The organism is Streptomyces sp. NPDC037054, from assembly GCF_055606745.1.
The window spans coordinates 1-55271 of record NZ_JBVJSJ010000009.1 but is presented as its reverse complement, the minus strand read 5'-3'; the positions used below and the strand labels follow the sequence as shown (position 1 = coordinate 55271).

The 55271-nt window shown below is 74.1% G+C and carries 52 protein-coding genes and 1 pseudogene (1 of these 53 running past the window's edge); 23 read left to right on the top strand and 30 right to left on the bottom strand.

Features of this window, described 5'->3' with window-relative positions:
• The 4 genes from ACZ7D7_RS22010 to ACZ7D7_RS21995 form a co-directional block, all read left to right on the top strand.
• Positions 1-1021, top strand: partial view of a glycoside hydrolase family 172 protein gene (locus tag ACZ7D7_RS22010; protein ID WP_470826312.1) — the 3' portion only. 71 nt of this gene lie to the left of the window's left edge; the window shows 1021 of its 1092 coding nt (coding positions 72-1092); the start codon falls outside the window, past its left edge; the stop codon is at positions 1019-1021.
• Between the two features lie 175 nt (positions 1022-1196).
• Positions 1197-2576, top strand: a complete 1380-nt coding sequence (locus ACZ7D7_RS22005; RefSeq protein ID WP_470826311.1) for an ABC transporter substrate-binding protein — start codon at positions 1197-1199, stop codon at positions 2574-2576.
• A gap of 74 nt (positions 2577-2650) precedes the next feature.
• The gene (locus ACZ7D7_RS22000; protein WP_470826309.1) at positions 2651-3535 is read left to right on the top strand and encodes a carbohydrate ABC transporter permease; all 885 of its coding nucleotides are present in this window, start codon (positions 2651-2653) and stop codon (positions 3533-3535) included.
• Positions 3525-4385, top strand: coding sequence for a carbohydrate ABC transporter permease (locus ACZ7D7_RS21995; protein ID WP_470826308.1), 861 nt, complete (start codon positions 3525-3527; stop codon positions 4383-4385). The genes ACZ7D7_RS22000 and ACZ7D7_RS21995 overlap by 11 nt, the downstream gene beginning before the upstream one ends.
• Positions 4386-4479: 94 nt before the next feature.
• Here the strand turns inward: ACZ7D7_RS21995 and ACZ7D7_RS21990 are convergent, their stop codons facing one another.
• The 3 genes and pseudogenes from ACZ7D7_RS21990 to ACZ7D7_RS21980 all read right to left on the bottom strand — a co-directional run bounded on the left by ACZ7D7_RS21990 (position 4480) and on the right by ACZ7D7_RS21980 (position 7823).
• Positions 4480-5487, bottom strand: a complete 1008-nt coding sequence (locus ACZ7D7_RS21990) for a LacI family DNA-binding transcriptional regulator (RefSeq protein ID WP_470826306.1) — start codon at positions 5485-5487, stop codon at positions 4480-4482.
• A gap of 103 nt (positions 5488-5590) precedes the next feature.
• Positions 5591-7274: pseudogene (locus ACZ7D7_RS21985) on the bottom strand (hypothetical protein).
• A gap of 96 nt (positions 7275-7370) precedes the next feature.
• Positions 7371-7823 (bottom strand): flavodoxin family protein, encoded by a 453-nt coding sequence (locus tag ACZ7D7_RS21980; protein WP_470826305.1) that lies wholly within the window; start codon positions 7821-7823, stop codon positions 7371-7373.
• Between the two features lie 193 nt (positions 7824-8016).
• On the opposite strand from ACZ7D7_RS21980, the gene ACZ7D7_RS21975 reads away from it, so the two are divergent.
• From ACZ7D7_RS21975 to ACZ7D7_RS21965, 3 genes are read left to right on the top strand one after another with little or no spacing between them, the layout of a single operon-like run.
• The gene (locus tag ACZ7D7_RS21975) at positions 8017-8889 is read left to right on the top strand and encodes a nucleotidyltransferase family protein (protein WP_470826304.1); all 873 of its coding nucleotides are present in this window, start codon (positions 8017-8019) and stop codon (positions 8887-8889) included.
• The gene (locus ACZ7D7_RS21970) at positions 8886-9173 is read left to right on the top strand and encodes a BON domain-containing protein (RefSeq protein ID WP_470826302.1); all 288 of its coding nucleotides are present in this window, start codon (positions 8886-8888) and stop codon (positions 9171-9173) included. Before ACZ7D7_RS21975 ends, ACZ7D7_RS21970 begins: the two co-directional genes overlap by 4 nt.
• The gene (locus tag ACZ7D7_RS21965) at positions 9170-9922 is read left to right on the top strand and encodes a metallophosphoesterase family protein (RefSeq protein WP_470826301.1); all 753 of its coding nucleotides are present in this window, start codon (positions 9170-9172) and stop codon (positions 9920-9922) included. The genes ACZ7D7_RS21970 and ACZ7D7_RS21965 overlap by 4 nt, the downstream gene beginning before the upstream one ends.
• A 69-nt stretch (positions 9923-9991) precedes the next feature.
• On the opposite strand, the gene ACZ7D7_RS21960 is transcribed toward ACZ7D7_RS21965, so the two are convergent.
• Positions 9992-11008: a sigma-70 family RNA polymerase sigma factor gene (locus ACZ7D7_RS21960; RefSeq protein ID WP_470826300.1), complete on the bottom strand. Its 1017-nt coding sequence runs from the start codon at positions 11006-11008 to the stop codon at positions 9992-9994.
• 257 nt (positions 11009-11265) lie between these two features.
• Here ACZ7D7_RS21960 and ACZ7D7_RS21955 point away from each other — a divergent pair, with 257 nt between their 5' ends.
• Positions 11266-12930 carry an alkaline phosphatase D family protein gene (locus tag ACZ7D7_RS21955; RefSeq protein WP_470826298.1) on the top strand — a complete coding sequence of 555 codons (1665 nt, stop codon included), beginning with the start codon at positions 11266-11268 and terminating at the stop codon, positions 12928-12930.
• Between the two features lie 185 nt (positions 12931-13115).
• On the top strand, positions 13116-14498 hold the full coding sequence (locus ACZ7D7_RS21950) for a carbohydrate-binding protein (RefSeq protein ID WP_470826296.1): 1383 nt from the start codon (positions 13116-13118) through the stop codon (positions 14496-14498).
• Between the two features lie 141 nt (positions 14499-14639).
• Here ACZ7D7_RS21950 and ACZ7D7_RS21945 read toward each other — a convergent pair whose 3' ends face one another.
• The 6 genes from ACZ7D7_RS21945 to ACZ7D7_RS21920 form a co-directional block, all read right to left on the bottom strand.
• Positions 14640-15809, bottom strand: a complete 1170-nt coding sequence (locus ACZ7D7_RS21945) for a serine hydrolase domain-containing protein (RefSeq protein WP_470826295.1) — start codon at positions 15807-15809, stop codon at positions 14640-14642.
• Positions 15806-16726, bottom strand: a complete 921-nt coding sequence (locus ACZ7D7_RS21940; RefSeq protein ID WP_470826294.1) for a DUF6895 family protein — start codon at positions 16724-16726, stop codon at positions 15806-15808. The genes ACZ7D7_RS21945 and ACZ7D7_RS21940 overlap by 4 nt, the downstream gene beginning before the upstream one ends.
• Complete coding sequence (locus ACZ7D7_RS21935; RefSeq protein ID WP_470826646.1) at positions 16723-17604, bottom strand: DUF6895 family protein; 882 nt, start codon at positions 17602-17604, stop codon at positions 16723-16725. Before ACZ7D7_RS21935 ends, ACZ7D7_RS21940 begins: the two co-directional genes overlap by 4 nt.
• 92 nt (positions 17605-17696) lie before the next feature.
• Positions 17697-18383 (bottom strand): hypothetical protein, encoded by a 687-nt coding sequence (locus tag ACZ7D7_RS21930; protein WP_470826292.1) that lies wholly within the window; start codon positions 18381-18383, stop codon positions 17697-17699.
• 22 nt (positions 18384-18405) lie between these two features.
• Positions 18406-18591 carry a hypothetical protein gene (locus ACZ7D7_RS21925; protein ID WP_470826290.1) on the bottom strand — a complete coding sequence of 62 codons (186 nt, stop codon included), beginning with the start codon at positions 18589-18591 and terminating at the stop codon, positions 18406-18408.
• Positions 18592-18769: 178 nt separating this feature from the next.
• Complete coding sequence (locus tag ACZ7D7_RS21920; protein ID WP_470826288.1) at positions 18770-19090, bottom strand: ANTAR domain-containing protein; 321 nt, start codon at positions 19088-19090, stop codon at positions 18770-18772.
• Between the two features lie 209 nt (positions 19091-19299).
• Between ACZ7D7_RS21920 and ACZ7D7_RS21915 the strand changes: the two genes are divergently transcribed.
• Complete coding sequence (locus ACZ7D7_RS21915) at positions 19300-19833, top strand: DoxX family protein (protein WP_470826287.1); 534 nt, start codon at positions 19300-19302, stop codon at positions 19831-19833.
• Between the two features lie 92 nt (positions 19834-19925).
• Complete coding sequence (locus ACZ7D7_RS21910; RefSeq protein WP_470826286.1) at positions 19926-20489, top strand: hemerythrin domain-containing protein; 564 nt, start codon at positions 19926-19928, stop codon at positions 20487-20489.
• A gap of 185 nt (positions 20490-20674) precedes the next feature.
• Here the strand turns inward: ACZ7D7_RS21910 and ACZ7D7_RS21905 are convergent, their stop codons facing one another.
• Both ACZ7D7_RS21905 and ACZ7D7_RS21900 read right to left on the bottom strand, forming a co-directional pair.
• The gene (locus ACZ7D7_RS21905; protein WP_470826284.1) at positions 20675-21589 is read right to left on the bottom strand and encodes a glycosyltransferase family 9 protein; all 915 of its coding nucleotides are present in this window, start codon (positions 21587-21589) and stop codon (positions 20675-20677) included.
• Complete coding sequence (locus ACZ7D7_RS21900) at positions 21586-22665, bottom strand: NAD-dependent epimerase/dehydratase family protein (RefSeq protein WP_470826282.1); 1080 nt, start codon at positions 22663-22665, stop codon at positions 21586-21588. Before ACZ7D7_RS21900 ends, ACZ7D7_RS21905 begins: the two co-directional genes overlap by 4 nt.
• A 374-nt stretch (positions 22666-23039) precedes the next feature.
• Here ACZ7D7_RS21900 and ACZ7D7_RS21895 point away from each other — a divergent pair, with 374 nt between their 5' ends.
• The gene (locus tag ACZ7D7_RS21895) at positions 23040-24392 is read left to right on the top strand and encodes an MFS transporter (protein WP_470826281.1); all 1353 of its coding nucleotides are present in this window, start codon (positions 23040-23042) and stop codon (positions 24390-24392) included.
• A 163-nt stretch (positions 24393-24555) separates the two neighbouring features.
• Here the strand turns inward: ACZ7D7_RS21895 and rfaE2 are convergent, their stop codons facing one another.
• From rfaE2 to ACZ7D7_RS21840, 11 genes are all read right to left on the bottom strand, one after another.
• Positions 24556-25971, bottom strand: coding sequence for a D-glycero-beta-D-manno-heptose 1-phosphate adenylyltransferase (rfaE2, locus tag ACZ7D7_RS21890; protein WP_470826280.1), 1416 nt, complete (start codon positions 25969-25971; stop codon positions 24556-24558).
• Positions 25968-26606: a D-sedoheptulose-7-phosphate isomerase gene (locus ACZ7D7_RS21885; RefSeq protein ID WP_470826278.1), complete on the bottom strand. Its 639-nt coding sequence runs from the start codon at positions 26604-26606 to the stop codon at positions 25968-25970. The genes rfaE2 and ACZ7D7_RS21885 overlap by 4 nt, the downstream gene beginning before the upstream one ends.
• 434 nt (positions 26607-27040) lie before the next feature.
• The gene (locus ACZ7D7_RS21880; RefSeq protein ID WP_470826277.1) at positions 27041-28318 is read right to left on the bottom strand and encodes a glycosyltransferase; all 1278 of its coding nucleotides are present in this window, start codon (positions 28316-28318) and stop codon (positions 27041-27043) included.
• The gene (locus ACZ7D7_RS21875; protein ID WP_470826276.1) at positions 28315-29280 is read right to left on the bottom strand and encodes a glycosyltransferase; all 966 of its coding nucleotides are present in this window, start codon (positions 29278-29280) and stop codon (positions 28315-28317) included. The genes ACZ7D7_RS21880 and ACZ7D7_RS21875 overlap by 4 nt, the downstream gene beginning before the upstream one ends.
• Positions 29277-30455 carry a glycosyltransferase family 9 protein gene (locus ACZ7D7_RS21870; protein ID WP_470826274.1) on the bottom strand — a complete coding sequence of 393 codons (1179 nt, stop codon included), beginning with the start codon at positions 30453-30455 and terminating at the stop codon, positions 29277-29279. Before ACZ7D7_RS21870 ends, ACZ7D7_RS21875 begins: the two co-directional genes overlap by 4 nt.
• A 91-nt stretch (positions 30456-30546) precedes the next feature.
• On the bottom strand, positions 30547-31746 hold the full coding sequence (locus ACZ7D7_RS21865) for a glycosyltransferase family 2 protein (RefSeq protein WP_470826273.1): 1200 nt from the start codon (positions 31744-31746) through the stop codon (positions 30547-30549).
• Positions 31743-33404, bottom strand: coding sequence for a carbamoyltransferase family protein (locus ACZ7D7_RS21860; RefSeq protein WP_470826272.1), 1662 nt, complete (start codon positions 33402-33404; stop codon positions 31743-31745). The genes ACZ7D7_RS21865 and ACZ7D7_RS21860 overlap by 4 nt, the downstream gene beginning before the upstream one ends.
• Before the next feature lie 76 nt (positions 33405-33480).
• Positions 33481-34467: an NAD-dependent epimerase/dehydratase family protein gene (locus tag ACZ7D7_RS21855; RefSeq protein WP_470826271.1), complete on the bottom strand. Its 987-nt coding sequence runs from the start codon at positions 34465-34467 to the stop codon at positions 33481-33483.
• A gap of 228 nt (positions 34468-34695) precedes the next feature.
• On the bottom strand, positions 34696-35220 hold the full coding sequence (locus ACZ7D7_RS21850) for a hypothetical protein (protein ID WP_470826269.1): 525 nt from the start codon (positions 35218-35220) through the stop codon (positions 34696-34698).
• A 188-nt stretch (positions 35221-35408) separates the two neighbouring features.
• Complete coding sequence (locus ACZ7D7_RS21845; RefSeq protein WP_470826267.1) at positions 35409-35645, bottom strand: hypothetical protein; 237 nt, start codon at positions 35643-35645, stop codon at positions 35409-35411.
• A 393-nt stretch (positions 35646-36038) separates the two neighbouring features.
• Positions 36039-37571: a helix-turn-helix domain-containing protein gene (locus tag ACZ7D7_RS21840; protein WP_470826266.1), complete on the bottom strand. Its 1533-nt coding sequence runs from the start codon at positions 37569-37571 to the stop codon at positions 36039-36041.
• 280 nt (positions 37572-37851) lie between these two features.
• Between ACZ7D7_RS21840 and ACZ7D7_RS21835 the strand changes: the two genes are divergently transcribed.
• From ACZ7D7_RS21835 to ACZ7D7_RS21825, 3 genes are all read left to right on the top strand, one after another.
• Positions 37852-38472: an L-threonylcarbamoyladenylate synthase gene (locus ACZ7D7_RS21835; protein ID WP_470826265.1), complete on the top strand. Its 621-nt coding sequence runs from the start codon at positions 37852-37854 to the stop codon at positions 38470-38472.
• 136 nt (positions 38473-38608) lie between these two features.
• Complete coding sequence (locus tag ACZ7D7_RS21830) at positions 38609-39370, top strand: dienelactone hydrolase family protein (RefSeq protein ID WP_470826263.1); 762 nt, start codon at positions 38609-38611, stop codon at positions 39368-39370.
• 310 nt (positions 39371-39680) lie between these two features.
• The gene (locus tag ACZ7D7_RS21825) at positions 39681-41309 is read left to right on the top strand and encodes a right-handed parallel beta-helix repeat-containing protein (protein ID WP_470826261.1); all 1629 of its coding nucleotides are present in this window, start codon (positions 39681-39683) and stop codon (positions 41307-41309) included.
• Between the two features lie 138 nt (positions 41310-41447).
• Here ACZ7D7_RS21825 and ACZ7D7_RS21820 read toward each other — a convergent pair whose 3' ends face one another.
• A complete protein-coding gene (locus ACZ7D7_RS21820) occupies positions 41448-42404 on the bottom strand; it encodes a TauD/TfdA dioxygenase family protein (protein ID WP_470826260.1) in 957 nt (318 codons plus the stop codon).
• A 105-nt stretch (positions 42405-42509) separates the two neighbouring features.
• Here ACZ7D7_RS21820 and ACZ7D7_RS21815 point away from each other — a divergent pair, with 105 nt between their 5' ends.
• Complete coding sequence (locus ACZ7D7_RS21815) at positions 42510-43340, top strand: aldo/keto reductase (RefSeq protein ID WP_470826259.1); 831 nt, start codon at positions 42510-42512, stop codon at positions 43338-43340.
• Positions 43341-43379: 39 nt separating this feature from the next.
• Here the strand turns inward: ACZ7D7_RS21815 and ACZ7D7_RS21810 are convergent, their stop codons facing one another.
• Positions 43380-43847, bottom strand: coding sequence for a peroxiredoxin (locus tag ACZ7D7_RS21810; RefSeq protein ID WP_470826257.1), 468 nt, complete (start codon positions 43845-43847; stop codon positions 43380-43382).
• Complete coding sequence (locus tag ACZ7D7_RS21805) at positions 43844-44224, bottom strand: MauE/DoxX family redox-associated membrane protein (RefSeq protein WP_470826256.1); 381 nt, start codon at positions 44222-44224, stop codon at positions 43844-43846. The genes ACZ7D7_RS21810 and ACZ7D7_RS21805 overlap by 4 nt, the downstream gene beginning before the upstream one ends.
• A 147-nt stretch (positions 44225-44371) precedes the next feature.
• Between ACZ7D7_RS21805 and ACZ7D7_RS21800 the strand changes: the two genes are divergently transcribed.
• The 3 genes from ACZ7D7_RS21800 (at position 44372) to hemC (ending at position 47349) form a co-directional block, all read left to right on the top strand.
• On the top strand, positions 44372-45352 hold the full coding sequence (locus tag ACZ7D7_RS21800; RefSeq protein ID WP_470826254.1) for an ATP-dependent DNA ligase: 981 nt from the start codon (positions 44372-44374) through the stop codon (positions 45350-45352).
• A 178-nt stretch (positions 45353-45530) separates the two neighbouring features.
• Positions 45531-46307, top strand: a complete 777-nt coding sequence (locus ACZ7D7_RS21795) for an NPP1 family protein (RefSeq protein WP_470826253.1) — start codon at positions 45531-45533, stop codon at positions 46305-46307.
• A gap of 103 nt (positions 46308-46410) precedes the next feature.
• Positions 46411-47349, top strand: coding sequence for a hydroxymethylbilane synthase (gene hemC, locus ACZ7D7_RS21790; protein WP_470826251.1), 939 nt, complete (start codon positions 46411-46413; stop codon positions 47347-47349).
• A gap of 57 nt (positions 47350-47406) precedes the next feature.
• On the opposite strand, the gene ACZ7D7_RS21785 is transcribed toward hemC, so the two are convergent.
• On the bottom strand, positions 47407-47928 hold the full coding sequence (locus ACZ7D7_RS21785) for a hypothetical protein (RefSeq protein WP_470826249.1): 522 nt from the start codon (positions 47926-47928) through the stop codon (positions 47407-47409).
• Between the two features lie 518 nt (positions 47929-48446).
• Here ACZ7D7_RS21785 and ACZ7D7_RS21780 point away from each other — a divergent pair.
• Complete coding sequence (locus ACZ7D7_RS21780) at positions 48447-49247, top strand: RNA polymerase sigma factor SigF (protein ID WP_470826247.1); 801 nt, start codon at positions 48447-48449, stop codon at positions 49245-49247.
• 27 nt (positions 49248-49274) lie between these two features.
• On the opposite strand, the gene ACZ7D7_RS21775 is transcribed toward ACZ7D7_RS21780, so the two are convergent.
• Positions 49275-49595: an ANTAR domain-containing protein gene (locus ACZ7D7_RS21775; protein ID WP_470826246.1), complete on the bottom strand. Its 321-nt coding sequence runs from the start codon at positions 49593-49595 to the stop codon at positions 49275-49277.
• Between the two features lie 215 nt (positions 49596-49810).
• On the opposite strand from ACZ7D7_RS21775, the gene ACZ7D7_RS21770 reads away from it, so the two are divergent.
• Positions 49811-50614, top strand: coding sequence for a VOC family protein (locus ACZ7D7_RS21770; RefSeq protein ID WP_470826245.1), 804 nt, complete (start codon positions 49811-49813; stop codon positions 50612-50614).
• An 8-nt stretch (positions 50615-50622) separates the two neighbouring features.
• On the opposite strand, the gene glgX is transcribed toward ACZ7D7_RS21770, so the two are convergent.
• Together glgX and ACZ7D7_RS21760 are read right to left on the bottom strand one after the other, a co-directional pair.
• Positions 50623-52764, bottom strand: a complete 2142-nt coding sequence (gene glgX, locus ACZ7D7_RS21765) for a glycogen debranching protein GlgX (RefSeq protein ID WP_470826244.1) — start codon at positions 52762-52764, stop codon at positions 50623-50625.
• Positions 52761-53273, bottom strand: coding sequence for a pep a2 (locus tag ACZ7D7_RS21760; protein WP_470826242.1), 513 nt, complete (start codon positions 53271-53273; stop codon positions 52761-52763). The genes glgX and ACZ7D7_RS21760 overlap by 4 nt, the downstream gene beginning before the upstream one ends.
• Before the next feature lie 301 nt (positions 53274-53574).
• On the opposite strand from ACZ7D7_RS21760, the gene ACZ7D7_RS21755 reads away from it, so the two are divergent.
• Positions 53575-53874 carry a DUF5133 domain-containing protein gene (locus ACZ7D7_RS21755; RefSeq protein WP_470826241.1) on the top strand — a complete coding sequence of 100 codons (300 nt, stop codon included), beginning with the start codon at positions 53575-53577 and terminating at the stop codon, positions 53872-53874.
• Positions 53875-53958: 84 nt separating this feature from the next.
• Positions 53959-55271, top strand: a 1313-nt coding sequence (locus ACZ7D7_RS21750; RefSeq protein ID WP_470826239.1) for a maltotransferase domain-containing protein, incomplete at its 3' end; no start/stop codon positions are given.

The window sequence follows — 55271 nt, the reverse complement described above, 5'->3', positions numbered from 1 at the left end:
CTTCACCGGCGCCAAGTCCGGCGGCGGTCGCGCCACGGAGGGCACCGGAGCGGTGGCCGCGAGCCGGCTGGGACCGGGCTGGAAGATCTCCCCGAGCATCGACATCGCCCCCGGCGCCACGGCCGAGCTCGCCGACATCGAGGGCCCCGGCACCATCCGTCACCTGTGGTGCACCACCGACCCGCACAAGGCGTGGCGGGGCACCCTCCTGCGGATGTACTGGGAGGGCGAACAGACCCCGGCCGTCGAGGTCCCGCTCGGCGACTTCTTCTGCAACGGCTGGAACACCTTCAGCCAGGTCTCGTCCGTGCCCGTGGCCGCCAACCCCAACGGCGGCTTCAACGCGTACTGGCCGATGCCGTTCCGCCGCCGGGCCCGCATCACGCTGGAGAACCTGACCGCCGAGAAGGTCACCCTCTACTACCAGGTGGACTACGAGCTCGACGAGGTCGGCGACGACGCCACCTGGTTCCACGCCCAGTGGCGGCGCAGCCACCCGGTGCCGTTCGGCGAGGTGCACACCCTCCTCGACGGTGTGAGGGGCGCCGGCAGCTACGTCGGCACCTACCTGGCCTGGGGCGTGAACAGCCCCGGCTGGTGGGGCGAGGGCGAGCTGAAGTTCTACCTCGACGGCGACGACGCGTACCCGACGATCTGCGGCACCGGCACCGAGGACTACTTCGGCGGCGCCTGGAACTTCGACGTGCCCGGCCAGGGCTACACCGCGTACACCACCCCGTACCTGGGCCTGAACCAGATCCTGCGCCCGGACGGCCTCTACAGCAGTCAGCAGCGCTTCGGGATGTACCGTTGGCACGTCCTGGACCCGGTCCACTTCGCCGAGGACCTGCGCGTCACCGCGCAGAGCCTCGGCATCGGCCCCGGCCAGGGCAACGGCCTGCCGCACCGCTACCGGCACACCAGCGACGACATCGCCAGCACCTCGCTCTTCTACCTGGACGCGCCAAGCTCCGCGTCCCGTCCGGCCACCCCGGACCTCCTGACCCTGGAAGTCGACTGACCGCCCTGCGGCGCATCGCTTCCGCGGCGCCGGCCACCACCTGGTGGGCCGGTTCCCCCAGGATCCGTCCCCGGGCGGCGCCGGCCCTCCGCGCGAGGGCCGGCCGCCCCGGGCCCGCCCCCCCCCAGGATCCGCTCACTCCCCAGCCCCATCCCACTCCGACAGGAGCGCACGCATGCTCCAGCACGGCAACGACGCCGGGCACCCGGCCACCGCGTCCCCCGGCACCTCACGCCGCCGTTTCCTCACCGCGATGGCGGGCGCCGGGGCCGCGGTGGCGTCCCCGGCCCTGCTCACCGGCTGCGGCTCGGCACAGGCCAAGGGGGGCAACCTCCAGTTCTGGAACTTCTACGGGCCGCAGCGCTCGCCCGACCCGGCGATCAACGCGCAGTCCAAGTGGTTCACCGACACGGTCGCCCGGTGGAACGCCACCCACACGGCGCAGATCGACCTCGTGTACCTGCCGCAGCCCACCTATCTCAACGGCTTCAAGCTGCCGTCCGCCTTCGCCACCGGTGAGGGCCCGGACATCTTCCTGCTCTCCCCCGGCGACTTCCTGCGCTACTACAACGGCGGCGTCCTCGCGGACCTCACGCCGTACATGGAGAAGGAGGCCGTCGCCGACTACGGCTCCGCCCTGGACAGCCGCACGGTCGACGGCAAGGTCTACGCCCTCCCCATGGAGGTCGAGCCGCTCGCCATGTTCTACGCCCAGGACGTCTGGGAGAAGGCCGGTCTGTCCGAGGCCGACATCCCGACGACCTGGGACCAGATGCTCGACATCGGCGACAAGCTGCGCACCCGCACCCGGGCCGGCCTGGTCTTCGAGCCGAACCCCGGCTACTACCAGAACTTCACCTGGTACCCGTGGATGTGGCAGGGCGGCGGCGAGGTGCTCGACGAGCGGGGCGGTGTCGCCTTCGACTCCCAGGGGACCCGGCAGGCGCTGCGGTTCTGGCAGGACGCCGTGCGCCACGGCATCGCGCCGCGCACCGTGCCCGCCGCCGGTGACGTGATCGGCGGCTTCAAGGGCGGCAACGTCGCCATGTGGCAGCAGGGCATCTGGAACGTGTCCAGCTTCAAGGCGTTCGCGCCCGAGTTCAAGTACGGCGTGTTCAAGCTGCCCGTGCCGTCCGGCGGCGAGTACGTCACCGCACTGGGCGGCTGGTCCTTCTGCGCCAACGCGCAGGGCCGCAATCCGGAGGCGGCGGCCGAGTTCTGCGTCTGGGCGCTCGGCTCCATGAAGGACGAGTCCATCGACCGGATGGTCGACTGGTGCGTCGGCGCCAAGTCCGACGTGGCGCCGCGCGCCAGCGCCCTGGAGCGCGGCGCCGCCAGGGGCGGTTACGACTCCGAGGCGATGCGGACGTTCAAGGACGAGGTCTTCCCCGGCGGCCGGGCCGAGCCGCGCTATCCCCCGGTCGTCTACAAGGCGATCTCCGACGCGATCCAGGGCACCATGCTCGCCGGCCGCGACGTGAACAGTGAGACGGAGCGAGCCGCCCGTGCCATCGCGGCCTACACCAAGAGCTACAAGGGGGCGAGCCTGATATGAGCAGCGTCGCCGCACAGGAACGTCGCCGGAGCGCCGCGGCTCCGGCCGGGGCGGCCGCCCCGCAGCGGCCCGGGATGAGCCGCACACACCGCGAGTGGCTGGCCGCCGGCCTGTTCCTCGCCCCCGACGTGCTCGGGCTGCTGGTGTTCGTGGCCGTGCCGATGGTGCTGTCCGTCGCCTTGAGCTTCTTCCAGGTCAGCGGCTTCGGCTCGTACGAGTGGATCGGGCTCGGCAACTACCGGCGGATGCTGAACGATCCGCTGTTCTGGGACTCCATGCAGGTCACCGGCCTGTACGTGGTGGTTCTCGTGCCGCTGCTGTTCTGCGTGAGCCTCGGCCTCGGCCTGCTGATGAAGCAGAAGCTGCCCGCCATGGGCGCCTACCGCACCGCGCTGTTCCTGCCGTACGTCATCAGCCTCGTGGTGGTCGGCGTGCTGTGGAAGTTCCTGCTGGACGAGCAGACCGGCGCGGTCAACCGGGCCATGCGGGCGGCGGGTCTCGACGGCGAGTCGTGGCTCGGCAGTCCCTCCCTGGCCCTCGCCTGCCTCATCGCCGTCATGGTGTGGGTGATGATGGGCTACTACATGATCATTTTCCTGGCGGGACTCCAGGAGATCCCGAGTGAGTACTACGAGGCGGCCCGCATCGACGGCGCCGGGCCGTGGACCACGTTCCGCTCCATCACCTGGCCGCTGCTGCGCCCCACCAGCTTCTTCGTGCTGCTGATGTCGACGGTCGCCGCCATCACCGGCGGACTCGACCTGATCTTCGTCCTCACCAACGGCGGTCCCGCGAACGGGACGTCGCTGGCGATCTTCTACATCTACCAACAGGCCTTCGGATTCGGGGAGTACGGCTACGCGTCGGCCATGGGCTCGTTCCTGGTGCTGATCATGGTCCTGGTCTCCCTGGTGATCTTCAAGCTCACGCGAGGCGGGAGGTTCGACGATGGCGAGTGACGCCATGACGACCCGGGCCGGTGCGACGTCCGGCCGGCGGGGACCGCTCTCCTCACGCGCCGGGCTGACGGCGCTGGCCGTCGTCCTGTCGCTGATCAGCATCTTCCCGGTGCTGTGGATGGTGACGTCGTCCTTCAAGACGCGGGCGACGGTCACCGACGGCAACCTGGTCCCCCGGGACTTCACCTTCGACAACTTCGTCTACGTCTTCACCGAGGTGCCGTTCGGACGCTATCTGTGGAACAGCTTCTTCATCTCCGCGGTGATCACCGTGGCGGCGCTGTTCTTCCACTCGATGGCCGCCTACGCGCTGGCGCGGCTGCGCTTCCCGGGCCGCGAGAAGCTGTTCGGGGCGATCTTCGCGACGCTGCTGGTCACGGCGCCGGTGGTGCTGATCCCGCTGTTCCTGGTCGCCCGTGAGCTGAACCTGCTGGACAGCTACGCCGGCCTGATCGTCCCGGCGATCTTCAACGCCTTCGGCATCTTCCTGCTCCGGCAGTTCTACCTGGGGCTGCCGAAGGAGTTGGAGGAGGCGGCGGTGATCGACGGCTGCGGGCACTGGCGGGTGTACTGGAGCATCGTCCTGCCGATGTCCCGGCCGATCCTGTCGGCACTGGCGATCTTCTTCTTCCTCGCCAACTGGAACGCCTTCGTCTGGCCGCTGGTCGCCACCAACGACCAGGCCCTGACGGTGGTCCAGCTCGGGATCGCTTCGTTCCAGACGCAGTACGCCTCGAACTGGAACTACATCCTCGCGGCGGCGACGGTGGCCGCGCTGCCGATGCTGATCCTGTTCTTCGTCTTCCAGCGCCAGATCGTGGAGTCGATCAAGACGTCGGGTCTGAAGTAGGGCACGGGGCCGGACACAACAGCGGTGCCGCCCGGTTCGTCGAACCGGGCGGCACCGCTGTTGTGTCCGTGGGCGGGGCGCCAACCGCCGTGGCTCAGCGGGCCGTCGGGCCCGCCGTGCTCTCCCTGGGCTGGAGGCGGGTGCGCAGGACCACCGTCTGGAGGGGGGACTGGCTGCCCTCCATGCGCTGGAGCAGCAGGTCGGCCGCGGTGCGTCCCAGTTCGTACGAGGGCAGTTCCACGGCGGTCAGGGAGGGGCGCACCAGGGAGGCCCACGGCACGTCGCCGAAGGAGAGCACGCCGGTGTCCGGCGGCGCGGTGCCGACCTCGCGGAGGGCGTCCAGGACGCCGATGGTCATGAGGTTGTTGGTGACGAACACGGCGTCGGGCGGCTCGGGAAGCGCGAGGAGCTCGCGCATCGCGGCGCGGCCCCCCTCGACGCGGAAGTCGGCGTGCCGCACGAGCGCGGGGTCGGCGGTGACCCCGCTGCCCGGCGCGTTGAGCGCGGCGCGGTAGCCGGCCAGGCGTTCCTCGGAGGTGGAGGCGCCCTCGGGCCCGGTGATGCAGGCGATCCTGCGGTAACCGGCCGTCAGCAGATGGCGGGTGGCCACCTCGCCGCCGTGCTGGTTGTCGACCCGGACCGCGTCGACCTCCGCGTCACGCGGCCGGCGGTCGACGGCGACGACGGGCACACCGCGGGCGATGAGCGGCCCGAGGTCGGTCTCCTCCTGGGAGGACGCCGCCACGATCACGCCGGCCATCTGCTCGCCCAGCGCGACCTCCAGGTAGCGGCGCTCCTTCTCCGTGTCCTCGTCGGAGTTGCACAGCACGACGGAGAGGCTGGTGCGCTGGGCGGCGTCCTCGACACCGCGGGCCAGCGAGGTGAAGAACGGGTTCTCGATGTCCGGGATGATCAGAGCGATCACACTGGAGCGCTGCTTGCGCAGCGAGCGCGCCACCCGGTTGGGCGCGAAGCCGAGGGCGGCGGCGGCCTGTTGCACGGACTGGACACGCGCAGGCGTGACCTTGCCGCCGTTGAAGACACGCGAGACGGTCGCCGGAGATACTCCGGCGGCTCGCGCCACGTCATGGATCGTCACCACCTGTGCCCGCATCCTTTCACCGTCCGTGGGCACCACCCTACCTTGCCGCTGAAAAGGATTTCATCCGTGTATGCAGCGGACTTCGTGCGCACTGGGCTCCGCGTCACCGACAGCAGTCGGAGGCTGCGGAGCCGGAGTCGGCGGAGTCCGTGTCCAGGCGGCAGAAGCAGGACGCCGTGATCGGTACGTCGGCGAGCGCGGCGGCCAGTTTCAGCTGCTGGGCGACGATGCGGGCCTCCCCCGTCCTGCCCAGGCGGAGCAGGCACTCGTGGAAGCCGTGCAGGGACCAGACGTTGCCCGGGTGCTGGAGCGGGCGGGGCAGGGTGTCGTCGAGGCCGAGGTCGGCGCGGTAGACGGCCTCGGCCTCGGCGACGCGGCCCTGTTCCAGGAGGAGGGCGCCGTAGGCGTGCCGGGTGGGCTGCATCCAGCCCCACGGTTCGTCGTACGGGAGGCCGTCGTCCAGTTCGATCGAGCGTTCCAGGGCCGCGAAGGCGGCGGCGTGATCGCCCTTGCGGTACTCCAGCTCGCCGTCGAGCATCGCCGAGGCGACGGCGAGGATGTCGGCGCAGGTGTTGTTGAAGAGGGTGCGGGTGGCGGGGACGCGCTCGACGGCCCGGCGGAACAGCTCGCGTTCGGCCTCAGCCTCCGTGACGCGGCCGGTGGCGGAGAGGGCGACACCGCGCGTAGCGCAGCATCGCGGTCGTCACGCAGTACAGCGCCGGGTCCGCCGGGAGGGGCAGGCGCAGGATGTCCGTCCAGCGGCCGAAGCGGATCAGCACGTGGACCCGCATGGCGAGGAAGCCCTCCAGCCAGTCGGCCATGGGCGGGCTCTCGACGCGGAGCAGTTCCTCCGGGACGGCCGCCTCCAGGTCGGCGGCGGCCCGCAGCGCGGTCCGGTACTGGCCGAGGAACATCGCGCCGTAGATCTTGAAGTGGTGGTTGTGCGCCCGGTACAGGGTGTAGAAGTTCATGTCCCCGGCGCGGGCCCGGTACTTCTCGTCGGCGGCGATCGCGTCGCTGTTGTCGGCCACCACGCGCCGGTAGTCGCCGCACAGCACGTCCAGGTGGGTCGGCATGTGCCGGAGGTGTCCGGCGTCGGGCACCAGTGCGCGCAGCCGGTCCGCGACGGGCAGGGCCGTCTCGGGCGTGGGTGACATCTCCATCAGGTGGATGTAGAGGTGCAGCAGCCCGGGGTGCCGCGCTCCGGCGTCGGTGGCCAGGGCCCGCTCGAGGACGGTCCGCGCTTCGGTGGTGCGGGCGCCCTCGGCGGGTTCGCCGGTGCGGATGTCCCACAGCTGCCAGGGCGTGAGGTTCATCAGCGCGTCGGCGTACAGGGCGGCGACGTCCGGGTCGTCGGGGGCGAGCGCGTGCACGGCGCGCATGGCGTCGGCGTAGGGCGCGTTCCAGACGGAGCAGTCCTCGGCGGGCGCGGCCTGCGGGTAGCGGGCGCCGAGCGCCTCGATCAGGGCCCGCTCGACCGGGCTCGCGCCGGACGCCTTCTCCCGGGCGCGTGCCGCGGCCGCGTGCGTGCGGGCGACCGTCCCGGCGAGTTCGCCGGCGTCGAAGGCCTCCCAGGGCTTGTTGTAGTTCGGGCCGAGGGCGTAGGCGATGCCCCAGTGGGCCATGGCGCAGTCGGGGTCGGCCGCGGCGGCGGCCTCGAAGCAGGCGACGGCCTCCTCGTGGTGGAAGCCGTACGTCCAGACGAGCCCGCGGTCGAACCACCGCTGGGCCTCGGCCGACGCCGTCGTGACCGGGCGGCCGTGGGTGCCGAGGTCGTAGTAGTCCATGCGCGTCCCGTCTCTCCCGGTTCCGGCCGCCCTGAGCGCTTCCGGTGTTTCGCCTTGCGGGCAGCCTAGTTGTGCACGCGGGGGACGCGCCCGGGGTCAGGTCATCAGGCCCGCGGCGAGTGTCGCGCCGAGTTCCCAGCACGCCTCGATGTCGGCCTTGCCCGGCTCGCCCGTGGTGGTGACCGGTTCGGCGGCGCGTCGCCAGCCGAGGCCGGTCGTGATCGCCTCGATGCCGCGGACCGCGCCCGTGACGTCGTTGCCGCCGTGGACGTAGAAGCCGAAGGGCCGGCCCCGCGTCTCGTCCAGGCAGGGGTAGTAGATCTGGTCGAAGAAGTGCTTGAGGGCGCCGGACATGTAGCCGAGGTTGGCGGGAGTGCCGAGGAGGAAGGCGTCCGCGCCCAGGACGTCGGAGGCGGTGGCGGACAGCGCCGCGCGGCGCTCCACGCGGACGCCCTCGATCTCGGGCGCCGTGGCCCCGGAGACGACGGCCTCGAAGAGGGCCTGGCAGTTCGGCGACGGTGTGTGATGGACGATCAGCAAGGTGGACACGCCCCGCACCCTGCCCCGGTACGCCCCCGCGCCGCAAGTGAGGTCACCGGCCCGGAGGCGCGCCGTCCGCGTGGCCGGCGGTGCCGTGTCGAAGCCCGTACGCCGGGTACTCAGAGCTGGCACGGAGGCCGCCCGGGGCTCCCGCGGGGCCGCCGGGACCGGCACGGACGGCTCGACGATCGGAGGAGTGGTCATGACGCAGCACGGGGAAGAGGCGATGCTCGCCCGGCGGGGGGAGACGCCCGATCTGCGCCTGGCCACGGACACGGAAGAGCCGCCGAAGGCCGGTGACGCCCCGCCACCGCCGGAGGCCGGTGGCACCCTGCCGCCGCCGGAGGCCGCTCGTGCCCCGCAGCCGTCGGAGGCCGGTGGCGGCCCGTCGGCCGGGGGGTCCGCGGTGCCCGAGGGGCCGCCGCCGGTGGGCGCGCCGGGCGAGGGGAACCTCCTCGCGGGCGAGCTGCCTCCCGACCGCAGCCAGGCCATCCTGGAGGCGACCAAGCGGGTCGGCGCGCTGCTGAAGAAGAAGGAGCACCGTTTCGCCCTGGCGGGCAGCGTCGCCGCCTACGCGCACGGCGTGAGCAAGAGCCTCCAGCACGACGTCGACTTCTGCGTCCGCCCCGAGGACGCCGAGGCGGTCGCGGCGACGCTGGCCGAGGCGGGCATCGCGGTGCGCACGCCCCCGGAGGACTGGCTGATCAAGGCCACCTGCTACGGCCAGAACATCGACATCATCTTCGAGCTGGCCCAGCGGCCGGTGAGCCAGGAGATGCTCGACCGCGCCGAGGAGGTGCCGGTCGACTCGGTGCGCATGCCCGTCCTGTCACCGACGGACCTGGTGCGCAGCCTGGTGTCGGCCTTCTCGGAGCACCACTGCGACTTCGGCGCGGTCCTGCCGATCGCCCGCGCGCTGCGCGAGAAGGTCGACTGGGAGCGGGTGCGCGCGGACTGCGGCGACGCGCCGATGCCGGCCGCCTTCCTCTTCCTGCTGGAACGTCTGAACGTCATCGAACCGGTGGAACCGGTCGAACCGCAGCGACCGGTCGAACCGCTGAAGGAGCAGCCATGAGCGAGCGCGGCCCCGAACAGGCATCCGGCGCTCCGGCGGCCCAGAACCTGGACTACCGCGTCGCCCACCTCCACGAACGGCTCGCGCGGGGCCCGCTCGGCGAGCTGGGCGTACGTGTCGAGGTGCACGGCGAGGCGGTGCTGGTCAGCGGCACCGTGCCGTCCGTGCACTGCCGCGAGGAGATCGAGCGTGCCGCGCGTGAGGCGCTGGCCGGGCACCCGGTGCACTGCGACCTCGTCGTCGCCGAGCCGTCGTCCCCCGATCACGCGGAGGAACTCGCATGATCCGGATCGCAGCCGTCGGGGACATCCACATGGGTCCCGACAGTCAGGGCGTCCTGCGCCCCGCGTTCGAGACGCTGCCCGAGTGCGCGGACATCCTGCTGCTGGCGGGCGACCTCACGCGGCACGGCACCGCCGAGGAGGCCCGGGTGGTGGCCCGGGAGATCGAAGGGCTCGCCGTCCCGGTCGTCGCCGTGCTCGGCAACCACGACCACCAGGACGACCGCCCGGACGAGGTCTCGGAGATCCTCCGGGACGCCGGGGCCCGCGTCCTGGAGGGGCAGGGCACGGTGGTGGACGACGGCCGGCACCGGATCGGCGTGGCCGGCACCAAGGGGTTCGGCGGCGGTTTCGCCGGGCGCTGCGCGGGCGAGTTCGGCGAGCGCGTGATGAAGGAGTTCGTGCAGCACTCGCGGGAGTGCGCGGACGGTCTGCGCGCGGCGCTGGAGTCGCTGGCGCCGCAGGACTGCGACGTGCGGGTCGCCCTCACGCACTTCTCCCCCGTGCCGGAGACGCTGGCGGGCGAGCCGCTGGAGATCTACCCGTTCCTCGGCAGCTACCTGCTGGCCGAGGCGATCGACACGGCGGGCGCGGACCTCGCGGTGCACGGGCACGCCCACGCGGGCACCGAGCACGGCATGACGAGCGGCGGGGTGCGGGTGCGCAATGTGGCCCAACCGGTGATCGGGCGGGCATTCCACGTCTACCACCTGCCCGCGCGGGAGCGTTCGGCGCTGGGCGCCGCCGGCTGAGCCCTGGAGCCGGTCGGCGCGGCCATCTCCCTGGCCCCTTGCGGCCGGCGGCGCCCAGCGCCTCGCCGGTCAACTCGCCCAGGCCAGTAGGCGGGCGCCCGTCTCGCGCTCCAGAAGCCGGGTCAGTGACTGCTTCTCCAGCTGACGCACGCGCTCCCGGGTCAGGCCGATGTGCTGGGCGACCTGTTCGAGGGTGCGGGGCCGGCCGTCGGTCAGCCCGTAGCGCAGGCTGAGGATGCGGGCCTCGCGGGGCGCGAGCGTGCCGACGGCCTCGCGCAACTCCTCGGCGAGCGCCTGCTGTTCGGCGAGGTCGGGGGCCTGGAGCACGTCGTCGTCGGGGATCAGGTCGCCGACGACTGTGTCGCCGGTCTCGTCGACGGGCGTGTCCAGGCTGACGGCCTGCCGACCGACCCGGCGCAGCCAGATCACCTTGTCCAGGTCGATGCCGCCGTCCCTGGCGACCTCCTCGGCGGTGGGTTCGCGCCCGAGGCCGAGCTGGAGCCGCCGTTCGACGCGGGCGAGCCGGTGCAGTTGCTCCAGGACGTGCAGCGGCAGCCGGACGGTGCGGGCGTGCGCGGCGAGTCCCCGCTCGATGGACTGCCGTATCCACCAGGAGGCGTACGTCGAGAACTTGAAGCCCTTGGTGTGGTCGAACTTCTCCACGGCCCGGATGAGTCCGAGGTTGCCTTCCTGGATGACGTCCAGCAGGGGCAGGCCTCGATGGGCGTGACGCCTGGCCATCGCCACCACCAGGCGGAGGTTGGCGCGCACCATGTGGTCCCTGGCCTGTCTGCCGTCGCGCACGGCGTCCTCCAGTTCGCGGCGCCGCTGCGGTGTCGGCCCGGGTCCGCGGCTGTCGGCGCGGCGCAGTTCCTCGGCGGCGCGGGCGCCCGCCTCGATGCGGCGGCCCAGGCGCACTTCCTCCTCGCCGGTGAGCAGGGGGGTGGCCGCGATCTGCCGCAGGTACCAGCCCAGCAGGTCGGGTTCCTGGCCGGTGGCGCTCTCGCGGTGCGGGCGTCTGGTGTGCACGGGCTCCCGGCGGTCCGCGCCGCGGTCCGTCACAAAGGGTGCTGCCAGGGGAGACATCGTCGGGTTCCTCCGTCCCCTCCGCTTGCGGGCCGCCCGGGTACCCGGACATATCGGTGCGAACCTCACATATCACTGAGGCCTCTCACGCCCCGCCTCTCCCCTGCGCGACACCGTGGTCCTCTCGTGTGATCACCTCATGATCACCCCGCACGCCTCACCCGGTTCGCGCATTCCGTCTGCTTAGCATCCAGGTCCGCGTCCGGCGTGCTGCCCCGTTTCCGTCAGCCCGCGCACCGTACGAGAGGACCTCCCCCATGGCGCCCACGGGCCGTCACAGCACTCTGTCCGAGCCCGCGCTCTCCCCCCACGACGCGGTGCTGCGCGCCGCGGCACCGCATCTCGCCCGCCGCCGTTTCCTCACCGTCACCGCAGCGGCGGCGGCCCTGGCCTTCGGTACGAACCTCCCGGCGCGGGGGGCGTCCGCCGCGCCCGAGCTGGACACCGCCCGGATCGCCGACGACCCGTTCACCCTCGGCGTGGCCTCCGGCGATCCGCTGCCGGACTCGGTGCTGCTGTGGACGAGGCTCGCGCCGGCCCCGTTCGAGGCCGACGGCGGGCTGGGCTCGCAACGCGTCACGGTGCAGTGGGAGGTGTCGACGGACGAGTGGTTCGCGCTCGTCGTCCGCCGGGGCGTCGCCCACGCCCACCCCGAGTACGGGCACAGTGTGCGCGTCGACGTGGGCGGCCTGTCCCCGGGCAGCGAGTACTACTACCGCTTCCGGGTCGGCGCCTGGATCAGCCCGGCCGGGCGCACCCGCACCGCGCCGGCCGAGGGCGCGTACGCGACGTCGGTCAGGCTGGCCGCCGTCGCCTGCCAGGCCTACCACGACGGCTACTACACCGCGCACCGGCACCTCGCGCGGGAGGACGTCGACCTCGTCCTGCACCTGGGCGACTACCTGTACGAGTACCCGGTGGACCAGACGGGCGGCGCCCGCCGCTACACGGACGTCACGCTGCCCGACGCGTTCAACCGGGAGACCGTCACCCTCGCCGACTACCGGATGCGGTACGCCCTGTACAAGTCCGACCCGGACCTGCGGGCCGCGCACGCCGCGCACCCCTTCGTCGTCGCCTGGGACGACCACGAGACCGAGAACAATTACGCCGGTGCCGTCGACGAACGGGGCGGCCCGCCCGCGCGGTTCCTCGCGCGGCGTGCCGCGGCCTACCGCGCGTACTGGGAGAACCAGCCGCTGCGCGCCGCCCAGTTGCCGAAGGGCCCCGACGCGCAGCTGTACCGGCGGCTGCGCTGGGGGAACCTCGCGCAGTTCGACGTCCTCGACACCCGGCAGTACCGCTCCGACCAGGCCTACGGCGACCGGCCGCACGCTCCCGGACCCGAGACCGACGACCCGGCGCGCACCCTCACCGGGGACGCGCAGGAGCGCTGGCTGCTGGAGGGCTGGCGGTCCTCGGACGCGCTGTGGCACGTGATGCCGCAACAGGTGTGCTTCTCGCAGCGCAGGTTGGAGCCCGGTCCGGGGGCCCGGCTCTCCATGGACGCCTGGGACGGCTACCGCGCCTCGCGCGCCCGGATCGTCGCGGGTGCGAAGGCCGCGGGGGTGGCCAACTGGATGGTCCTCACCGGGGACGTGCACGTCGGCTACGCCTTCGACATCAAGGACGACTTCGACGACCCCGGTTCGGCCACGCTGGGCACGGAGCTGACGTGCACCTCCGTCAGCAGCGGCGGCGACGGCGCCGAGCGGCCCCCCACCTGGGAGACGTACATGGCGGCGAACCCGCACTTGAAGTACTACGACGGCAGGCGGGGCTACGTCCGTGTCACGTTCGACCGGCGCACGGCACGGGCCGACTTCCGGACCGTGCCCGCCGTGACGCGGCCCGGCGCCTCCGTCACCACGGCCGCGTCCTTCGTCACGGAGGCGGGCGCCCCCGGCCTCCAGCAGGTGTGAGCCGACGCGGGCAGCGGGGGCGTACTGCACCTGGCGGTCCGTTTGCGGCACCAAAGCGCGAATGCCCGTCGCCGCGCGCATCCGCGCGGTGCGGCGGGGCTAGGTCTCCAGGACGTGTCTGCCGTACGGGGGCGTCGTGCACCGCCCTCTTCCGGCGAACCGTTCCCAGCGAAGGAGACAGTCGAATGGTCCACAGACACCCCGCGACCGGCCGTCGCGCAGCACTGGCCGCACTCGGCGCGCTGCTCCTCACCCAGTCGGCCGCCGCCGTCGCGGCCGAGCCGCCGCCTCGGCCGCTGCCGGGCCCGCTGCCCGGCGCCGCGCAGACGCTCGGCGCGGACCGGCCGTCGGCCGAGATGCTGCGCGCACTCCAGCGCGACCTGCGGCTGACGCCGGCTCAGGCGACGCGCCGGCTCGTGAACGAGGCGGAGGCCGGGACGCGCGCGGGCCTGCTGCGCAACGCGCTGGGCGAGCGGTTCGCCGGGGCGTGGGTGAGCGGCGCGACGTCCGACCGGCTCACCGTAGCGACCACGAGCGCCGACGACGTGGCCGCCATCGAGGCCCGGGGCGCGAAGGCCGCCGTCGTCAGGAACTCGCTGTCCTCCCTGCGGGCCGCGAAGCAGAAGCTCGACGCGGCGGCGGCGCGGGCCGACACGCGTGAGACGCCGCTGTGGTACGTGGACGTGCCGGCCAACCGGATCGCGGTGGCCGCCACCACGGAGTCGGCCGCGGCCTCCTTCGTGCGGGCGGCCGGACTCGCGGGCGCGAGCGTGACCGTGCGGGTGTCGGAGAACCGCCCGCGGCTGCTGGAGAACATCACCGGTGGCGACGCGTACTACATCGACGGCACCGCCCGCTGTTCGGTCGGTTTCTCGGTGACCAAGGGCGAGAAGGAGGGCTTCGCCACGGCGGGTCACTGCGGCAGGCCCGGCGCGAGGACCACCGGCTTCAACAAGGCCGAGCAGGGCGCGTTCGAAGCGTCCACGTTCCCCGGGCAGGACATGGCCTGGGTGGGCGTCAACGACGACTGGACCGCGACCGCCGACGTGAAGGCCGGGAGCGACAGGAAGGTTCAGGTCACCGGCTCCGTGCAGGCGCTGGTGGGGTCGGCGGTGTGCCGGTCCGGGTCGACCACCGGCTGGCGCTGCGGCACCGTCGAGCAGCACGACACGAGCGTGAGCTACTCGGAGGGCACGGTCGACGGTCTGACGCAGACGACGGTGTGCGCCGAACCGGGCGACTCCGGCGGTCCGTTCGTCTCGGGCGCCCAGGCGCAGGGCGTCACCTCGGGCGGCACGGGCGACTGCAAGACCGGCGGGACCACGTTCTACCAGCCCGTCAATCCCCTGCTGGAGAAGTTCGGGCTGACGCTGAAGACGGCCGCGGGGCAGGCCGAGCCCCCCGCCCCGCAGGAGGGCACCGCGGCACGGGCCTGGACCACGGGCCGGGTCTACGAGGCCGGGGCCACGGTCACCCACGACGGGGTGCGCTACCAGTGCCTGCAGAGCCACCAGTCGCAGGACGCCTGGTCTCCCGCGGGCACCCCGGCGCTGTGGCAGCGCGTCTGACACGGAACCGGTACACCGCGCACCGGCGGCGGGCACGGCGAGGAGCCGTGCCCGCCGCCGGGCCGTGCCGGGCGTGCCGTGCCGTGGCGCGGGGTGCGTGCCGTGCCGTGGGTGCCATCACGTGCGTACCGCGCCGTGGCGCTACTGCTCGGCGAGGAAGGCGTACGCGGCGGCGATGAACGGGTCGTTGGCCCGGAAGCGGCGGGTGCACACGGCGGCCAGGGCCGTGCCGGTGTCCGGCCGGAAGCCGAGGAAGGCCTGCTGGCCGAGGGTGGCCCCGCTGTGGAAGTACATCGGCCCGGCGTCGGTCGGATGCCGGAACCAGCCGAGGGTGTGCACGTGCCGGTGCCCGAGCCCGCGCCGCAGCACAGGTCGGCGCACGGCGTGCAGCGCGCCGGCGAGCGGTGAGCCGTCGGGGCGGGTGTGGGCCTCCAGGAAGGTGAGCAGGTCGTGCGGCGTGGCCCGCACGGCGCCGGCCGCCTGGAAGCCTCCGGGGTCGAAGAAGGGCACCGGTCGCCTGCCGTCCTTGGCGTGGCCGACGGCGTCGGCGTGCGGGCCCGTGGCCGTCAGGGCGGTCCCGTCCAGGCCGAGTGGGCTCAGGACGCGGTCGGCGAGGAGGTCCTCCCAGGGGGTGCCGGTCGCGGCGGCCAGCGTGTGGCCCAGCACGGCGACACCGAAGTTGGAGTAGCGCCACCGAGTGCCGGGCCGGTGCCGGGGGCGGTACTCCAGGAAGGCGTCGATCACGCGGGGGGCCGGGTAGCGGGCGTACGGGTTGGTGCGCCAGCCGGGCAGGGCGCGGGCGTAGAACCCGGCCGGGAGGCAGGGCAGTCCGGCGGTGTGCGTGATCAGGTGGCCGAGCGTCACCGCGTCGGGTGCGGGGCGTCCGGCGGCCCCGGGATCGAGGTACGCGGCGGCGGGCTCGCGTCCGGTCAGCCGGCCGCCGTCGACGAGGCGGGCCAGCAGCAGCGCGGTGTACGCCTTGGTGGCGGAGCCGACTTCGTAGCGCAGGTCCTCGCGGGGCACGGGCGGGGTTGGTGCGGTGCCGCCCGCGCACACGACGCGGTGGCCGCCCCGGGACGCGGCGAAGACGGCGTCGGGGGCCTCGGCGGTGGCGACGGCCGCTTCGAGCCGGTCGCGCAGTTCGGCGTCGTCGTGACCGGCGCGGGGCCCGGTCGGTGCCCGCACGGCACCGCCGTTCGCGGGCGCGGTACCGGTGTCGGGCGGGGTCCCGGTGTCGGGCGGGGTCCCGGTCCCGGGCGGGGAGCCGGGCCAGGGCGTGGCGGGGGGCCAGGGCGTGGCGGGCGTGGTCATGACGCGGCGTGGGCCAGCTCGGACAGGGCGCGGGAGGTGGCCAGGGTGGAGGCGAACGCGGCGACCAGCGTGGGGTGGTAGACGGCGTCGAAGACCTCGTCGGGGTCGCCCTCGGGCATCGTGCGCACCGCGGGCATCGCGCCGTCGGGCTGCTGGGCCCCGGCGAAGCCCTCCCAGCCGCGTTCGTCGAAGGTCGGGCGGGGCAGGCAGGCGTCGACGACGAGCAGTTCGCCGAGCAGGTCCCAGCGTTCGAGGTCGAGCCAGTCGTCGATCCAGACGGGCAGCCAGGTGGCCAGGTAGTCGGCGATGTGCGGCGGCAGGCCTCCCGGGTTCTCGCCCCAGTCGGTGAGGTGGAAGACGGCGTGGGTGATGTCGTAGGCGATGTGGCCCTCGACCGTCCACGGTTCGGGGGTGCGGGCCAGCCACGTACGGTCGGCCGCTTCGGACTCCGGGGGGCGGGGGCGCATGCCGAAGCGGCGCTGGAAGGCGGACAGGCCCAGGCGCCGGGTGGGCGTGGTCTCGAACGCCACCCAGCTGTCGAGCCGTTGGTTCAGGGCCGCGGCCCGTTCCAACTCGGGCTGGCTGTGCCCGAGTTCGCGGAACGGCAGGTACACCTCGAACGGGATGGGCGAGATGGGTTCGGTGCGCTGGCCGAGCACCAGCATGGTGCCGCCGTCCAGGGCATCCCGCCAGGCGTGGTCGAGGAGTTGGCCGGCCAGCTGGGACTGCTTGGAGCCCGCGACGCCCTCGCGGAACAACACCTTGCAGATCAGGGCCAGTTCGCCGATCGGCTTGAAGCGTTCGAGGAAGCCCACTTCGGGGTCGACGTCCGGATCCAGCCGGAATCCGTCGCGGTGCGCCCAGAGCCATTCGAGGGCGCGGACTCCGACGGTGTGCATCAGGCGCGTGTCGGTCATGCCTGCGCTCCTTGTCCGAGGGTGAGGGTGGCGGCGAAGACGGCCATCAGGGTGGAGTGGTAGCAGCGGAAGAAGTCCTGCCCGACGTCCTCGTCGGTGGGGCCCTCTTCCGGGATGGCGCCCGAGGCGCTCTGCGCGGACTCCAGCCGGGCCCAGGAGTCGTCGAGCGTGGCGGGGTCCGGGGGGTCGGGCAGGCTCGCGGCCACGGCCAGCAGTTCGCAGCTCAGGTCCCACATCCCGGCCTCCAGGCAGGTGTCGAGCCAGGGCGGCAGCCAGTCGGCCAGGTAGGCGGCGAGGTCCGGCGGTACGCCGTGGGGGTCGCGGCCCCAGTCGGTGAGGTGGAAGACCACGTGGGTGAGCGCGTATCCGGCGTCGCGTTCGAAGGTCCACGGCTCCGCCAGACCGCCCAGCCAGGTGCGCCGCAGGGCCGGTTCCGGCGGGCCGGGCCGGCTCATGCCGGTGCTCCGCTCGGCGCACAGCACGCCGAGGTGGCGGGTCGGGTCCTGTTCGGTGAGCCGCCAGCCGCGGGTGCGGGCGACGCGGGCGGCGTCGGCCTCGTAGCCGGGGTGGCGCAGGCCGGCGGCGGCGAAGGCGGCGTACACCTCCAGCGGGTACGTCGCGAACGGTTCGAGTCGTTGCAGCCGCGGGAACAGCTCGCCGCGGCCGGTCTCGTCCCAGGCGAAGGCGAGCAGGTCGGCGGCGCGCGCGTGCAGCGGGTCGCCGGGGGCGGTGTGCGCGAGGGTGCTGCCGCAGACGCGGGCGAGTTCGCCGAGCGGTTTCCAGCTGCTGTCGACGCGTCCGTCGCGGGCCAGGGCGTCGTCGCCGAGCGCGAACTCCTCGCGGTGCGCGGCGATCCAGGCCAGCGCGGTCCCGGCCAGCCGCTCGACCCGCGCGAGGTCCGCGGCCGGTGCGGCCGGTGCGGCCGGTGCGGCGCCGCCGGCCTCGCCGGCCGGCCCGGTGTCCGCCGCCGTCACACGAGCACCTCGGTGCGCATCAGCCGGGCCGCCCGCACTTGGAGCGCGACCCGCGGATCCGAGCCGCCCATCAGCTCCACGAAGTCCAGCCCCGTGTCGAGTCCGAGCGTGTCCGGGACACCGGGCAGCAGGGTGAGCCAGCGGCCGGCGCCGGCCGACTGCCGCCAGTCCCGTCGACGCACCGCGCGGACGAAGCCCCGGGCGACGTCGACCGGCCGGCCCCGGGCGACGCGGGCCACCGCGCACTCCTCGCCGGGCAGGGCGAGGGGGGCGAGCACCGCGAGCCGGTGGGTGAGGGACTGCCAGCCGCAGGCGTCGAGCCAGGAGGCGTCGGGTTCGCCGTGGTCGGCGACGGGGGTGTCAAGCCGCCGGAGCGCGCGGGTCATGGCCCAGTGGCTCCAGGCGACGGCGGGTGCCGCGCCGGCGGCCGGCCGGAAGGCCTCGACGGCCTTGCGGAAGCCGGTCACCAGCTGCGGGTCGGGCGGTCGGCGCAGCAGCACCTCGGGCAGGAGCGCGTCGGCGCCCAGTACCCGCAGTGCGGCGAGACCGAGGCCTCCCGCGTCGCCGTCCGTCGTCGTGCCGGACACTCGCACGTGGTCCCCGCTCCGAAGAGCGGAGACCACGTCGGCAGCGAGGTCCCGCACCGCGCCCTGCAGGAGGGCGGAAGTGCCAGACTGCTCCATCGCGCTGCTCCTGTCGATCCGGTCAGCCCTTCTTCGGGCGGGGGGTCGGCGGCGAGAGCAGCAGCGAGAACTTCCCGCCGGCAAGCGCCAGGGCCGCGCAGCGGCGGCTGTCGCGGTAGACGCCGTCCGCCTCGGCAGGGTCGAGTGCCGCCTCGATGTCGGCGCTCTCGATGCCGGTGACCTCTTCGATGATCTCTTCCGGAGTCATTCGACCATCTCCCTCTCGGGTGAATCCGGTACCTTCTACTCCCAGTTGAGCGCATCACCGCAAAAGATGCAAAACACCCCCACAAAGCCCATAGTTCACTGCTTCAACATCTCAACGGGACGTACTGGAACGGGAGACAGTTGATGCTTTGACGGGCTCCGGGGAACGCCAACTCTCCCTAGGCGGTGGGCCGCTGACCCAGCCTCATGGAGAGCTGCTCCCGGATGTCGGCGGCCAGCCTGCCGCTCTCGCCCCAGGTGACCACCAGATCGGCCACGTGCCGCACCTTGATGTTGGTGCACATCGACGTCTCCCGGAGCACGTCCCACGCTTCGGCCGGCGTCATCCGGCCCACGGCCACCAGCACACCGATCGCCTGGTCGATCACCGCGTGGGAGTCGACGGCCTGTTCCAGCTGCGCGACCTTGTTCTCCAACTGCCTGATCCGGTCGCGGTGGGTGTCCGGCTGCTGGACCGCACCAGGGAGCTCGTCGTACACGTCGCCTCCGCAGTGAAAAGGCCGCCAGGGGGAAGAGGCGGCCGGTCCCCGAGCGCACGTGGACGCCGGGGACGGGCCGCCCGAGCGTCCCTCCCACGGTCACACCCGGGTCAGGGACCCGCAACACCAGGTCCGGCGTGAGGGGGCGCCGGGAAGGGGAACCCGGCTGGACCGTACCGACACCCGCCACCGACCCCCTGGAGATGGCCATGAGTGTGTTGCGCGTCCTCGGCCGGCCCATGCTGGCCTCGATGTTCCTCGCCGGCGGCATGCAGTCCCTGCGCAGCCCCGAGGCGGTCGCCCCCGCCGCCGAACCCGTCGTCCGGCCGGTCACCGACCGGGTGCCGCCCCTGCCTGACCGCGCCGAGGAACTCGTCCGGCTCAACGGCGCCGTCCAGGTCGGCGCGGGGCTGCTGCTGGCGACGGGCAGGATGCCGCGCGTCGCCGCGCTCGCCATCGCCGCGACGCTGGTGCCCACCACCTTGGCGGGGCACCGCTTCTGGGAGGCGGACGACCCGGACGAACGAACCCAGCAGCGCATCCACTTCCTCAAGAACCTCTCGATGCTGGGCGGTCTGCTGATCGCCGCCGACGACACCGCGGGCGACCCCTCGCTGCTGTGGCGGGGCCGGCACGCCACCCGGGACCTGCGGCGCGACGCCAGGCTGGTGCGCCGTTCCGTGCGGGCCGGCGCGCGCCCGGCCGGTGCCGTCGGCCGCGTCCGGGCCAAGCTGCCCACCTGAGTCCGCGCGGTGTTAGGTCCCCGGGAGCCTGGGGACCCGAGCGCCGGTGGGTCCGCCCCCGGAGCCGCCACGAGCCGTTGGAGGTGAAGGACGTGGGACACGGAGGAAACGTCATCGACGAACTGATGACGGACCACCGGGAGGTCGAGGAGCTCTTCGGGAAGATCGAGGCGCTGCCGGCCGGGCACAAGGACCGCAAGCTCTACGCCGACCAGGTCACGATGGAACTGGTCCGGCACTCGGTGGCCGAGGAGGCCTATCTGTATCCGGCCGTGCGCGAACACGTGCCGAACGGCGACTCCATGGCCGACAGGGAGCTCGAGGACCACGCCACGGCCGAGCGGATCATGAAGGACCTGGAGGGCTGCGACCCGGCGGACGCCGAGTTCGACCGGCTCGTCGGGCAGTTGATGACCGAGATCAGCGAGCACGTGGCCGACGAGGAGGGCAACCTCTTCCCCAGCCTGCGCGCGGCCTGTCCGCCCGAGAAGCTCGACGAACTGGGCGACAAGGTCCGGCAGGCGAAGAAGACGGCTCCGACCCGGCCGCACCCGTCCGCCCCCGACAAGCCGCCGGCCAACAAGCTGCTGGCGCCGGGCGCGGGCCTGGTCGACCGGATCAGGGACGCGCTGTCCGGACGCGGCAAGCACGCCTGACCGGAACGCACCCCGCACCCGGGGCCCGTCGCCACTCGGCGACGGGCCCCGAGCCGTCTCCACCGCTCAGTGACGGACGCTCAGTGACGGACCCCGGACGCGTCCGCGCACGGGCCGCGTCCGCGCGTGCGCCCTCATCGGCTTCCGGCCGTCATCGGCCTCCCGCCGTCATCGGCCTCCCGCCGTCATCGGCCTCCCGCCGTCATCAGCTTCCGCACGCCCCGCACCACGTCCTGAGCGGTGCCCCCGTCGACGAGGAGCGCGGGAACCCGGTACGGCGTCCGGTGCCCGGCCGGTGACGACAGCGCGACGACGGGCGTGCCGACCCCGGCCGCGAGCTGCGCCGGGCCGCTGCCGCCGGTCACGAGGACGTCCGCCGCCCTGAGCACCCCGGCCAGGGTGCGCGCGCTCGTCCGGCCGCCGAGGTCGACGGCCGCGGCGCCGCTGACCCGCCGGGTCGGGCCCGGTTCGCCCGGGCCGTCCGTGACGACGACGCGGTGACCGGCGTCGGCGAGCAGATCGACCGCCTCCGCGCACCGCTCCACGTCCTGCGGGCAGGCCGCGGCACCGGGGTGCACGACGACGTACGGGCCGTTGCCGGTGAGCGTCGCGGTGTCCGGCGCGGGCAGCACGCGCAGCCGTCCGTCGTCACCGGTGCGCAGGCCGAAGCCCAGGGCGGCGGCCACGTCGAGCGCCACCTCCGCCTCGTGCCGGCCGGGCGGTCGGCGGTGGTGCACGTCGAGCAGTGCGTCGGGCTCACCGGTGCCCGCCGCGCCGATGCGGGCCACGCCGGCGCGGCGGAGCAGCCGGGCGAGCGGCAGCGGGCCCTCGTCGTGCCGGGCGAGGACGAGCGCGACGTCGTACGCCCCGTCCCGCAGCCGGGCCACCAGGGCGTCCTCGGCGTCCGGTGCCCGCGTGTCCCCCGGCGCGTCCGGGCGTACGACGACGCTGTCGACGTGGGGCAGCAGCTGCGCGGCGGCGGCGCCGCCCGGGTCGCACAGCAGGGTCACGTGGTCGGCGCCCCTGGCGACGGCGCGGACGGCCGGGCCCGCCAGGAGCGTGCCGTCGAAGCCGCCGACGGGAACCACCAGCGCCTTCACGCGGACCACTCCCCACCGCCGCCCGTGACCGTGAGCGGCACGCGCTCCGCCGGGGCCTGCCCGGGCCGGGCCGTGAAGGCGGCGACGGTGCGGGCGAGGCCCTCCTCCCAGCCCACCCTCGGCACCCAGCCGAAGAGCTCCCGGGCGAAGCCGGTGTCCGGCCGGGGCTCCGGCCCGGGACGGCCGGCGGGGTCGGCGGGGTCGGCGGACGCGCCGTCGGCGGAGGTCAGCGGCGATCCGGACCCGGTCAGTTCGATCACCCCGCGGGCGATGTCGGCGACGGTGACCTCCTCGTCCCCGCCGAGGTCGACCGGTCGCACCGAGCGGCCCGCGGCGACCAGCAGGACGCCGTCCACCATGTCGTCGACGTAACAGAGGCACAGGGACCGCCGGCCGGCCGCGGGAACCGGCACCGGCCGTCCGGCCAGGGCCCGCTCCACGAACGCGGGGATCGGCAGGCCGTCGTCCGCGCGCATCCGGGGCCCGTAGGCGCGGAAGAGGCGCACGATCCCGGCGTCGCTGCCGTGCGCGGCGTGCGCGGCGACCAGGGCCTCGGAGAAGCGGCGGGACTCGGCGCAGGCGCTGCGCGGGGCCAGCGGGTCGGGGGTGGGCAGGTCGGCGCCGGGGAGCCCTCCGGTGTCGTGCCCGGGCGAGGAGGCGAGCAGGAAGCGGGCGCCGTCGCGGTCGGCGACCGCCAGCGCGTTGCGGGTGCCGAGGCTGCGGGTGTCGAGCGTCTCCAGCAGGCGGCGCTCCTCGTCCTCGGGCGAGGCGGGGCCCGCCAGGTGCAGGACGAGGTCGTACGGGCCCGGCAGCTCCGCCGGGCAGCCGGGGTCGGCGACGTCGCCCGCGACGAACCGGAAGCCGTCGCGGCCGGCCAGGTGCCGGATGTTGCCGGGGCTGCCGGTGCGGAGGTTGTCGAGGCAGTCGACCTCGACGCCGGAGTCGAGCAGGCGCCCGCACAGATGCGAGCCGAGGAAGCCCGCCCCGCCGGTCACCAGGGCCCGCCGCCAGGGGGCCGGCGCGGGCACCGCGCCCGGTGCCGGTCCGGTGCCCGTGAAGGTCGTCGTCGGCATCATGAGCACGCCCTTCCTTCTCGGCCGCGACCGCGGACGACGGGCCGACGAGTGCCCCGGCGCGTGCCGTTCATGCTCCGCCCCCGGCGGTGGCGGCGACTGTGGGCGCGGTCACGTGCGCCGCGCCACACCCGCCGCCCCTGCCCGAGGCCTGTGATCAACCCCACTCGGTCGGCAAGTCCCGCGCGGGCGGGGTCTCTTGGCCAGGGTGCGGCGCGGGGACCAAGGTCGTCGGCGACGACTCGCCGGTCCCTTCTGCCACGATGGTCGGCGCCTTCCGACCTACGACGCGGAGCCGCCGCGCAGCGCAGCCGGTGAACCTCGCTCCCGTCGTGTCCTCCGCCTGAGTCCTCCGACTCGTCTTCGAGTGGCGCACTGTGACTTCCTCCCCCTCCCCCGCCCTGCCCGCACCCGCTCCGGAGCCCGCGTCCGCGCCGGCCCGGCGGCCGTCCCACTCTCCGTGGCGCTCGCTGCGGCACCGCAGCATGCGCTGGTGGTCCGTCGCGAACTTCGTGTCCAACGCCGGTACGTGGATGCAGCTCACCGTGCAGAACCTGCTGGTCCTGGAGATCAGCGGGTCCGCCGCCGCGACCGGCCTGTCGATGTCCGTGCAGGCCGCTCCCGCGCTGCTGATGAGCGTGCTGGGCGGCGCCGCCGTGGACCGCTGGCCCCGGAAGCTGACGGCGGCCGTCAGCCAGGCCCTGCTGGGCTGCGTCGCGTTCGTGACGGCGGTCCTGGTGGCGCTGGACCGGCTGGACATGACGACGCTGATGGTGCTGGCCGCCGTGACCGGTGTCGTCGCCACGGTGGACGGGCCGGCGTGCGCCCTGCTGGGCAACGACCTCGTCCCGGTGGAGGACGTCCCCTCGGCCATCGGGGTGGGCGCCCTGGTGCACCAGGCGGGCCGGCTCGTGGGAGCCGCCGCCGCGGGCGTGACCGTCGGCGTCCTCGGCACGGCCGCCGCGTACTTCGCGAACGGGCTGTCGTTCCTCTTCGTGGCCGCGGTCGTGCCGTTCCTCCGGCCGGCGCCGGGCGCGGCCCCGCAGGTGACCCGCCCGGTGGAGGGGCGCGGCGGCGAACCGGACATGACCGTGCGCCAGGGCCTCGCGTTCTTCGTGAAGCGGCCCCGGCTGCTCGCGCTCGCCGGCGTCACCGGGGTCAGCGCGGTCTTCGGCCGCAACTACACGCTGACCCTGGCCGTGCTCGTCACCGGTCCGCTGGCCGGCGGCGCCGGGGCGTTCGGGACGGTGTCCACGGTGCTCGCGGTCGGCGGCATCCTCGGCGCGGTCCTCGGGGCGCGGCTGCGGCGGCCCTCCGTCAGGCTCGTGGGCGCGCTCGCGGCGGCGGGCGGGCTGCTCCAGGTGGTGGCGGGCATGTCCCCGTCGCTGGCGGTGCTGCTGGCGCTCGTCGTGCCGATGGCCGTGGTGGAGTCGGTGTCGGACACCGCCGGCACGGCCGTGCTCCAGACCGACCCCCCGGCCCACCTGCGCGGACGCGTCCTCGGCATCTGGGGCAGCATCGGCACGGTGTGGGGCCTGGGCGGGCCGCCCGCGCTGGGCCTGCTGATGGAATGGGCCGGCGCACGCGGCGCGCTCGTCGCGGGCGGCCTGATCATCGCCTGCTCCATCGGCGCGGGCCACCTGCTGCGCGCACGCCGGACGGCGACGCCGGTCGTGCTCCGCGAGGAGGGCGACGTACCGGAACGGACGGCACTGGGCACTGCAGCCTGAGGCGGGCCGCCGACCTCGCCGTCACCGACCTCACCGGCACCGGTCTCGCCGGCACCGGTCTCGGCAGGCTCCCCCGTCGGCGCGCCGCCGCGCTGCCTGCCGGGCAGGGCCCCCGCGCTGCCGGCCGGGGGGCAGGGCCCCGCCGGTCGGTCCGGTCCCGCCGTCAGGTGCCCTTGAGCGCGCCCGCCGCCGCCTTGGCCGCGCGGCGGGTCAGGAGGGTCGTGGAACGGCCGTCGAGATACGGCAGGACCACCGCCTGGCCGCCCCATTCGCGCAGGACACGCGCCTCGGGCAGGTCCTGGACCGAGTAGTCGCCGCCCTTCACCCACACGTCGGGCCGCAGCCGGGTGAGCAACTGTTCCGGGGTGTCCTCGTCGAAGACGGCGACGGCGTCGACGCTGCCGAGGGCGGCCAGGACGCGGGCCCGGTCGGCGGCCGGGTTGAGGGGCCGGCCGGGGCCCTTGCGGCGGGCGACGGAGGCGTCCGAGTTGAGGCAGACGACGAGGCAGTCGCCGATGCGCCGGGCGCTCTCCAGCAGGCCGACGTGACCGGCGTGCACGAGGTCGAAGCAGCCGCCGGTGGCGACGACGGTGCCGCCCCGGGCCCGCACCCGCTCGGCCAGCTCGAACGCGTCCGCCGCGGGCACGTCGGCCGGACGGGCCGGGGCCCGGCTGCGCCACAGGTCCGGATTTCCCGCGCCGCCCGCCGCAACGAAGGCAGCCGCCTCGGCGACGGCCCGTTGCAGCGCCTCCTCGGGCAGCAGCCCGTCGGCGAGGCCCGCGGCGGTCGCGGCGGCCAGGCAGTCACCCGCGCCGCACGGGTCGCCGGTGGCCCGGTACGGCGCCGGGACGAGCATCGGCGTGCCGGTGCCGGCCCTGGCCAGCAGCACGCCGCGCTCGCCGAGGGTGACGGCGACGCCCGCCGCCCGCCAGCGCTCCGCGAGCCGGGCGCCGCGCTCGGCGTGGGCGCCCAGCGAGGTGCCGCCGTCGCCGGGGCACAGCGCCCGGGCCTCGGCCGCGTTGGGGGTGACGATCCGCGCCCCCGGTACCGGCGCGTCGCCCCGGGGGTGCGGGTCCCACACCAGCGGCGTGTGACGGGCCGCGTGGTGCAGGTACGGGCGCAGGGCGTCGGCGGTACTGCGGCCGTAGTCGGCGACCAGCACCGCGTGGGCCCCGGCCAGCGCCTCGCGCACCGCGTCGACCGGCACCGCGTCCTCGGGGTCGCCGGGCGTGCCGCCGCCCCGGTCGATGCGGACGACGGGCCGGCCGCCGGCCAGGACGCGGGTCTTGACCGGCAGGGTGCCGTTCAGCGGGATCTCCAGCAGCCGCACCCGGCCGAGCAGGTCCTCGCGCACGGCCTCGCTGGCGGGGTCGTCGCCGAGCGCCGTCACCAGGGTCACCTCGCGTCCGCCGTGCGCGGCGAGGGCGGCGGCCAGCCCGGCGCCGCCAGGGCGCCGCCGGTCGCCGGTGACGTCGACGACGGGGGCGGGCGCGTCCGGGGCGAGCCGGGTGGAGACGCCCTCGACGTCCTCGTCGAGGAGGACGTCCCCGACCACGACGAGCGGCTTCGGTGCGCTCATGACGCCCTCCCGGGGGTGGCGGCGCCGGGGGTGACGGCGCGGCGCGCGAGGGGCGTGGAGACGACCGCGTCGAAGCACTCGCACAGCAGGTGCACGGCGACGAGGTGGGTCTCCTGGACGGTCGCCGTCCCGGCGGCGTCGACGCACAGCGCCTCGTGAGCGGCCTCGGCCAGTGGGTTCGGGGCGCGGCCGGTGAGCGCCCACACGGTGAGGCCGGCCTGCCGGGCGGTGACGGCCGCCGCGATCAGGTTGGCGCTGCGGCCGGAGGTGGACAGCACGAGGAGGACGTCGCCGGGGCGGCCGTGGGCGGTGACCTGGCGGGCGTAGACGTGGTCGAAGCCGTAGTCGTTGCCGATGGCCGTGACGCTGGAGGTCTCGGCGTGCAGGGCGATCGCCGAGTAGGCGCGGCGCTCCTGGCGGTAGCGGCCGACGAGTTCGGCGGTGAGGTGCTGGGCCTGGGCGGCGCTGCCGCCGTTGCCCGCGGCGAGCAGCCGGGCCCCGCCGCCGAGGGCGTCGGCGAGGGCCGCTCCCCAGTCCGCGATCCGGTCGAGGTCGTTGCGGCGGAACCGGTCGAGGGCCAGCTCCAGTGACCGGCAGTGCAGTCGTGCGGCGTCGAGCGCGGGATGTTCGGTCATGTCGTCCGGGCGTGCCGCCGGCCGTGGCCGGTGGCGTGACCCGCACCTCCCTTCGGGCGTCGGCGGTCGGGGGCTCGGACCGGGGTCCGCGCGGTGGCGTCTGCGGCGCGCGTTCGCGGATCCGGCCGGGGGCGGTCGTCCGGTCCCGGTGACTGTCGTCCGAACTCGATGACGGTCGTCCGGTCCCGGTGGACGGCATCCGGTCGCGGCGGTGGTCGTCCGGTTCCGGTTGGCGGTCGTCTGGTCCGGGTGGCTGTCGTCCGAATTCGGCGACCGTCGTCCGGTCCCGGTGGATGCATCCGGTCGCGGCGGTGGTCATCCGGTCCTGGTTGACGGTCATCCGGTTCCGGCGGCCGGTTCCGGCGGTGGTCATCCCGTTCCGGCGGCCGGTTCGGGTGGTGGTCATCCGGTCCCGGTGGCCGGTTCGGTGGTGGTCATCCGGTTCCGGTGGCGGCGGGCTCGGCATCGAGGACCTCGCAGTACGCCGACTCGGTGGCCGCGGCGACGCGGCTCCAGCCGTAGCGGCTGAGGACCCGGCGGCGGCCGGCCGCCCCGCAGGCCGCGCGGGCGGCCGGGTCGGCGAGCAGTCCGGCGACGGCGCGGGCCAGCGCCTGCGGGTCGCGGGGCGGCACGAGGCGTCCGGTGGCGGGGTCGGCGACGGTGTCGAGCTGGCCGCCGACGGCGCTGGCGACGACCGGGCGGCCGCAGGCCATCGCCTCCAGCGGGACGATGCCGAAGGGCTCGTAGTCGGCCGGGCACAGCACCACGTCGGCCGAGCGCAGCAGCCGGGGCACGTCCTCGCCGGCCACGCCGCCGGTGAAGCGGACCCGGTCGGCGACCCCGGCGTCGCGGGCGATGCCGCGCAGCCGCCGTGCCTCGGGGTCGTCGTCGAGCCGGTCCGGCGGAGGTCCGCCGACCAGGACGAGTTCGGTGTCGGGCAGCCGGGCGAGCGCGGCGACGGACACGGCGGCGCCCTTGCGGGGCACGAGCCGGCCCAGCTGGACGAGCCGGTGGCGGTACGGCCCGCGGGGCGCGGCCGGTCCCGTGGGCGTGAAGCGGTCGGTGTCGACGCCGCAGGGGACGACGGCCGTCTTGTGGGCGGGGATGCCCATGCGGGCGAGTTCGGCGATCTCGTCGCGGCAGGTGGCGACGACGCGGTCGCAGGCGAGGCCGACCTCGATCTCGCCCGCGATGCGCTCCGGCGGGCTGGTGTCGGCGAGCCGCTGGTGGCGGCGCTTGACCGTGCCGAGCGCGTGGTAGGTGTGCACGACCGGCAGGCCGAGGTCACGGGCGGCGGCGAGCGCGGCGAGGCCGGACATCCAGTAGTGGGAGTGCACCAGGTCGGGTGCGCGGCGGCGCCACTCGCGGGCCAGGATCTCGCCGAACTCGGCCATGTGGGGCAGCAGTTCGTCCTTGGGCAGCGGCTCGGGCGGGCCGGCGGGGACGTGGTGCACCTCGACGCCGTCCCGGGTCCGGACCCGGTCGGGCAGGTCGGGCGCGTCGCGGCGGGTGTGGACGGTGACGCGGTGTCCCCGGTCGGCGAGGGCGGCGGCGAGGCAGGCGACGTGGACGTTCTGCCCGCCGGCGTCCACGCCGCCGAGGGCGGCGAGGGGGCTCGCGTGTTCCGACACCATGGCGATGTCCAGGGTGCCGGGGTCGAGGCGGTCGCCGCCGAAGGCACCCGTCGGGAAGGAGCTGAGGGACGGGGTCATGCGCACACCTCCGTGATCAGGCGCTCCCAGTCGGCCAGGAAGCGTTTGAGGCCGTAGCGTTCGAGGGCCGCCTGGCGGGCGCGGGTCCCGTCCTCGGCGGCGGCGTCCGGGTCGGCCAGGTAGCGGCGGGCGGCGGCGGCCAGGACGTCGGGGCGGGTGGACAGGGTGCCCGCGCCGGGCGGGACCGCCTCGACCGCCTCGGTGGTGGCGAGCGCCACGACGGGCATGCCGAGGTGCATCGCCTCCAGCAGGGACAGGCCGAGGGACGTCCAGCGCACCGGGTGCAGGTACAGCCGGCGTTCCGCCATCGCCGCGTGCAGTTCGCGCTGGGGCAGGTCGGCGGCGCGGCAGCGGTCCGGTGGCAGTCCGAGGTGTGCGGCCAGGCCGCCGGTGCGCATGCCGAACACGTCGAGGGGTGCCGCGGCGGCGAGCGCGGGCAGCAGGTCCGTGCCGGTGTACCGGCCGCGCCGGAGCGGGTCGTTGACGACGACGGCGGCGCGAGGGAGCCGGCCGGTGTACCGGTGGCCGGGGTCGACGACGCCGTGCTCGATCACCTCGGTGCGCGTCGTCCCGCAGTCCCAGAACAGCCGGTTGAAGTGGGTGACGTGGACGATCGTGAGGTCGTCGCGATCGGCGCACGGGTGCCGGGTGCCGGGCACGTCGCCGTCCGGGGCGTTGTGCTCCAGGTACACGGCGGGCACGTCCCGTCCGGGGCGGCGTCCGCCCAACCAGCGCTCGGCGAGGGCGAGTTCGTGCGGACGCTGGAGGACGACCAGGTCCACGGCCGTGTCCCGCAGTTCCTCGGGCGTGGCCTCGCGCACGGACGCGGGCCAGGCGAACGTCGCGGCCCGGCCGAGTCCGTCCGGGTCGCGGCCCGGGGTGACGGGGACGACGTAGGTGTGCGGGCCCTGCACGAACGCCGTGGTCCAGGAGCCGTGCACGTGCCACAGGAGGATGTTCATACGGGTGCTCCTCGTTCCGTCTGCTCCCCCCGGTCGGCCGCGTCGTCCGGCGGATGCCGTACGCCGTCCCCGCGCGCGTCTTCTCCACGTGCGCCGTCCCTGCGTAGGCCGTCCCTGCGTACGCCGCCCCCGTGTGCGCCGTCCCCGCGAGGCCGGGTGAGCGTGGCCACCGCGGCGAGCACCTCGGCGTCGCCGATGCCGTCCAGGCAGGGGTGGCCGGGCTCCGGGCAGTGCCGCGCCCTGCTGCCGGCGCAGGGTGCCCCCTGGTCGCCGAGCACGACGTGCGGCACGCCGTACGGTGCCCACCGGTCGGCCGGCACCACGGGCGCGAAGAGGCTGACGACGGGCGTGCCGACGGCGGCGGCGAGGTGAGCGGGGCCGGTGTTGCCGGCGACCAGGACACCGGCCCCGGCCAGTACCCCGGCGAGCGTGCGCAGGTCGGTGGCGCCGCCGAGGTCGCGGGCGTGCCGTCCGGCGACGCGTGCCGTCAGGGCCCGTTCGGCCGGCCCGCCGGTGACGACGACCCGGTGTCCGGCCGCGGCGAGCGCGCTGACGGCGCGGGCCGCGCGGGCGGGGCTCCAGGCGCGGGCCGGTACGGCGGCGCCGGGGTGCACGACGACGTACGGTCCGCGCCCGGTCAGGTGCGCGGTGTCGGGCAGCGGTGCCGTGACGCGGAGCCCGCCGTCGTCGCCGGGCGGGAGCGGGCATCCGGCGGCCCGCGCGAGGTCGAGGGCGGCGAGCACCTCGTGCCGGTGGGGCGCGCGGCGGTGACGCAGGTCGAGGAGGGCGCCCGGGTAGTCCTCGCTGTCGGCGGCGATCCGGCCGACGCCGGCCAGCCTCAGCAGCAGCGCGGCCGGCAGAGGGCTCTGGTGGTACGACACGAGCACCAGGGCCCGGTCGAAACGGCCGGCCGCGACCGCGTCGAGGAGTCGCCGCGTGGCGGTGTCCGTGACGGGCGGCGGTTCGAGGCCCACCCAGGGCGCGTCGAAGGTGAGCACGTCGTCCACCCCGGACAGCAGCCGCGCGGCGGGCTCGCCCTGGGGTCCGCAGAGCATCGCGGTGTACGAGGACCCGGCCGCGACGGCACGGACGGCGGGCCCGGCCAGCAGCACGTCTCCTGCGCTGTCGAGCCGGACGACGAGGCTGCGGGGAAGGCCGCTTCGGGCGGTGTTCATCGCCGCTCCGCGGGGCTGCGCGTCGGTCCGGGGCGGGGTCGCACGGCAGCGAACGGGCCGTGCGCGACGGCCGACGAAATGCTGGGGCTCGTCATGACCGGGTCCGTTCCCCGGCCGCCGCGCGCACCGGCGTCGCCGGCCCGCGCCGCTGCCCGGCGGGGTGCGGCGGGACGGTGCGGTGGGTGATCCGGCCGCGCAGCCAGTGCCAGGTGGCGGCCGGTGGAATGGCCGCGCTGGTCAGCAGCATGGTGAGGATCTCGTCGCGGGTGCGCGGTCCCGGCAGGACGCGGGCGGCGGCGAACTCGGCGGTACCGGCCAGCCAGACGGCGGCGCACAACGCGGCGGGGCGGGGCCGGCGCAGCAGGGCGCAGGTCACGGCCGCCGTACCGGCCGCCGTCACGGCGAGGTGGCCGGGCAGCCGGCCGCGCGGGGCGTCGGCCCGGTGCCACCAGTCGCGGCCGTGCAGCCGCGTCATGAGGACGTCGTCGGCGTTGCCCGCCTGCACGCGGACGGAGGTCCAGCGTCCGGTCGGCCGTACGGGATGCGTCGTCGTGCGCCGGCCCTCGGTGAGGGTCCAGCCGGCGTCGAGGAGGCGCAGCGCGAGGTCGGCGTCCTCGCGGAAGGCGCGGCGGAAGCGTTCCTCGAAGCCGCCGACGGACTCCAGTGCCGTGCGCCGGCAGGCCATGTCGGCGGTGATCCAGCGGGCGGTGGCGAGCCCGGCGGTGGTGCGCTCCCAGTCGGTGGGCCGGCGGTCGGCGGGCAGCGGCACCTCGATGCGGGCGGTGATCCCGGCGACCCGGGAGGTCGCCCCGGCCAGGTCGAGGGCGAGGTCGTCCGCCCAACCGGGGCCGGGCACGACGTCGTCGTCCAGGAACACGATCCAGGGCACGTCACCGGCCGCGCGCCACCCGGCGTTGCGGGCGGCGGCGGGGCCGCGTGCCGCGCCGCGCACCACGGTGGTCCGGGGGCGCAGTGCCGGGGGCACGTGGGCGGTGACGGCGGGGCCGCCGGGTTCGGGCCGGTCGTCGACGAGGACGACGTGTCGCGGGCCGGGTCCGTCCGTCCCGGCGAGCGCGCGCAGACAGGCGCCGAGGCTGGGGCGGCCGAGCGTCGGGATCACCACGGCGTACGCCGGTGCGGCGTCGTGCCCGGTCGTCGCGGGCGCACGTCGTCGGTCCGGTGTGCCGGTGGGCCCGGTCGTCGCGGGCTGACGGCCTCGGCCAGGTGTGCCGGTGGGCTCGTTCGTCGCGGGCGGACGGCCTGGGTCCGGTGTGCCGTCGTGTCCGGTCATCGCGGGTCTCCCTCTTCGGTGCGGAAGAAGTCGCCGCGCCGGACGGCGTACGGCCCGATGGCCAGCAGGTCGACGGGTGAGGAGCCGAAGCACTCCAGGGCGTCGCGCGGGTCGTCGACCATGGGGCGGCCGGCGGTGTTGAGGCTGGTGTTGACGACGACGGGCAGTCCGGTGAGCCGCTCGAACTCGGTGAGCATGCGGGCGACGAGCGGTTCGCCCGCCGGGTCGACGGTCTGGATGCGGGCGGTGCCGTCGACGTGCACGACGGCCGGGATCCGCTCGCGCCACTCGGCGGCGACGTCGTGCACGAACAGCATGTACGGGCTGGGCAGCGGGCCGTCGAAGATGTCGGCGGCGCGGTCGGCGAGCACCATCGGCGCGACGGGCCGGAACTGTTCGCGGCCCTTGACGTCGTTGAGCCGTTCCAGGTTGCCCGCGTGCCCGGGGTGAGCCAGCAGGGAGCGGTGCCCGAGGGCGCGCGGCCCGTACTCGGAGCGGCCCTGGAACCAGGCGACGATGCCGTTGTCGGCGAGGGCGCGGGCGACGGTCGCGGCGATGTCCGGCGGGCGTTCGAAGGGGATGGCCGCCGTCTTCAGCCAGGCGCCGAGTTCCGCGTCGGACCAGTCGCGGCCGAGGTCGGCGCCGGTCATGGGTTCCGGCTCGTCGCCGGTGGCGGCGGACAGCAGCAGGGCGCCGCCGAGTGCGGTGCCGGCGTCGCCCGCGGCGGGCTGCACCCACACCCGGTCGAAGGGGCCCTCGCGGGCGATGCGGGAGTTGGCGACGCAGTTGAGGGCGACACCCCCGGCGAGGGTGAGCACGCTGTCGTGGGTGCGGCCGTGCAGCCAGCGCACCAGGTCGAGCAGCGTCTCCTCCAGGACGGCCTGCGCGCTCGCGGCGACGTCCGCGTGGGCCTGCGTCCACGGCTCGTCCGGGCCGCGCGGCGGGCACAGTTCGGGCCAGGGCACGCCGGTGGCGTGGAAGCCGCCGTCACCGGTCGGGTACACGTGGCGGCGCAGTTCGTCCAGCATGCGCGGCGTGCCGTGGGAGGCGAGCGCCATCACCTTGAACTCGTCGGAGGAGCGCAGGAATCCGAGGTGCTCGGTGAGTTCCTCGTAGACCAGGCCGAGGGAGTGCGGCAGGTCCTGGGCGTGCAGGGCCTCCACGCGGTCGCCGACCCGGCGGGCCGCCAGGTGGGAGGCGCGTTCGCCGCGGCCGTCCAGGACGAGGACGGAGGAGTTCTCGGCGCCGGGCGCGGCGAAGGCGCCCGACGCGGCGTGCGCCATGTGGTGCGGCACGAAGCGCACGATGCCGGGGTCCAGGCCGGGCAGCGCCGCCTTCAGGAAGCCGGGGGCCTCGCGGGCGTAGGTCTGCCGCAGGTGGTCCCAGGGGTCGTCGAGCCCCATCTCCTGGGCGGGGCGGGCGAGCGAGGGGTCGTACGAGTAGGTCACCGCGTCGAGGTCCTGCGGGCGCAGGCCGGCGTGCTCCAGGCACCAGGCGGCGGCCTTCTCGGGCAGTTCCCAGGCGGAGAACGGCAGCGGCCGCTTGCCGTGCTTGCGCCGGGAGAACCGCTCCTCCTCCGCGGCGGCGACGGTGCGTCCGTCGACGACGAGGGCGGCGGCGGGGTCGTGGAAGAGCGCGTTGATTCCGAGGATTCGCATGAGGGCCAGGCCTTTCGGCGGATCGGGACGGAGCCGGTGGCCGCGCGGACGAGGCGCGGGTGCGGCGCGGGCGCGGTCAGGCGTCGGCGTCGGGCGGGCCTTCGCCGCCGGCCTCGGCCCGGAACCAGGCGATGGTGCGGCGCAGGCCCTCCTCGGCCCTCACGCGCGGTTCCCAGCCGAGCTTGTCGCGGGCCAGGGTGATGTCCGGGCAGCGCACGGCGGGGTCGTCCACGGGACGGTCGATGAAGCGGATCTCCGATCCGGAGTCGCTGAGTTCGATGACGAGCCGGGCCAGGTCGAGCATGGTGATCTCGGCGGGGTTGCCGAGGTTGACCGGGCCGCGCAGCCCGTTGGCGGCCGCCGCGAGGATGCCGGTCACGGTGTCGTCGACGTAGCACAGGGACCGGGTCTGGCGTCCGTCGCCGGTCACGGTGAGGGGTTCGCCGGCGAGCGCCTGGCGGACGAACGTGGGCACGGCACGCCCGTCGTGGCCCCGCATCCGCGGTCCGTAGGTGTTGAACAGGCGCACGATGCAGGTGTCGGTGCCGTGCGTCTCGGCGTGGGCGGTGGTGAGCGCCTCCGCGAAGCGTTTCGCCTCGTCGTAGACGCTGCGCGGGCCGACCGGGTTGACGTTGCCCCAGTAGCGCTCGTCCTGCGGGTTCTGCTGCGGGTCGCCGTACACCTCGGAGGTGGAGGTGAGCAGGAAGCGGGCCGAGGACGTGTGGGCGAGTTCCAGGGCGTGGCGGGTGCCGAGGCTGCCGGTCTCCATGGTGTGCAGGGGCAGGCGCTGGTAGTCGGCCGGGGACGCGGGCGACGCCAGGTGCAGCACGAGGTCGGGGGGCCGCTTGACCGGGATGCCCTCGACGACGTTGGCGTGCACCAGGGTGAAGCCCGGGCGGTCGAGCAGCGGCGTGATGTTCTCGGCCCGGCCGGTGCTGAAGTCGTCCACGCAGGTGACCGCGGTGCCCGAGGTCAGCAGCGCGGCGCACAGGTGGGAGCCGAGGAAGCCGGCTCCCCCGGTGACGACGGCGTGTTCCCAGCCCGGTGGGTTGGCGGTGGTCATGCGGTTCTCTCCTCCGTCGGCGGCGTGGTAGCCCGGCGCGGGATGCGCGGCCGGGTCGCCCTGTCTTCTCCGGAGGCCTTCGAGCCCCGCCTCAGCTTCCGCCGTCCGACGAGCCGGGGCACGGTCGCGTACGGCATTCCGGTGATTGACGGAGGGTGACCACGGCCGGTGGCGTGTGTTCGCACAGGTCACGAGGGGGATCGCCCGGTCGGAGGACGTGCCCGGTCGTCAGGCGATCAGCGTGCGCCCGGGCCTGAGCCGGTCGAGGAGCTGGGGCTGGTGCAGTTCCGCGACGGGTGCCAGCAGGTCGGGGTGGCGCAGCAGCGCCGCCGCGCGCCGGTCGCCCTCGTCGGGCGCGAGCAGCCGGCGGAAGCCGGCCGGGGTGCCGGTGGGGTGGTCGGACGCGGCGAGCGCGGTCACCGCGAGCGCCGCGAGGCCGGGGTCGCCGAGCAGGCAGGCCGCCCAGCTGGCGACGACCTCGTCGACCCAGGTCCGCCAGGCGTGGTCGTCCCCGCCGTCCGCCGCGCCGTCGGCGCCCGTCACCCAGTCCAGCCTCGCGGAGCCGCCGGGGCCCGCGAGGGCGACGAGCGCGGCGTCCATGGGCGTCGGGTAGCGCAGGCACGCGGCGACCGTGACGGCCTGTCGCGCCTGCGCCTCGCACAGCGCCGCGGCCAGCGCGCCGCCTCCGGCGGGGAAGGCGCGGGTGAGCCACTGCGCGGTCGCCGCGACGACCGGGGAGAGTTCTGCGTGCACGGGCGGGCCGTCCGGACTGCTGGGGGAAGGGGCGGTCGGGCCGACGGTAGTGGGCGGCCCGACCCGCGCGATGTGAGCGGCGCCTCCCCCGGGACGTGGCTTCGCCCACACCGGCCCGCTGCCCGGTCCCGGCGCACGAGGGCCCGGGCCCCGCTCGTCCGGGGTCCGGGCCGCGCGGTGACGTGCCGTCAGCCGCCGCCGAGGCGTGCGCGCAGCAGGTTCTTGCCCAGTTCGGCGCCCTTGCGGCTGTCCGCCTGGGCCTTGCGGAACAGGTCGGCGACCTCGGTGTCGTTGGTGCGCTCCGCGTCCTGGATGTAGGTCTCCAGGCGCAGCGCGTTGTTGAGGCACGCCTCCACGTACCAGATCAGGTTGTAGTCCTTGTCCTGCGTTCCGGTCACGCCTCCGGTCTCGGCGCCACTGGTCATGCGGGCCTCCTCCATCTGCTTCGTGGTTGTCGTGCCGGGTCCCCGCGTGCGGACCCGTCGGCGCGGGACGGGTACCCGGCCTCGTACCGGGCACACAGGGCCGTCGAAGAGGAGGACGCGAAGAGGGGTGGGGGCTGCCGCGACCGAGCGGCACCGTTCGTCACCGTCCGTACGGGGGCGTCTCGGTCACGGCCGTACGGGGGGGGGCTCGTCACGGTCGTACGGGGGCGCCGTCCGTTGTCACCGGCACCGCGAGACGTCGCGTCGTGCCGGGCAGGAGGCCGCGGGGCGCGACCGGTCCCCCGTTCCGGTCGTGCCCCCGGCTCGATGAACCTACGTGCAGGGCGCGGCCGTTGTGAATCGCGTCGGTGCCCGCTGCGCGCCCCGCGGCACTCAGCCGTGCACAAGTGAGTCCGGATGGCCCGTTTTCGTCCCGCCCAGCGCGGGCCGGTCGAGGTCGCCGACGGCGAGATGGGCGAGGACGACCTCGTAGAGGTCGCCGCCGCCGGCCAGGAGCTGGTGTTCGAGGACGGGTTCGGCGCTGCGGACGTGTTCGCGGACGGTCTGCGCGTGGACGCCGAGGGTCTGCGCGGCGCGTTCGGCGTTGCCCCCGGCCGCGATCCAGGTGCGCAGGGTGCGGCGCAGGTTGCGGGCGTCGTCGTCCAGCCTGCCGAGCAGGTCCCGCGCCCAGCTGCGCACGGCGGGAGAGGCCAGCAGGTCGCCGAGCCCCGTGGCGTCCGGGCGGGCGACCGCGCCGTCGGCGACGGTCTCGGTCAGGGCTATCTGGGTGTTCAGGGCGAGTTGCACGGTGGCGCGGACGGTGAGGTCGGTGAAGTCGATGCCCAGCAGGGCCTCCATCCGTTCCATCCGGGCCCGTACGGTGTTGCGGCTCACGCCGAGGATCCGGGCGGTGCTGACGGCGGTGAACTCGAGGCCGAGGCGAGTGGTGGCGAGGAGTTCGGCACGGGTGTGGTGCGGCAGCGCGTCCAGCGGACGCAGGACGTGGTACGTCCAGTCGCGCAGCGCGGCCGGGTCCATCAGGCGTTCCGGGTGGGTGCGTTCGGCGTAGACGGCCGTCTTGTCGGGCCGGAAGCGGGCCACGGCGAGGGCGCTGACGGCCTGCCCGTAGGCGGCGGCGGTGTTGGCGAGGCGCTGTCGGGCGCTGCCGCCGAGGAAGGTGTCCTCGTGCCGGGCGACCAGGGAGCGCAGCGCTCCCCCGACGCTCTCGCGCGAGGTGACGACGATGACGTGGCCGTCCATGGCCGGACAGCGCACGACGAGGGCGTGGTCGCCGGTGACCTCCAGACAGGCGTCGGCGAGCCGGTCGCGGTCCTCCGTGCAGCTCTCGACGACGTACACGCAGGCGGTGTCCGTGTCGAGCAGGCCGGGCCACAGTCCGGCGGCGACGCGGCGTGCGGAGACGGTGTCCTCGACCATCAGCAGCTGGAGGATGGCCAGCCGCAGGTCGGACGTCGCGCGTTCCAGCCGGTGCCCGGCGGCGGTGGACTCGTGGGCGCGCAGCAGGATCTCCACGACCTGCGCGGTGTGCGTGACGATGTCGGAGGCCCGCCGGTCGAAGGGCGCGCGGCGGGCGACGGCGAGGACGGCGCCCCGGGCGGAGCCGGGCTGCTCCACCCGCACCAGGCGCAGGTGGTGCCCGCGGTCCTCGCAGGCGGCGGTGGCGATGCGGCCGGCGACGATGCCGGCGACGAGCTTCTCGTCGAGGGTGAGCGGGGTGCCGGCGAGCACGGCGCCGGTGTCGTCGCGCAGGCACACCTGTCCGTCGACGGTCTCGGCGAGCCAGGCGAGGACCCGGCCGATGTCGCGTCCGGTGGGACGCAGGTGTTCCAGCAGCTTCTCGGCCCACGGCGCGGATGCGCCGTCGACCGTCGCCGTCCGTCGTCTGCCGTCCTCTCGGCCCGCCATGTCGGCCTTCTCCTCGTTCCTCGTCGGCCTCCCCCGTCCGGACGTTACCTCACGGGTGGCCTGAACCGGTCGCCGGTGAGGGCGCCGATTCCGGGACCGACAAGGCCTCTACCGGCGCTTTTCGGCCATGCCCGGAGGTGCGGGAGGGCCGCCGGGCGAGGCACGGGAGGGCCGCCGGGCGGGGTGCGGGACGGCGGCCGGGCGAAGCGCGGGAGGGTCGGCGGGCGAGGGGCGTCCGGGCCGGGCGGCCGCGGCCCGCCGAGGGGCATAAGCTCGGCGGATGGCGAAGTACTACGACGTGCACCCCGACAACCCGCAGCCGCGCACCATCGCCCAGGTCGCGGACGGCATCCGCTCCGACGCGCTCGTCGCGTACCCGACGGACTCCTGCTACGCGCTGGGCTGCAGGCTGGGCAGCCGAGACGGCATCGACCGGATCCGGACGATCCGTCAGCTGGACGACCGGCACCACTTCACCCTCGTGTGCCAGGACTTCGCGCAGCTCGGCCAGTTCGTGCGGATCGACAACGACGTGTTCCGGATCATCAAGGCCTCCACACCGGGCAGTTACACGTTCATCCTCCCGGCGACCCGGGAGGTGCCGCGCATGCTCCAGCACCCGAAGAAGAAGACGGTCGGCGTGCGCATCCCCGACCACGTGGTGACGCAGGCGCTGCTCGCCGAGCTGGGCGAGCCGCTGCTGTCCAGCACGCTGCTGCTGCCCGGCGAGGACGAGCCGATGACGCAGGGCTGGGAGATCAAGGACCGCCTCGACCACGTGCTGGACGCGGTGGTCGACTCCGGGGAGTGCGGCACCGAGCCGACCACGGTCGTCGACTTCTCCTCCGGCGAGGCCGAGATCGTCCGCCACGGGGCGGGAGACACCTCCCGCTTCGAGTGAGCTCCGGGCCAGGAGGCCGGGGGCGGGGGCGGGCTCGGTGGACGGGTGGGCGCGTGCCACGATGGCCGGGATCCGGTCCCCTCCCGCCGGGCCGGGTCGCCCGCCCGTCCCCCACCGCAGAGAGGCAGTCCCGGACATGACCGCCGTACAGGGCTCGGCCGTCGACGTTCCCACCGACGACGGCAGCGCCGACGCGTATCTGGTCCACCCCGCCGACGCGGGCCCGCGCCCGGCGGTGCTGCTCTACATGGACGCCTTCGGGCCGCGTCCGTCGCTGCGGGCCATGGCCGACCGGCTGGCCGGGGCCGGGGCCGGGTACACGGTGCTGGTGCCGAACCTGTTCCACCGTCACGGGCCCGCGCCGGTCACGGAGTTGCCCGCGTTCATCGACCCCGGGGCGCGCCCGGAGATCTTCGAGCGGCTCCGCCCGATCATGACGTCCCTGACGCCCGAACTCGCCATGCGCGACGCCGGCGCGTACCTGCGGTGGCTGGCGGGCTGTCCGGCGGCGGCCGACGGGCCGGTGGCGCTCACCGGGTACTGCATGGGCGCACGGCTCGCCCTGCTGACCGCCGGCACGTACCCGGAGCGGATCGCCGCCGCGGCCGGCTTCCACGGCGGGCGGCTCGCGACGGACACCCCCGACAGTCCGCACCTGCTGGCGCCCCGGATCACGGCCGAACTGTACTTCGGGCACGCCGACCAGGACCCGTCGCTGCCGCCCGAGCAGATCGAGCGCCTGGAGAACGCCCTCACGGAGGCCGGGGTCCGGCACCGCTGCGAGGTGTACGCCGGGACACGCCACGGCTTCACGCAGGCCGACACGGCCGCGTACGACCGGGACGGGGACGAGCGTCACTGGACAGCGCTGCTGGACCTGCTCGGGCGCACCTTCTGAGACGAACGGCCCCCGGGTCGGCCGCACGCGACGGCGGCCCGCGTGCGCCGGGAGGGCGGCGCGTGCCGGGCGAATTGCGCCTGCCGGGAAGGCGGCGCATGCCGGGCGGGCCACGCGTGCCGGACGGACCGCGCAGGCCGATCGGCTTCCTTCCGCCGGACGGACCGCGTACGCCCACCGGCTTGCGTCTGCCCGGTGGACCGCGTGTGGCGCCGGGCACCTCGGGGCACTCGGCGGGCCCGGGTGGCGAGGCCTCCCGGGCCCGCCGTGCGGTGGGCGGGGTGCGTCCGTCCGCCGGGAAGGAGCGCCCATGTCCGTGCCGCTGACGGCCGACGCCCGTGCCTACGGGCTGGTGGGTGACGGGAGGACCAACGACCAGCCCGCCCTCCAGGAACTCGTGGACACCCTGGGCGGGGCCTGCGCGGCCGACGGCCGGCCCCGCGTCATCCACGTCCCGGCCGGGGACTACGTGATCCGGGACCGGGCGACCGTGTGGCGCAGCGGCGTGTCCCTGATCGGGGCCGGACGGGGCGCGACCCGGTTCCGGCTGAGCAATCCGGGCGCGCCGACGCGGCCGGTGCCGCTCGCCTGGTTCACCAGCCGGGAGCACGGCGCGAGCCGGGACCGGCACATCGCCGACGTCACGTTCGCGCACTTCGAGATCGACGGCTCGGACGTGTGGACGCAGGAGTACGACCCGCTCGCGAAAGGCCTCGGCCTGCAGTACGTGCTGCGGGGCCGGTTCAGCGACCTGTACATCCACGACACCGCGGCCACCGGGTTCGGCTGCGACTTCCTCCAGGACACCGTGGTCGAGGGCGTGCTCGCGGCGCGGTGCGGGCGGCAGGACCCGGGCGAGAAAATGGGCGGCGCCGGCCTCGGGATCGGCGTCGGCGGCTGGGGCGGCGTCGAGCGGCTCACGGTGACGTCGTGCACGGCGACCGGCAACGGCACCAACGGCATCTTCGTCGAGCTCCAGCAGGAGTCCTGGACGCCGCCGCGCGGCATCCGCATCACCGCCTGCCACACCGAGGACAACCGCTACGGCATCTCCGACTGGGGAGCCGACGGGCTGCTGGTGACGTCGTCCACGATGATCGGCAACCACGAGGCCGGGTTCGACGTGTCCTCGCAGGGCACGACGTCGGTCGGCGGCCGGGGCGGCATCGTCACCGGCTGCGTCATCGACGGCAACGTCCGGGACGGACTCGGCGTCGGCAACACCCCCGGCCCGTACGCCTTCCGCGGCAACCGCGTCAGCAACAACGGCCGGTACGGCTACTGGCAGCACAATCTGGCCGGCGGCGACCAGGAGCCCATGGCGGACCTGGTGCTGGAGTCGAACGACATCCGGGACAACGCGCTCGACGGGATCCGCGTGGACGCTCCGCTGCGGGACCCGGCGATCCTCGGCAACCGCGTCCACAACAACGGCCGCCGGGCCGCCCCGGCCGCGTCGGGCGGCGGCGCGGGAGTGCGCCCGGGCGGCCTGTCCCTGGAGGACGAGACCGCGGACTGGACCCCGGACGGGCACCGCGGCAAGGAGCTGACGGTGGGCCCGTACAGCGCGCGGGTGGCGTCCAACACGTCGACCGTCCTCGCCCTCGTGCCGTGGCGGCCGGGCGCGGGCACGGCCTGGCTCGGCGGCACGCCCGCGCACGGTGCCGCGTACGAGGTGCCCGGCTCCCCCGGCCCGCGTGCCGGCCTCACCGTCGACGCGGAGGTGTCGGGCGGCCAGATGGACGGCAACCGCTTCTGGGACGACCGGTCGCCGCGCACCCAGGACATCGCCGTGTGGATCACGAGGGACGGCAGCTGGAAGGGCGGCCGGGTCACCGGCAACGACTTCGCGGGCGACGGCCCCGGCGGGAACGCGTCGGCGGCCACCCGCTTCGACACGCCTCCCGAGGGCGGGCGTTGGCGCGACAACGACGAGTGACCGGCGCCCCGGCCCCGCCGCACCGCCCTGTTGCACCGAACCACCCCACCGCCCCACCGCACCGAACCACCGCACCGCAACGCCCCACCGCACCGGACCACCGCCCCCGCGCCGGCGCCCCGCCCTGGTGGCCGTCGGTCACCAGCGGCCGGGCTCCGTGCCGGTGACCGGTTCCGAGGGCCTGCCGTCCGGGCCGACGGGCACGTCACCGGCGAGCATCACCCGGTGCATGACGCGCGGGTGGTCGAGGTGCGCGTTGTCGCCCGGGGCGAGGTGGATGGTGGCGCGGTTGTCCCAGAAGGCGACGCTGCCCGGCTCCCAGCGGAACCTGACCGTGTACTCGGGGCGGGTCGCCTGTTCCAGCAGCATGTCCAGGACCGCGCGGCTCTCCGCCCGGGACAGGCCGGTGATCTGCTCGACGTAGTAGCCGTTGACGAACAGGATCCGCTCCCCCGTCTCCGGGTGGACGCGTACCAGCGGGTGCACCGAGGCGACCTGATGGCCCAGCAGGTGCCGGACGTACGCGTCGTCGCCGGGCCGGGGCTGGTAGCCGACGCCGAGCCGGTGTTCGGCCCGCAGGCCGTCGGCGAACTCCCGCACGGGCGCGGACAGTCCGGCGTAGGCGGCGGCGAGGTTCGACCAGGTGGTGTCGCCGCCGTACGGCGGGACGGTCTCGGCGCGCAGGATCGTCGCGGCGGGCGGGTCGACGCGGGCGCCGTGGTCGCAGTGCCAGCCGCGCAGCAGGGTGTGGCGGCGGCGCCGCAGCCACTCGTCGTGCTCCATGCCGAACCGGCCGCCGAGTTCCAGCCGGTCGGCGGTCGTCTCGATCTCCGGTACGTCGGCGGGGGACGCCTTGCCGCGCCGCCCGAGGCGGACCGGCTCGCCGAATCTGCGCGCGAGCGCGACGTGTCCGGCGTGGTCCAGGCGCTGCCCGCGGAAGAACAGCACCTTCCAGCGCAGCAGTGCCGCCCGGACGGCGGCGACCACGGCGTCGTCGAGGTGTCCGGCGAGGTCGACGCCGGTGATCTCGGCCCCGATGTGCCCGGCGGCCGGTTTCACGTCGAGGTCCGCGTCCCGCCGCTGTTGTCCGGCCACGGTGCTCCTTGTCCGTCGGTCCCGCGCCACCGGCTCGCCTCCGGGCCGGTCGCCCCATGGTCTCCCATACTGGGTGTACGACGCAGCCGACCGGAAGGCCCCACCGTGCTCAGCATCCCGGCGCACACCCTCAACGACGGCACGACGATCCCGGCCCTGGGCCTCGGCACCTGGCCCCTGGACGACGAGGGGGCGGAGCGGGCCGTCCTCGCCGGCCTGGAGACCGGCTACCGCCTCCTCGACACGGCGACGAACTACCGCAACGAGACCGGCGTGGGCCGCGCGGTCGCCCGCAGCGGCGTGCCCCGCGAGGAGATCGTCGTGACGACGAAGCTGCCCGGCCGGCACCACGGCCACGAGGAGACCCTCGCGTCGTTCGAGGAGTCCCGCCGCCGTCTCGGCCTGGAGTACGTCGACCTGTACCTGATCCACTGGCCGCTGCCGCGTGTGGACAAGTACGTCGACTCCTGGCGGGCGATGATCAAGCTCCGCGACGACGGCCTGGTGCGCTCGATCGGCGTCTCCAACTTCACGCCCGAGCACATCGACCGGCTGGAGAAGGAGACGGGCGTGCTGCCGTCCGTCAACCAGATCGAGCTGCACCCGCTGTTCCCGCAGGAGGAGTTGCGCGCCTTCCACGCAAGCAAGGGCATCGTCACCGAGAGCTGGAGCCCGCTGGGCCGCGGCGCCGAGCTGCTCTCGGACCCCGCGCTCGTGGCGGTCGCGGACGCCCACGGGGTCACGCCGGGCCAGGTCGTGCTGCGCTGGCACACGCAGCTCGGGGCGCTGCCCATCCCGAAGTCGGCGAACCCCGGGCGGCAGCGCGAGAACCTCGACGTGTTCGGCTTCGAGCTGACCGACGAGGAGATGCGGGCCGTGTCCGACCGCGCCCACCGGCGCCTGGGCGGGGACCCGGAGCGGCACGAGGAGTTCTGAGCGCCGAACGGCCGCGCGAGGCGCCGGGACGGGCCGGCTCTACTTCTGGTGGGCGCGCAGCGCGGCGAGGGCGCGGTCCGCGTGGGTGTTCATGCGCAGTTCGCTGCGCACGACCTCCAGCACGGTCCGGTCCCGCGCGACGACGAACGTGACGCGCTTGGTCGGCGCGAGGGAGAACCCCCGCTTCACACCGAACCGTTCGCGGACCGTGCCGTCGGCGTCGGACAGCAGCGGCATGCCGAGCCCGTGCTGTCCGGCGAACTCCCGCTGCCGGTCGACGGGGTCGCCGCTGATGCCGACGGGACGGGCGCCCACCGCCGCGAACTCGGCGGCGAGGTCCCGGAAGTGGCAGGCCTCGGCCGTGCAGCCGGGCGTCATGGCGGCGGGGTAGAAGAACAGCACCACGGGGCCGTCGGCGAGGAGACCGGACAGGGTGCGTATCGCGCCGGTCTCGTCCGGCAGGGAGAAGTCCTCGACGGTGTCGCCGATCCGTACGGTCCCGGTCATCGCGCGGCCTCCGCGTTCCTGGCGACCTCGCGGGCCCACAGCACGAGCGGCAGTTGCAGCGGCAGCCGTCCGACGGCCACGGCCTTCAGCGCCGCGGGGCGGTGCCGCCAGTCGGCGGCCATCTTCACGTTCGCCGGGAACACGCCGACGAAGAACGCGGCCGTGGCCAGCGCCGCCGCGCGCCGGGTGCGGGGCAGGGCCAGCCCGGCGGCGAGAGCGAGTTCGGCGGCCCCGCTGACGTACGTCCAGGTCCGGGGCGATCCGGGCAGGGCGCGCGGGACGATCGCGTCGAACGGGCGCGGCGACGCGAAGTGGGCGGCGCCCGCGGCGGCCAGCAGACCGGCGAGCAGCAGGGGCGAGCGTTCGGACCGTGGCACGGTGCCTCCTCTGACGACCTGCCGCCGGAGCTTACTGGAAGGTAACCGGAGGGTTCGGGCGGGGTGGGCGCGGGCTGTGCCGGGCCGTTCAGGGGAACCTCCCGGCCCGGGCGCGTGACGGTGGGCCCGGGCGTCGACAACTCACCCGTGACCCTTCCGCTGATCCCGCCCATGCTCGCCACGCCCGGTACGCTGCCGCCCGCCGCGCAGGACGCGCGCTGGGCCTACGAGACCAAGCAGGACGGCCAGCGGGTCGTGGTCTATCTCCCGGGCGACGGAAGCCTGGTGCTGCGGGCCCGTTCGGGCCTGGAGATCACCGGCGCCTACCCGGAACTGCGGCCGTTTGGCGCGGTCCTCGGCGCCACGCCCGCGGTGCTGGACGGCGAGGTCCTGGCCCTCGACGAACGGGGCCGTGCGGACTTCCAGTTGCTCCAGTCCCGGATGGGTCTGGCCCACGCCCCCGCGAAGGCGGCCCGGCTCGCCGCCCGTATCCCCGTGCACCTGGTGCTGTTCGACGTGATGCACCTCGGTGGGCGGTCCCTGCTCCGGCTGCCCTACGCGCGGCGCCGCGCCGAGCTGGACGGGCTGGCGCTGACCGGCGCGAACTGGTCGACCCCGGCGGCGCTCTTCGGGCACGGCGAGCGGGCCCTGCGGGCCACCCGCGAGCACGGCCTGGAGGGGCTGGTGTGCAAGCGGCTGGACTCGGTGTACGAGCCGGGCATGCGCTCCCGCGCCTGGCTGAAGATCCGCAACATGCTCAGCGAGGACGTCCTGGTCGGCGGCTGGCTGCCGGGCAAGGGCCGGCTGACGGGCCTGCCGGGCGCGGTGCTGGTGGGCCAGCGGGCCGCCGGGCGGCTGCGCTACGTCGGCGGGGTGGGCACCGGCTGGAGCGAGGCCGAGCGGGAGCAGCTCGCCGGGCTGCTGCGGGCCGCCGCAAGCGACGTCTGCCCGTTCGACCCGGTGCCGCACGTCCCCGGCGCCCGCTGGGTGGTGCCGCGCCTGGTCGGCGAGGTGCGCTACAGCACCCGCACCCGGGAGGGCATGCTGCGCCAGCCGTCCTGGCTGCGACTGCGGCCCGACCTGGCACCGGAGGAGGCCGCCGCCGACATTCCGGACGACCTGGTCTGAGACACCGCCTCCCACCTGGCCGGATCACCAACTGTTGGGCCGTGCTTCACCACTGGGACGCCTGCGCCCCCTTGGCATGGACCTGATGGACCGGGATGCTGAACTCCGTTTCCCCCCACAGCCGTTCGGCTGCGCCCCGCGGGCGCCGCCGTACCGGCGCAGCACAGAAGGAGACGCAGTGTCGTCGAGCACGCCCCGAGTCCACAGCAGGAGATGGCTCACCGGTCTGGCCGGTGCCGCCGCCCTGGTCATCGCCTTCCCCGCCACCGCCTTCGCGGCCCCGCCGCCGGCCCTGCCGTCCAACGCGGAGGCGGCGGAGCGGACGTACCAGCCCGCCTTCGACTACGACACCGACGGCTGCTACGCCACGCCGGCCATCGGTCCGGACGGCGCCGTCAACGGCGGGCTGAGTCCGACGGGCGCGCTGAACGGCAACTGCCGTGACGCCTGGGACCTGGACAACACCAACAGCTATTCGCGCTACAAGTGCAACAACGGCTGGTGCGCCTACATGTACGGCCTGTACTTCGAGAAGGACCAGGCGCTGTCCGGCAGCAGCATCGGCGGACACCGGCACGACTGGGAGCACGTCGTGGTGTGGGTGCAGAACAACACCGTGCAGTACGTGTCGACGTCGGAGCACGGCTCGTTCGCCGTGCACGCGCGTTCGCAGGTCCGCTTCGACGGCACCCACGCGAAGGTCGTCTACCACAAGGACGGCATCAGCACGCACTGCTTCCGCCTGGCGAACAGCAACGACGAGCCGCCGGAGAACCACAAGGGCACCTGGCAGTACCCGCCGCTGGTCGGCTGGAACGGCTACCCGGCCGGGATCCGCGACAAGCTGGCCTCGCACGACTTCGGCAGCGCCAACTTCGGCCTGAAGGACGGCAGTTTCGCCTCCCACCTGGCCTCCGCCAAGCCCGCCGGAATCCCGTTCGACCCGAACGCCTGAGCGGCTCCCGCGAGCCCTTGCGGGCCGCAACAGCCTGCAACGGGCGGCCCCGAACGGGGAGTTGCGGCGTCGGGCATGCGGACCACCGTCTATGGTGGTCCGCATGCCCGCCCCCGAAACGATCCGCATCGTCTCCCGCGACTCGCCGATGGCCATGGCCCAGGTGGCCCGCGTACAGGAGGAGTTGGCAGCGCTGCGACCCGGTGTGCGCACCGAGGTCGTGCCCGTGAAGACGACCGGGGACAAGTGGCTGGGCGACCTGTCGCTGGTGGAGGGCAAGGGCGCGTTCACCAAGGAGGTCGACGCCGCGCTGCTCGCCGGTGAGGCCGATCTCGCCGTGCACTGCGTCAAGGACGTGCCGGCCGACCGGCCGCTGCCCGCGGGCACGGTGTTCGCCGCGTTCCTGAAGCGGGACGACATTCGTGACGCGCTCGTCCATCCCGGCGGGCTCACCCTGGACGAACTCCCGCCCGGCACCCGCGTCGGCACCTCGTCGGTGCGCCGCGTCGCCCAACTCGCCGCCACCCACCCGCACCTGAGGTGCGTGCCGTTCCGCGGCAACGCCAACCGCCGGCTGGCGAAGCTCGCCGACGGCGAGGCGGACGCGCTGCTGCTCGCGGTGTCCGGCCTCGAACGCATCGGCCGCACCGACGTGATCAGCGAGGTGCTGTCCCCGGAGACGATGATGCCGCCGATCGGCGCGGGCATCCTCGCCCTGCAGTGCCGCGAGGGCGACATCGACCTCATCGACACGGTCAGCGGCCTCGGCCATCCGGACACGCACCGGGAGGCCACGGCCGAGCGCATGTTCCTGCACGTGCTCCAGGGCCACTGCAACAGCCCGATCGCGGGCTACGCGCGCGTGGACCGCGGCGGGGAACTGTCCCTGCGGGCGTGCGTGTTCACGCCCGACGGCAAGACGCGGCTGAACGCCCACGAGTGGGCGGGCCCGCTGGACCCGGCCACGCTCGGCACGTCGGTCGCCGTGGCGCTGCTGCGGCAGGGCGCCCGCGAGATCATCGACGGCATCCCGCACGACTGAGCGCGGCGGGCCCGAGGGCCCGCCGCCCGGATCGTCCAGGCGTCCCGGGGCACCCCCTCAGGCGGTGCCCTCCTCGGCCTGGTCCCGCAGGAAGCTGCTCACCTGGTGGGCGAGGGTGTCGCGGACCGCGCCGTGATGGGTGCCGGCGCCCTCCTCCTGGAGGCCGATGCCGCCGGTCCACAGCCGGCGCTCGCACCACTCCTCGTCCACGCGCAACTGCACCTGGACGTCCACCTGGTTCAGCGCCGGCTCGGGGCCCGCGGCGAACAGCACGGCGGTGGCGCGGCGCAGCGGATAGACGTCGAAGCCCTCGATGAACTGGGAGTTGCGCCAGTCGATGAACGCGCTCTCGCCGTCGGCGCCGAGCCGCACGTCGATCTGACCGTCCTCGAGATGGATTCCGAAACGGCGTTCGCCGCGGTTCTCCACGGTCACGCGGACACTGAAGTACGTCATTCCCTCGGCGGCGTCGTCCCGTCCCCGCGGCGGCTCCGCCTGCTCAAGACGGTGGACGCGGACCCGCAGACCGGCATGCTCGTCGTACTCCTGCCAGTCCCCGACCACGTTCGGCTCGTACACAGTGCACCCTCTCGACCTCTGGACGCTGCTTCCTATCTTCGCGCTCAGTGCACTGTCAAATGAGCAGAATGCGCTGTGGCCAGGGAATTCAGTGGGTTTGATCGCTGATCAAGCCGTGCGCTGGAACAATCCGCCGGGGGCCCGCCGACGGTCCCGCGGGGGCGTGCCGCACATCACGTTCCGCGTCTCGGTCCGCGAGCCGCGCGGCATCGAACACGCGGGCGAACGCGCCACCGGCCCGGCCGCGCCCGCACCAGCCCGGGGATTTCACTCCACGAATTCCCGCGATTTCGCCTCGTACAGTTTTGTGCAGCATTTGATAAAACCCGCGCTCGGGGTGATCGCCGCATTCTCGGAATTGTTTCGGATCGACCGCCGGGGGGAATGTGCATTCCAGTGCTTCGGAACGGAGGCACGTTCGTGGGAGCCGCCCGCCGGCCCCGGATGTCCTCCGTGGGTCCGAGCCGCGCCTCCCCCGGTGTCCGTCCATCGAGCACCTGCTCTGGGAGGTGCGCACCATGCCCGTCGCGAGCAGAAGGAAACAGCATCCGCACGACGACGCCCCGGACACGACGGAGGCGTTCGAGAGGCTCGCGCGGCTGCCCGAGGGACCGGAGCGCAAGGCGCTCCGCGACGAACTGGTCCGGCTCTGGCTCCCGATGGCCGAGCGCATCGCCGTCCGCTTCCGCGGCCGCGGCGAGACCCTGGAGGACCTGTACCAGGTGGCCGCCCTCGGCCTGGTGAAGGCCGTCGACCACTACGACCCGGCACGCGGCAACGCCTTCGAGGCGTACGCCGTGCCGACCGTCACCGGCGAGATCAAGCGGCACTTCCGGGACCACATGTGGACCCTGCACGTGCCGCGGCGCGTCCAGGACCTGCGCAACCGCGTCCGGCAGGCCGCGAAGGAGCTCTCGCAGACGACACCGGGACGGCCGCCCTCGGTCGCCGAGATCGCCGAGCGGGCGCACCTGAGCGAGGACGAGGTCCGCACCGGCATGGAGGCGCTGGACTGCTTCACCGCGCTCTCCCTGGAGGCCGAGATGCCCGGCACCGACGGGTACGCGCTCGGCGACGCGCTCGGCGGACCGGACACGGCCTTCGACACGATCGTCGACCGGGTCGCCGCCAAACCCTGTCTCCAGGCCCTCCCCGAGCGCGAGCGGACCATCCTCTACCTGCGCTTCTTCGGCGGCATGACACAGAGCTGCATCGCGCAGCAGCTCGGCATCTCGCAGATGCACGTCTCGCGGCTGCTCAGCGGCTGCTTCGCCCGGCTGCGCGAGGAACTCCTCGCCGAGGTCGCCGAGGTCCGCTGAACGGGGCCACGCGCCGTTCCGGCCCGCTCAGGGCGGGGGCGGCGCGCCGGGGATCTCCGTGGGGCCGTAGCGCTCCAGGGCCTCTTCCAGCGCCGTACGGATCTCCGGCGGCATGACGCCGCTGCGCCCCCAGACGAGGATCATTTCCGCGACGTGGCGGAGCTTGACGTTCGTGTGCTGGGAAACGTCTTTCAGCACCGCCCAGCCCTCGTCCGGTGTCACCCGGCCGAGCGCGACGACCATGCCGATCGCCTGGTCGACGACGGCGTGGGAGACGATCGCCTCTTTCAGCTGCTGGACCTCCGCCTGCAGTTCGAAGATCCGCTCCGAGCCCCCGTCCGTGGGCATGGTCACCTCCGGGTCCGGTGTGTCGCTCTACCCTTGCCTTGGGGTACTGCTCCGATTTCCTCCATCGTCGCCACTCGGCCCGCGCGGTGCCACCCGGTCCGCTGCCAGTTTTGGAGGCGCCTGCGGGGTACTCGGCAGGCGCCGGCAGCGGCCCGGCCACGGCACCGGTGCGGTAACCGGTGGCTGCCGGCCCACGACCCCAGGACGCGACAGCCATGAACCACGACAGCACACCCGCCACCGGTACGACCCACGTCGTCTCCACCCACTCCGTCTTCGGCGCCCCCTGCTGGGTGAGCCTGACCAGCCGCGACCTGCGGACCACGGAGGCGTTCTACGGGGCCGTGCTCGGCTGGCAGTGGCGCCAGGGCAAGCTCGGCGACCGCTTCCGCATCGCGCTGTCCGACGGGGCACCGGTCGCCGGGGTCGCCGCGATCGCCTCGATGTGGCAGATGGCGGTGGCCTGGACGCCGTACTTCGCAGTCCCCAGCGCGGACGAGGCCGTGTCGCGGGTGCAGGAGCGCGGCGGCACCGCCGCCGTCGGGCCGCTGTCCTTCCCGCCGGGCCGCGCCGCGCTGCTCGCCGACCGCGACGGCGCGACGTTCGGGATCTGGGAGGGCAAGCTGTTCAGCGACTGGGAGACCTGGCGCCGGGCCGCGCCGGCCTTCATCAGACTCCACACCCGCGACGCCTTCGACGCCGCCATCTTCTACGGCCAGGTGCTCGACTGGGCCTCCGACAAGCCCGGCTGCTGCGAGGTCCACTACGAGGGCGACGAGGTCGTCCTGCGCAGCCGCGGCGACGTCGTGGCGCGCATCGAGTCGGGCGCCCTGGACGAGGCACCCGACCCGACGATCCGGCCGCACTGGCAGGTCCACTTCTCGGTCTCCGACGTGGCGGCCTGCGCCCGCTCGGCCGAGCTGCACGGCGGCAGCGTGCTGACCAAGGGCGCCGACGAGGCGGTGCTGCGCGACCCCGACGGCGCCCAGTTCACGGTCACGTCGCGCAGCCCGCGCTGACCCGCCGCTCATCCGCCGCCGGAGGGGCGCGACAGCAGCACGAGACTGCGCGCCTCGACGGTCAGGTCCGTGCCGGCCTTGTGCTCGGCCTCGTCCGGCGGGCCCTGGGAGACGGCGGTGTCGATCAGCGTCGTCCACCGCTCGCCGTAGCGCACGTCCGGCAGCCGGAAGTCGACCGGCTCCCAGTGGCTGTTGAGCAGCAGCAGGAACGAGTCGTCCACGACGGGCCGGCCGCACGGGTCGGGTTCGGCGATGGCGTCGCCGTTGAGGAAGACACCGACCGAGTGGGCGTCGGCGCGCCCCCAGTCCTCGTCGGTCATCTCGCTCGCGTCGGGCAGCAGCCACACGAGGTCGGGCAGCGGCTGTCCCTTGCGGGCGGACCTCTGGCCGCGGAAGAAGCGCCGCCTGCGCAGTACCGGGTGGGCGGCGCGCAGCCCGATCAAGTGGCGGGTGAAGTCCAGCAGTTCGCGCTGTTCGTCGCCGAGGCGCCAGTCGATCCAGGAGATCTCGTTGTCCTGGCAGTAGGCGTTGTTGTTGCCGCGCTGGGTGCGGCCGAGCTCGTCGCCGTGACTGATCATCGGGATGCCCTGCGACAACAGCAGGGTGGCGAGGAAATTGCGCTGCTGGCGGCCGCGCAGCTCCAGCACCGCGGGGTCCTTCGTCTCGCCCTCGGCCCCGCAGTTCCAGGACCGGTTGTGGCTCTCGCCGTCACGGCCGCCCTCGCCGTTGGCCTCGTTGTGCTTGTCGTTGTACGACACGAGGTCGCGCAGGGTGAAACCGTCGTGCGCGGTGACGAAGTTGACGCTGGCGCGCGGCCGGCGCCTGCTGTGTGCGTAGAGGTCGGACGAGCCGGTCAGCCGTGAGGCGAACTCGCCGAGCGTGTGGTCCTCGCCGCGCCAGAAGTCCCGTACGGCGTCGCGGTACTTGCCGTTCCACTCCGACCACAGCGGCGGGAAGTTGCCGACCTGGTAGCCGCCTTCGCCGACGTCCCACGGCTCGGCGATGAGCTTGACGCGGCTGATCACCGGGTCCTGCTGGATCAGGTCGAAGAACGCCGACAGCCGGTCCACCTCGTGGAACTGCCGGGCCAGGGTGGCCGCGAGGTCGAAGCGGAAGCCGTCGACGTGCACCTCGGTCACCCAGTACCGCAACGAGTCCATGATCAGCTGCAGCACGTAGGGGTGCCGCATCAGGAGGCTGTTGCCGGTGCCGGTGGTGTCGTAGTAGTGCTGCCAGTCGCCGTCCACGAGCCGGTAGTACGAGGCGTTGTCGATGCCGCGGAACGACAGGGTGGGGCCGTTCTCGTTGCCCTCGGCGGTGTGGTTGTAGACCACGTCGAGGATCACTTCCAGGCCGGCCGCGTGCAGCGTCTTCACCATCGACTTGAACTCGGTGACCTGCTGGCCCCGGGTGCCGTGCGCGGCGTAGGCGTTGTGCGGGGCGAAGAAGCCGATGGTGTTGTAGCCCCAGTAGTTGGCCAGGCCCCGGCCCTGGAGCACGCCGTCGTGCACGAACTGGTGGACCGGCATCAGCTCCAGCGCGGTCACGCCGAGCGAGGTCAGGTGTTCGACGACTGCCGGGTGGGCGAGACCCGCGTAGGTGCCGCGCAGCTCCGGCGGCACCTCGGGGTGGGTGCGGGTCAGGCCCTTGACGTGCGCCTCGTAGATGACGGTGTCCGCGTACGGCCGGCGCGGCGGGCGGTCCTCACCCCAGTCGAAGAAGGGGTCGGTGACCACGCCGAGCATGCCGTGTCCGGCGCTGTCGGCCGGGTCGGGTCCGTCCGGGGCCCGCTCGTACAGGGAGGCGTGGTTGTCGATCTGGCCGTCCACGGCACGCGCGTAGGGGTCGAGGAGCAGCTTCGCGGGGTTGCAGCGGTGGCCCAGGGACGGCTGCCAGGGTCCGTGGACCCGGAAGCCGTAGCGCTGCCCCGGGCCGACGCCCGGCAGGTAGCCGTGCCAGACGAAGCCGTCGACCTCGGTGAGCGGGACGGCGGTGTGCCGTCCGGCGTCGTCGACGAGGATCAGCTCGACCCGCTCGGCGACCTCGCTGAACAGGGCGAAGTTGGTGCCCTGTCCGTCGTAGGCGGCGCCCAGCGGATAGGGGTACCCGCTCCAGGCGGGCACCCCTTTCACGGTTCGCCGCGCGGTCACCGCGCCTCCTCCAGCACGCGCTCGGGGTTGCCGGAGTGGCTCGTGAGGGCGGCGACGGCCGGCTCGCGGGGCGTGTCGAGGCCCTCGCTGAGGGTCGGCGTGGGCACCTTGGGCACGAGCGGGACGCGCTGTCCGGCGCGGGCCCGCTGCGAGAACCAGATGATCTTGCTGCCGGTGTCGGTGGCACAGCAGCCCCAGCCGTCGCTCATCGCCGCGATCCGGGTCAGACAGCCACGCAGGTCCTGGTCGGGACGCAGCTCGTGGTCGTTCTCCCCGATCGCCGTGATGAGGTGGTGGCCGTTCCACCACATCTCGATCGACGTGTACTTGTCCGTGGCGTGCTCGTCGATGGCCTTCAGCAGCATCTCGGCGCCGTTGCAGACCGGCTCGACGAGATCCTCCAGGTCCCAGAACCTCAGGTGCGCGGCCAGAATGCGCCTGACCTGTCCGACCCGTTCGGGGCTGACTTCCACGTCGAGGTGGTAGTAGCAGGGCACTGCGGTCTTCATCGTCGTTGGCTCCTCACCGCGAAAGCTCTCGCCCTCCGCGTCCCTGCGGGACGGGCCCCGTGCACAGAACGTGAGCGCTGATCGCTTCTGAGTAACCTCCACAGTGAGGGGGCTACGCCATTCGTGCAACACGAGCGGCGCCTGTGGCGGTTGAAGATCCAACAAGACGTAGAGTCCCCGCGCGTGCACTATGAGTGAAAGCCTCGATCGCCGTAACGGAACCGTGCCGCTGTGCGCACGGACGCCGGCCCGACCGTCGGGACACGCGCCGACCGAGACCCCCCGAAAGGTGAACGGTGCCATGCTGCTTCCCGCCAAAGCCGAAGTCGCCCGGCATTTGCGGCAGTACCGGGCATGGGAGCGCGCGATGCTGGCGTCCCCCACCGACCGCGCCGTGCGGGCCACGTTCGAGGACGCGGGCTACACGCTGTGCGTGCTGATGGGGAAGCGCTGCGCGCGTGAGGCCGCGGACGCCGCGGAGCGGTATCTGCGGTCGACCCTCGGGTCGTACTTGCGCGAGCAGGGCGAGCGGCCCGCGGTGGGTGTCGCCGTCCGGCGGGGACCACCGGTGTCGGACCGGCGTTTCCCTGCCGGGACATAACACATCTTTCCGGCACAGTGTGATCCAAGGCCGGGCCAAAGGGCCCGGCTTCTACACGATTTCGAACTCGGCGGAGGTGAACCGATGCGCACGACTTCGGCCATCGGCCGTATTCCGGTACGCGATGTCCGGCCGGCCGTGGACTGCGGCAGGCGTCCGGCCAAAGCGGTCGTGGGAGAGACGTTCGAGGTCACCGCCACCGTGTTCCGTGAAGGGCACGACGCGGTCGCGGCGAACGTCGTGCTCACGGATCCGGACGGCCGGCACGGTCCGTGGACACCGATGCGTGAGCTGGAGCCGGGTTCGGACCGCTGGGGTGCCGAGGTGACGCCGGACGCGGTGGGCCTGTGGACGTACCGGGTGGAGGCGTGGAGCGACCCGGTGACGACGTGGCGCCGGATCGCCGGAGTAAAGGTTCCTGCGGGCATCGACACGGGACTTGTCCTGGAGGAGGGCGGCGATCTGTACGCGCGGGCCGCGCGCGGTGTGCCCAAGGACGCGGGGCGTGCCGTGGTGACGGCGGCGGCGCGGACGCTGCGCGACGACTCGCTGCCGCCCGAGGAGCGGCTCGCCGCCGCGCTGTCCCCGGAAGTCGAGGCGATCCTCGCCCGGTATCCGCTGCGGCAGTTGGTCACCGCTTCCAAGCGGATGCCGTTGCTGGTGGAGCGGGAGCGGGCGCTGTTCGGTTCCTGGTACGAGTTCTTCCCCCGCTCCGAGGGCACGGTCGAGCAGCCGCACGGCACGTTCCGCACCGCGGCGCGGCGTCTTCCGGCGATCGCGGCGATGGGCTTCGACGTGGTCTACCTGCCCCCGATCCACCCCATCGGCACGACGTTCCGCAAGGGCCGCAACAACACCCTCTCCCCCGGCCCCGACGACGTCGGCGTGCCCTGGGCGATCGGCTCCCCCGAGGGCGGCCACGACGCGATCCACCCCGACCTGGGCACCCTGGACGACTTCGACGCGTTCGTCGCCGCCGCCCGCGACCTCGGCATGGAGGTCGCCCTGGACTTCGCCCTCCAGTGCTCCCCCGACCACCCCTGGGTGCACAAGCACCCCGAGTGGTTCCACCACCGGCCCGACGGCACCATCGCCTACGCCGAGAACCCGCCGAAGAAGTACCAGGACATCTACCCCATCGCCTTCGACGCCGACATGGACGGCCTGGTCGCCGAGACCCTGCGCGTCCTGCGGCACTGGATGGACCACGGCGTGCGGATCTTCCGCGTCGACAACCCCCACACCAAACCCGTGGTCTTCTGGGAACGCGTCATCGCCGACATCAACCGCACCGACCCCGATGTGATCTTCCTCGCCGAGGCGTTCACCCGCCCCGCGATGATGCACACCCTGGCCCAGATCGGCTTCCAGCAGTCCTACACGTACTTCACCTGGCG

Excerpts from the sequence above, each read along its gene's own strand:
- rfaE2 (WP_470826280.1), bottom strand. The coding sequence starts at position 25,971 with ATGAGCGCACCGAAGCCGCTCGTCGTGGTCGGGGACGTCCTCCTCGAC.
- ACZ7D7_RS21860 (WP_470826272.1), bottom strand. The coding sequence starts at position 33,404 with ATGCGAATCCTCGGAATCAACGCGCTCTTCCACGACCCCGCCGCCGCC.
- ACZ7D7_RS21810 (WP_470826257.1), bottom strand. The coding sequence starts at position 43,847 with ATGACCGGGACCGTACGGATCGGCGACACCGTCGAGGACTTCTCCCTG.
- ACZ7D7_RS21970 (WP_470826302.1), top strand. The coding sequence starts at position 8,886 with ATGAGCGAGCGCGGCCCCGAACAGGCATCCGGCGCTCCGGCGGCCCAG.
- ACZ7D7_RS21770 (WP_470826245.1), top strand. The coding sequence starts at position 49,811 with ATGAACCACGACAGCACACCCGCCACCGGTACGACCCACGTCGTCTCC.
- ACZ7D7_RS21945 (WP_470826295.1), bottom strand. The coding sequence starts at position 15,809 with ATGACCACGCCCGCCACGCCCTGGCCCCCCGCCACGCCCTGGCCCGGC.
- hemC (WP_470826251.1), top strand. The coding sequence starts at position 46,411 with ATGCCCGCCCCCGAAACGATCCGCATCGTCTCCCGCGACTCGCCGATG.
- ACZ7D7_RS21925 (WP_470826290.1), bottom strand. The coding sequence starts at position 18,591 with ATGACTCCGGAAGAGATCATCGAAGAGGTCACCGGCATCGAGAGCGCC.
- ACZ7D7_RS21845 (WP_470826267.1), bottom strand. The coding sequence starts at position 35,645 with ATGACCAGTGGCGCCGAGACCGGAGGCGTGACCGGAACGCAGGACAAG.
- ACZ7D7_RS21940 (WP_470826294.1), bottom strand. The coding sequence starts at position 16,726 with ATGACCGACACGCGCCTGATGCACACCGTCGGAGTCCGCGCCCTCGAA.
- ACZ7D7_RS21780 (WP_470826247.1), top strand. The coding sequence starts at position 48,447 with ATGCCCGTCGCGAGCAGAAGGAAACAGCATCCGCACGACGACGCCCCG.
- ACZ7D7_RS21975 (WP_470826304.1), top strand. The coding sequence starts at position 8,017 with ATGACGCAGCACGGGGAAGAGGCGATGCTCGCCCGGCGGGGGGAGACG.
- ACZ7D7_RS21830 (WP_470826263.1), top strand. The coding sequence starts at position 38,609 with ATGACCGCCGTACAGGGCTCGGCCGTCGACGTTCCCACCGACGACGGC.
- ACZ7D7_RS21855 (WP_470826271.1), bottom strand. The coding sequence starts at position 34,467 with ATGACCACCGCCAACCCACCGGGCTGGGAACACGCCGTCGTCACCGGG.
- ACZ7D7_RS21755 (WP_470826241.1), top strand. The coding sequence starts at position 53,575 with ATGCTGCTTCCCGCCAAAGCCGAAGTCGCCCGGCATTTGCGGCAGTAC.
- ACZ7D7_RS21900 (WP_470826282.1), bottom strand. The coding sequence starts at position 22,665 with ATGATGCCGACGACGACCTTCACGGGCACCGGACCGGCACCGGGCGCG.
- ACZ7D7_RS21760 (WP_470826242.1), bottom strand. The coding sequence starts at position 53,273 with ATGAAGACCGCAGTGCCCTGCTACTACCACCTCGACGTGGAAGTCAGC.
- ACZ7D7_RS21965 (WP_470826301.1), top strand. The coding sequence starts at position 9,170 with ATGATCCGGATCGCAGCCGTCGGGGACATCCACATGGGTCCCGACAGT.
- ACZ7D7_RS21870 (WP_470826274.1), bottom strand. The coding sequence starts at position 30,455 with ATGAACACCGCCCGAAGCGGCCTTCCCCGCAGCCTCGTCGTCCGGCTC.
- ACZ7D7_RS21835 (WP_470826265.1), top strand. The coding sequence starts at position 37,852 with ATGGCGAAGTACTACGACGTGCACCCCGACAACCCGCAGCCGCGCACC.
- ACZ7D7_RS22000 (WP_470826309.1), top strand. The coding sequence starts at position 2,651 with ATGAGCCGCACACACCGCGAGTGGCTGGCCGCCGGCCTGTTCCTCGCC.
- ACZ7D7_RS21775 (WP_470826246.1), bottom strand. The coding sequence starts at position 49,595 with ATGCCCACGGACGGGGGCTCGGAGCGGATCTTCGAACTGCAGGCGGAG.
- ACZ7D7_RS21915 (WP_470826287.1), top strand. The coding sequence starts at position 19,300 with ATGAGTGTGTTGCGCGTCCTCGGCCGGCCCATGCTGGCCTCGATGTTC.
- ACZ7D7_RS21950 (WP_470826296.1), top strand. The coding sequence starts at position 13,116 with ATGGTCCACAGACACCCCGCGACCGGCCGTCGCGCAGCACTGGCCGCA.
- ACZ7D7_RS21880 (WP_470826277.1), bottom strand. The coding sequence starts at position 28,318 with ATGACCCCGTCCCTCAGCTCCTTCCCGACGGGTGCCTTCGGCGGCGAC.
- ACZ7D7_RS21885 (WP_470826278.1), bottom strand. The coding sequence starts at position 26,606 with ATGACCGAACATCCCGCGCTCGACGCCGCACGACTGCACTGCCGGTCA.
- ACZ7D7_RS21960 (WP_470826300.1), bottom strand. The coding sequence starts at position 11,008 with ATGTCTCCCCTGGCAGCACCCTTTGTGACGGACCGCGGCGCGGACCGC.
- ACZ7D7_RS21930 (WP_470826292.1), bottom strand. The coding sequence starts at position 18,383 with ATGGAGCAGTCTGGCACTTCCGCCCTCCTGCAGGGCGCGGTGCGGGAC.
- ACZ7D7_RS21875 (WP_470826276.1), bottom strand. The coding sequence starts at position 29,280 with ATGAACATCCTCCTGTGGCACGTGCACGGCTCCTGGACCACGGCGTTC.
- ACZ7D7_RS22005 (WP_470826311.1), top strand. The coding sequence starts at position 1,197 with ATGCTCCAGCACGGCAACGACGCCGGGCACCCGGCCACCGCGTCCCCC.
- ACZ7D7_RS21955 (WP_470826298.1), top strand. The coding sequence starts at position 11,266 with ATGGCGCCCACGGGCCGTCACAGCACTCTGTCCGAGCCCGCGCTCTCC.
- ACZ7D7_RS21995 (WP_470826308.1), top strand. The coding sequence starts at position 3,525 with ATGGCGAGTGACGCCATGACGACCCGGGCCGGTGCGACGTCCGGCCGG.
- ACZ7D7_RS21825 (WP_470826261.1), top strand. The coding sequence starts at position 39,681 with ATGTCCGTGCCGCTGACGGCCGACGCCCGTGCCTACGGGCTGGTGGGT.
- ACZ7D7_RS21865 (WP_470826273.1), bottom strand. The coding sequence starts at position 31,746 with ATGACCGGACACGACGGCACACCGGACCCAGGCCGTCCGCCCGCGACG.
- ACZ7D7_RS21840 (WP_470826266.1), bottom strand. The coding sequence starts at position 37,571 with ATGGCGGGCCGAGAGGACGGCAGACGACGGACGGCGACGGTCGACGGC.